We start from the raw sequence: 57,671 nt of genomic DNA on the forward strand, positions 1-57,671 counted from the left end.
ATACAAGTAATGCTAAAGCCCCATATATGGATAGGCCGCGAAACCTTTACCGGTGATATGCTCTTAGATTCTGAAGAAGATTGGAAGCAATTTGAAACCGATTATGAACGCTATATTTTGCTTTATGCAAAACTTGCTCAGGAAAATAAAGTAGCGGTTTTTTGTATGGGCACGGAGTTGTTTAATTTCGTCAATGCCCGCACCGTATTCTGGGAGCAGCTAATTGTAAAGGTCAAGAAGATATATACGGGCCACCTTACCTATGCCGAAAACTGGGATAAAGTTGGAGCAAATCCGTTATGGGCATCACTGGATTTTATAGGCGTTGACGCTTATTTTCCGGTTTCAGAAGAGAAAACGCCAAGTGTAAAACAGGCCCGGTCTGGCTGGAAAGTGCATAAAAATAAACTCAGCGAACTTTCAGAGGATTTTGAAAAACCCATCCTTTTTACGGAATATGGCTATCGAAGCGTGGATTATGCCGGCCGTGAACCCTGGCTTACAGATCGCAGTACGGGCGGTGTAAATTTGCAGGGCCAGCTTAATCTTACGGAGGCGCTTTTTGATGAATTCTGGGATGAGCCCTGGTTTGCCGGTGGTTTTATCTGGAAATGGCACCACGACCATGAGAATTCCGGCGGAGCCGAAAACAATCGCTTTACCCCGCAAAATAAACCTGTGCAGGAGTTTTTGAAGAAGCGATTCAACTTAAATTGAGCCTTGTGGGGCTATTAAGGTTCCTAATTCGGGGTTTCTGACATCAAACTAAATCAATATATTATTCAATTCTCTCCGCGTTTTTATTGAGGTGGGGAATTTGCAAGCTAATTCTAATAGTTTTAGTAAATTCAAGAACAATCTCAATTTTTCATTTTAAACGCTTCAGTAAACGATAATTAAAACTCTTGGCAGCGTTAAAAATAACATCAGAAACTCTTTTTCCTCTATGCTAAGATCATTACCTATTTACCTCATTTTATTAATCCCGCTCTTAGGACTCGCCCAACAGAATGACAGCCTGCCAAAACCCATTATCCCTGCAGATAAAGCAGGGCTCTTAAAAAACATAGATTTTACTTTTGCGATGCGTATGGGGTTTCGCGCTTATACCTTTAGGGGAGGGGACAATTATTATAATGGATTACAGTTTCAAAATGGTTTTACAGCGCTGGGAATTTCAGGTAAACTGCATAAAAAGGTTTATTTTAAATTCAGGAATCGCTTCAACAATACCAGTGAGGTGCAAACCCTTGACCGGTTGGGCAGCAATATAGAACTGGCCTATATTGATGTAACGGCAAGCCCTAAGCTTAATCTTGTACTTGGTAAAATGTACGCTTTTTATGGCGGCTATGAATACGAGTTCAGCGCCCTGGATATATTGGAATACAATGACATTTACGGTAATGCCCTGGCATTTGTGACCGGTGCGGGAATTACCTATCAGGCTTTTGAGGATCATAAATTTGGATTTCAGGTACTGAATTCGCGTACCAAACTTTATGAGGATATTTATGGAGATGTTGTCGCAGAAAACATTCAAGAGCCAGACTGGCCGGTAGCGTTTGTGGGAAACTGGCGTGGAAGCTTTTTTGATGGAAAGCTTAGAACCATTTACAGTTTAAGCTACTCTAATGAAGTGCGAAGTAGGGGTACGACTTTTTTTACGCTTGGCCATAAATATCAGGATCGCAAACTTACCCTCATGTATGATTTTCATTACAGTAGTGAGCAAATTGACACCAAAGGAATTATTACATTAATTCAGGAAGAGGAAAATGTGGCCGAAAATGTCGCTTACGCCGAAAACTGGTTACGGGCAGAATACCGTTTTAGCCCAAAGTTTACCGGCTTATTGACCCTTATGAACAGTAACGCGTATGCAAATACCAAAACCAGCAACGATCATATAAGAACCAGCTACGGTATGATCCCTACCATTTATTACAGTCCCTTTAAAGATATTGATGTACGTTTTTATCTTGCCTATATAGGGCGGTATTATGATTATTCAGGTTACGCCACAGAAAATTTTAACGTGTCAGGTTATAATAAAAATGAAGTACGGATTGGGTTTATTGCGCCTTTCTTGTTGCTGTAAGGGATTAAATATAGTCGAACGAGTCATCGAAATTGGTTAAGATTAATTGTAAAATAATCTTATTTCAAAAGCGATCCTTGAATTGAAAAGGAACTTATTGTTGCGGCTAGGGATAGTGCGGAAGCAAGGAGAAGTTCAGTTTTCGTCTGCGCAAGCAGCTAAAAATTATTTTCAAGTTTCATTTTTTCTTCTCGAAAGATAAATCTATAAAATTTAGCGCCTTCATAAATATACACAGACCTTTCCAATATGTCTCAAATTCCGGATTATGCTTAGGTATTTTATTAACGAATGTTTTTACACTTCTATAATTTCAATCGAATCTGGTAAAACCGGTATTCTCTGATTTCCATCTTGATCAGTTTGAAACGCATTTGTATTAATCTTTCGATGAAAGGATGACATCGCTATTTTACCCCAAGGATGTTCAATATAGGTTTTGATATTACTTGGAATTAATGTGCATTTTAAAATTAGTGGAACTCCTAAATTTTGAATTTTAGCCTGCAATTTTTTATTGCGGCAAAGAGGCCGATAGACTTGTTCCCCTCCAATGTTTTTAAGTAATAAATCTGCTCCACCGTTTCTCAAACCTTCTTTAGTGAAGTTGAAAAAAATTCGATTGTCTCTAGCTTCTACATCTATTTCATCAAATCCGTTTTTCCAAGCACTTTTCATCTCTTCTATTTCGTCAACATTGAATTTGTTACCATAGTTTGTTAAGAAGTCCTTTCGAATTTCTTGCCCCGTTCTAGATAGAAGTCCATTCATTAGAATAAGTTTTGGGTCAGCCCGAGTGAAGTGGAATCCAATAATATAATTTTCACAACAGAATTGGTTAATATTATAGATCAATTCTTGTATTGCTATATTCCCGTCTAATTCTTCTAGAAACTCATAATCTAAAAACTCCTGTCTAAAAGCAGCTAATTTTTCGATGTAACTATTTGGAATACCTTCTAAACTTTCCAGATTTATAATGTTCATCGAAGGGGGGCAATTAAATATTATTAACGCAGAAGTGGGAATATTTTAGAAGAAATCTTCTAAAAAAGCAAAAATATTCTTTCACGAGCTAATAGCAGCTTCAATCTATTACTTAGGCTTTTTCAGACAAAAACCAGTTCAGTTACGCATCAATAAGTCCGCGGGAAATAACGATTTTTTGAATCTCAGAAGTACCTTCGTAAATCTGGGTGATTTTTGCATCGCGCATCAAGCGCTCCACGTGATATTCCTTGACGTAACCGTTACCGCCGTGCACCTGAACCGCTTCTACCGTAACATCCATTGCGACCTTGGAGGCATAAAGTTTTGCCATGGAACTTGCCATATCATAATTCTTGCCCTGATCTTTTTCCCATGCCGCTTTTAGCACAAGATGTCTTGCCGCTTCAATTTCAACATACATATCTGCAAGCTTAAAGGCAATGGCCTGGTGGTTGCAAATTTCTGTGCCAAAGGCTTTGCGTTCTTTTGAATATTTAAGCGCCATTTCATAAGCTCCGGAAGCGATGCCCAGCGCCTGTGCCGCGATACCTATACGGCCACCACTTAAGGTTTTCATCGCAAATTTGAATCCGAATCCGTCTTCTCCTATGCGGTTTTCTTTGGGGACTTTTACATCATTGAAAAGTAAAGAATGTGTGTCGCTCCCGCGTATGCCCAGTTTTTGTTCTTTGGGGCCAATTTCAAACCCTTCCCAACCCTTTTCTACGATAAATGCATTGATACCGCGGTGCTTTTTGTCACGGTCTGTCTGGGCGATAACCAGATAATAGTCGGCAGAACTGCCGTTTGTGATCCAGTTTTTTGTTCCGTTCAATATATAGTGATCCCCTTTGTCTATCGCGGTGGTTTTTTGGGAAGTCGCGTCACTACCGGCCTCTGGTTCACTCAGGCAAAAAGCGCCCAGTTTCTCACCGCTGGCAAGTTTAGTAAGGTATTTTTGCTTCTGATCTTCATTACCATATTCTGAAAGGCCATAACAAACCAGACTGTTGTTTACAGAAATAATAACTGATGCCGAGGCGTCAATTTTTGAAATTTCTTCCATAACCAGGGCATAGGAAATTGCATCCATGCCGCCGCCGCCATATTCTGTGGGGGTCATCATGCCCATAAAGCCCATTTGACCCATTTTTTGAATCAGTTCCTTGGGAAATGCCTGCTTTTCATCACGCTCTATTACACCGGGCAAAAGTTCGGTTTGAGCAAATTCGCGTGCTGCGTCGCGTATCATTTGATGTTCTTCGCTGAGACTAAAATCCATAAGAAAAGGGGTTATTTTATTATATATTCAAAAAACGATGCAAATATAGTGGTTTTATTCAATTTTTTTAATTATTCAATGTCCTTTTTAGGAATATGGAATTTGAAACTTTACTTTTATCTCATGAGATCTAAAGATATGACATCCTATTTAATTTTAGGCGTGATGAGCGGCACATCAGTAGATGGTATCGACTTTGCACTTGTACAATTTCAAAAAACCCAGTCCTGGGCATTTGAGATTGTAACTGCCCGTACCATTCCCTATCCTAAGGAATGGCAACAAAAACTGCGGGAAGCAGTTGATTTTGATGAAATAGCGCTGGAAAACCTTGATAATGAATACACTGAATTTTTGGCGAAAGCCACAAACACATTCATAAAAGACGAAAAGATAGCGCAAATTGACGCGATCGCCTCGCACGGCCATACCATTCTGCATCGTCCAGACCAGGGCATTACCTATCAAATTGGGAATAAAAAAGAACTGGCAAAACGTACGGAAAAGCTTGTGATCTGTGATTTTAGGGTACAGGATGTAAAACTGGGTGGCCAGGGCGCGCCGCTGGTGCCCATAGGCGATCAGTTGCTTTTTGGGGCGTATGATGCGTGCGTGAACATAGGCGGTTTTGCGAATATTTCCTATCTCAAAAATGATCAGCGTATTGCCTACGATATTTGCCCTACGAATATTGTACTGAATCATTACACGGAGAAATTAGGCCTGGATTACGATAAAGGCGGAAAGATCGCCTCAGGAGCAAAAATTGACCAAAAATTGCTCGAAAAGCTCAATAATCTGCCATTTTACGCCCTAAAACCACCAAAATCACTCGGGCTTGAATGGGTGAGGCAAGAAGTTTTTCCGTTACTGGAAGCGTCAAAACAAAAACCCGAGTTTATAATTGCCACGTTTACCGAACATATGGCACAGCAAATAGGTCAAGTCCTGTCACGTGCCAGCCAGAAAAATGCGGATTTTAAAGTGCTTATTACCGGCGGTGGCGCGTACAATACCCATTTAATAGAACGCTTAAAAGCGCTAACATCCTTAAAAATTACCGTCCCAGAACCTCAAATTGTAGAATTTAAGGAAGCGCTGGTTTTTGCATTTATGGGCGCGTTGCGCTTGAGAAATACGCATAATATTCTTAAAAGTGTAACGGGAGCAGAGAAAGATCACTGTTCAGGAGTTATTTTTACCCCCTAAATATATTCGAAAATTTAGCAAGAGGACGCTTAATGTTTATATTTGTCACCCTAGTTAAAACGATTGATGAGAGAATTACTACAACGTTACGAAGATAAAGAACCTGAAATTGTATTTCACTGGAAAGATCAGGAAACCGAAGCCGAAGGGTGGACCGTGATCAATTCCCTGCGTGGCGGTGCCGCCGGCGGTGGTACGCGCATGCGTAAGGGTCTGGATAAGAATGAAGTATTGTCGCTGGCAAAAACCATGGAAGTCAAATTTACTGTTTCTGGGCCACCTATTGGCGGGGCTAAAAGCGGTATCAATTTTGATCCGGCAGATCCCCGCAAAAAGGGTGTGTTGGAACGCTGGTATTCCGTCGTCTCGCCCTTATTAAAAAGTTATTACGGTACAGGTGGCGATCTCAACGTGGATGAAATTCATGAAGTGATCCCCATAACTGAAGAAAGTGGTGTATGGCACCCGCAGGAAGGGGTTTTCAATGGTCACTTCAAACCTACCGAAGCAGATAAGATCAACCGTATAGGCCAACTGCGGCAAGGGGTCATAAAAGTGCTGGAAAACCCAAAATATTCCCCAGACGTTAGCCGAAAATATACCGTGGCAGATATGATCACCGGTTATGGCGTTGCCGAAGCGGCTCGTCATTTTTATGATCTCTATGGAGGAAATATGGAAGGCAAACGCGCCATTGTTCAGGGATTTGGCAACGTGGGTTCTGCCGCTGCGTATTATCTGGCGCAGAACGGAGCTAAAATCGTGGGTATTATTGATGTGGCCGGCGGACTCATAAAAGAGGAAGGTTTTAGTTTTGAGGAAATAAAACAGCTTTTTCTCAGCAAAAAGGGGAATACCCTCAGTGCTAAGGACCTGATTCCTTTTGAGGAAATGAACGAACGGATATGGAGTCTTGAAGCCGAAATTTTTGCCCCCTGTGCCGCTTCTCGTTTAATAACACAGGATCAGATTGACAGCCTTATCAATACGGGGCTGGAAGTGATTTCCTGTGGGGCAAACGTGCCCTTTGCAGACAAGGAGATTTTCTTCGGTTCTATTATGGAGCAAACTGATGCGCGTACCGCGCTTATCCCAGATTTTATATCAAATTGTGGGATGGCCCGGGTTTTTGCTTATTTTATGGAGCGCCGTGTACAAATGACAGATGAGGCCATTTTTAACGATACCTCACTGACCATTAAAAATGCCATTAAAAAAACTTTTGAGAACAACAGTGATAAAAAGAATTTAAGCCGCACTGCTTTTGAAATTGCTTTGCAGCAACTTGTATAAATAACCATTAAACTAAAATTACCAACTATGTTTAAATATTTCCTTGGCAACAGCCCACGCTGGTTTAAGCTTACCATGATCACCTTTTTAATCTTTAACGTGGTCGCAATGTTTACTTTAGGACCGGTAGTGACAGCCTGGTGTTTTATAGGCGAATTCATATTTACCCTCGCGATGGCACTTAAATGCTATCCATTACAATCTGGTGGTATCCTGGCACTGGAGGCCCTGATATTAGGTCTTACCTCTCCAGAGGCGGCCTATCATGAAGTAGATCAAAACCTTGAAGTTGTGTTGCTTCTTGTATTTATGGTTGCCGGTATTTACTTCATGAAACCGATGCTTATGTTTATTTTCAGTAAGGTTTTTACGAAGATAAAGTCCAAGGTCGTGCTTTCCATGTTGTTTGTATTTCTGGCAGCACTACTTTCTGCATTTCTTGATGCGCTCACCGTAACTGCTGTACTTATTAGTGTGACCGTTGGTTTCTACGGTGTTTATCATAAAATCCATTCAGACGCCGATGCAGACTACGATCGTGATGCCATTCCTGACCGTGAAGAATTAAGCGGTGAAACACTTGATAAGTTCAGGAGTTTCCTGCGTAGTTTAATCATGCACGGTGTGGTAGGTACGGCTCTGGGTGGTGTTTGTACGCTTGTAGGTGAACCACAAAACCTGCTCATAGGTGAGAAAATGGGTTGGAACTTTGTGGAGTTCTTTGTTAGGATGTACCATATTACGATCCCGGTTTTAGTGGCCGGTTTGCTGACTACCTTTTTACTTGAAAAGTTTAAATTATTCGGTTTTGGGGAAAAACTTCCCGAAGTCGCGCGACGTATCATAGAAAGCTATACCGAAAAAGAAGATAAAAATCGAACGGATAAAGAGCGCTACGGACTTTACGTTCAGGGTATATCGGCGATATTGCTTGTTGCGAGTTTAGCACTTCACCTGGCGCCGGTTGGTTTTATCGGTTTGTTTTTAATTGTTGTTCAAACGGCTTTTATGGGTATTATCAAAGAACATAACCTGGGAGAGGCTTTTGAAGAGGCGCTTCCGTTTACGGGGCTTTTGGTCGTATTCTTTGTGATCGTTGCCATGATTCACGACCAGCATTTATTCACCCCTATAATTGATTATGTACTGGCCATGCCGCCATCATCGCAGCCTTCTATGTTTTACATTGCTAATGGAGTACTTTCTATGATCAGTGATAACGTATTTGTGGCTACGGTTTATATCAACGAGGTGCAGGCCGCTTTTGATAAAGGTTTAATAGACAGGGAGCAATATAATCACCTGGCAATTGCAATTAATACGGGTACTAACCTGCCGAGTGTCGCGACACCTAACGGTCAGGCCGCATTTTTGTTCCTGTTGACATCCTCTTTAGCACCATTGATCAATTTATCTTATGGTAAAATGGCAAAAATGGCATTCCCCTATACAATTGTTATGGGTGGTGTTGGGCTGCTGGGCGTATGGTATTTCCTATAATGACCACGAATTGCCCCAAATACCCATACTAGAGTATTTTTTTAAAGATAAATTATCAGTTCAGAAAATAATTAAACCCAAATATCTACGTTAACCACCTATCTAATCAATTATAACTATGCTATCACTTTTTGTGCAAGAGGGTGCAGAATCCCTGGATTCCCTTACTGCTGATGAAGAACCGGTCGAGAAGACCCTGTCTATTATAGACCTTTTGATGAGCGGTGGGCTTGCCGGGCAGATCATAATCCTGGTGCTTTTTATCCTTCTTTTTGTCGCTATCTATATCTATTTTGAACGGCTATTTGCCATTAAGGCGGCCTCACAAATAGATGGTAATTTTATGAACCAGATCAAGGATAATGTTTCCCACGGAAATATTGAGGCCGCAAAAATGCTTTGCGCGCAGCAAAACAGTCCCGTGTCCCGTCTTACCGCAAAAGGAATTTCCCGAATTGGAAGTCCGCTGGAAGATATCAATACGGCCATTGAAAATTCGGGCAAGCTAGAAGTTTACCGCCTGGAACAAAACGTGAGTGTACTTGCAACAATTGCCGGTGCTGCGCCCATGATTGGGTTTTTAGGAACCGTTATAGGGATGGTAATCGCCTTTCACCAGTTGGCCACCAGTAGCGGTCAGGCAGAAATGGGAACGCTCGCGGAAGGTATTTATACGGCCATGACCACGACCGTTGCCGGTCTTATCGTGGGAATTATCGCTTATATGGGCTATAACCACCTAGTTGTACGTACAGATAAGGTTGTGCACCAGATGGAAGCCAATGCCGTAGAATTCCTTGATTTACTAAACGAACCAGCATAATATGAACTTACGCGGAAGAAATAAAGTAAGCCCGGAGTTCAGTATGAGCTCCATGACCGATATCGTGTTCCTGCTGCTCATCTTTTTCCTGTTGACCTCACCGGCAATTACGCCAGACGCGCTGGATTTAATTCTGCCGAAGGCAAAAGGAAAGACAAGCAACAAGCAAAACCTTTCGGTAAGCATCACAAAAGATCTCGACTTTTTTGTGAATAAAGAGCGGGTGCCACAATCCAGCTTAGAAAGCTATATCACCAGCGAACTAAGCGGCGTTGAAGAACCCACGATTATTTTGCGCGCTGCCGAAGGTGTACCTATAGAAGAAGCGGTGAGCGTGATGGATATCGCCAATAGGAACAAGTACAAGATTGTTTTGGCCGTACGGCCGAATTAAAGAGGGCATAAAGGTTTTAAAAGCGGTAAAAAAACAGGTAAAAACCGATTGTTTTCCCTGTTTTTGAGGCAAAAAAGGCAATAAACTGGACAAATAATCTTAATACATCTCCTTGAGTTTTTTAGATACCGTACATAAACGCAAATCCTTTACGATAACAACCATAATCTATGCGTTGTTCATCCTGCTGCTCTTTTTTGTGGGCATGACCTACCTGGACCCACCGCCCGAAAGTGGGATCGCGATCAACTTTGGCACCAGTGATGTGGGGCAGGGAGCGGTACAGCCTAAAGCTGCCATAGCTTCCGCACCGCGGAACACCACGCCAGAGCCGGAACCCCAACCTCAAAAAACCACCGAAATCAAAGAAGAAGTGGTTACACAGGAAGTTAAGGATGCACCGGTAATTAAGGAAGAGCCCAAAAAAGAAGAAAAAAAACCAGTAGTAGAAAAACCGAAAGAAGAGCCCAAAAAACCGGTAGAAGAGGTCAAAAAACCAGATCCCAAGCCCGATAAATCCACCACTGATGCGCTTAGCAGCATTCTCAACGGACCTAAAAGTGAGGGTTCTGCCACCGGCGGTGAAGGCAATGATAGTAAAGCAGGCGATAAAGGGGATCCCAATGGCTCCATGGAAGCGTCAAGCTATTACGGTCAGGGAAAAGGCTTGGATGGGGACGGTAATTACCAGTTGGGCGGCCGCAAAGCCCTCAGCAAGCCCAAACGCGTTCAGGAATGCAATGAAGCCGGTATTGTTGTGGTAAGCATTGAAGTAGACCGCAACGGTGACGTAATCAAAGCCACTGCCGGTGTACGCGGTACCACAAACAATTCCAAGTGCCTGCTTGATCCCGCTAAAGCGGCTGCCCTGGCCACACGTTTCAATTCAGATAATGAGGCACCGTCCAGGCAGATAGGAAAAATTGTTTACAGATTCAGTCTTTCCGACTAATGGATTATCAGGAAACTTTAGAGTGGATGTTCGCACGTTTGCCCATGTATCAACGGCAGGGCGCTGCGGCTTTTAGAAAGGACCTGACCAATATAAAATTGCTTGATGCACATCTACAGCACCCTCACAAGTATTATAAAACCATTCATGTAGCCGGTACTAACGGCAAGGGAAGTACCAGTCATATGCTGGCCGCAGTATTGCAAGAGGCGGGCTATAAAACTGGTTTGTACACTTCGCCGCACTTAAAAGATTTTAGGGAACGCATCCGCGTAGATGGGACTATGGTTCCGCAGGACTATGTGGTCTCTTTTATTGCGGAACACAAAACATTTATTGAAAAACATTCGCTTTCCTTTTTTGAACTTACCGTGGGCATGGCCTTTGACTACTTTGCAAAAGTACAGGTAGATGTCGCCATCATTGAAGTAGGTCTGGGCGGAAGGCTGGATGCGACCAATATCATTACCCCTGAAATTTCGGTGATTACGAATATAGGTCTGGACCACACCGCATTTTTGGGCACAACCCTAAAGGAAATTGCCGGTGAAAAAGCAGGGATCATTAAACCCGGGGTTCCGGTAGTTGTGGGGGAAAAACAAGATGAGACAACCATTACCTTTATACAGAAAGCGGTGCGGGAGGGAAGCGAGATTTTTTTTGCTTCCGATTCCGATTTCCCCGAATACCCTTCAGATTTGAAAGGGGTGTATCAACAAAAAAATAAGAAAACCGTATTAAAAACCCTGGAAACCCTTCAGGGAAACGGTGCTTTTTTAATCAAGCCAGAGCATATTTCCGAAGGGATTAAAAACGCTGCCCAACGTACCGGCTTGCAGGGACGCTGGCAACAGCTGGGCAGCGCGCCAAATGTGTATTGCGATACCGGCCATAATAAAGAAGGCCTGGTTGAAGTTTTCAAGCAATTGCGCCAGGAGGTTTATGACAACTTACACATCGTACTCGGTGTGGTAAGTGATAAAGACCTGAACACGATTTTACCGTTATTCCCCAAAGAAGCCGTGTACTATTTTTGCAAACCCAACTTAGAACGGGGGTTAGATGCGGTAATTTTAAGCGAAAAAGCAGCCTTTTATAGCTTGAAAGGGGAAGTTTATGCTACTGTAGCGGAAGCTTATAAAACGGCATTAAAAAGGGCAAACAAAGAAGATCTGATATTTATAGGGGGAAGCACATTTGTGGTGGCAGAAATAATTTAAATTATTTTTCAAAAAGTGTTTTGTGATTCTAATATTTGATCTATATTTGCATCCGCTAAGACAGGAAATAACTACTGTTTAGCGAAGTTCATAACATATTGGGGCAATTAGCTCAGTTGGTTCAGAGCATCTCGTTTACACCGAGAGGGTCGGGGGTTCGAATCCCTCATTGCCCACCAAAAAAAAAAAAATACCGTAACTTTATTGTTACGGGATTTTTTGTTTTGGTACTAACCAGATTCTATTTTTGAAGCAGGATTATTCTTATCCTGTATCCCCATTTTTCTCATTTCCCAATATCTACTCAAAGTCCCAAAAAACGGCTTGAAAAACCTTTTTTTCGGCCAAATTGCGCTACTTTTTTTCTTGTCTTTTGGCGTTATAGCCCTTTATTTCTAAACTTATACATTGCTTTATTAGTTATTTTTCTAAGCTGTATGTATGCACCATTTCAAAATATTGATTTTTTTTTAAAGTAAGTGATTTTAATAGTTTTATGATTTACAGGGAACTAACAAGATAAATTTGTTAGATTCGTGTTTATAAACATTGTTAGCGGCTGGCAGTTTATTCGTTGTTCAATTTAAGAATTTCTTTAACTATATTATCAGCTATTCTAAAATCGGTTAATAATAATTTATCGATTAAAGGTTTTACTTTGTCAATCAATTCCATCTGTTTTGCTCGATGGATTACTCCAAGCGTTCCACTGATTTTAAAGTTTAACTTATTAGCCAACTTACGTGCTTTCAAATCGTCCAACAATAACAATACATCTTCATAATCACTGGCTAAAGCAATTGCGCTGGCCTCTCCTAAATCAACTTGAGTTTCTAAAAAGATTTGATATTTTTTATCGGATGCGGTTTTTATTTCGATCCAGTTCGGCACAGTTTCCCCGAACTCTTCTGCAATTTCGGGCGTTGTTACTAATTGGCCGTATACACTTTGAAGAAGATCTAATTCGCCAATTTTATGAAATAGTATAAGAGTACTTGTGTCAGAAATTACAATTTTAGGCATTGTTTATGTCAGAATGTAAATCTGTTTCCGATGTGCTAAAGATAGAAACTCCATATTTTCCGAGCATCTCTATAAATGCACGTTTGGACAAGCCTACAATTTTTGCCGCCTGACCAGCAGAAAGTTTAGCATCTTGGTATAATTTAGAAGCGATTATCATTGAAAGGTCGTAATCCTTTAAATCAACGCTATCGGGTATATTTAGCTGTAGTGTTCTCATTTTTATTAAACTTACTCAAATATAACTTTTCTAGACTGATTTTTAATGTTCAGAATGTATTTTTTGCTTGCCGCTAACGTTCTCGTATAACCGAAGTGGTGGAGTTAAATTACCGATTTTTTGATGTTTTTACCCAATTTTAGCGAATAAACAGCGGCTTTTGAAATCATCCCTTACCCACCATTTCTGTTATAATAGAAATAAACGTACTGGTACGTTTATTCATATGTTGTATGCCATTTTGAAATCCCGTTGGACACTTTTCTTGCAAGTTGTACGGGAAACAATGGAGCCGACCTGTCCTTTTCGGATATCAGTGCTCGACCCTGGGAGAGAACTGCATCAAGTAGTTGCGCCTGGCAGCGTGGAAAGCAGACTTTCCAAACGTTGACACGTAAAAACTACTTGAAGGACGGGAAAATTTCCGACATGGTCAAGTTTTCACGGACTTAATTGATGAAAAGGGCATTTCGGCGGTTCTTCTGCTCACCGGGCCACTGATCTTATCCGGGCATAAAATCAATGCCCCGGTGGAGGCCCGCAAAAAAGTGGCTCATTAAACGCTAGGGATTTCAAAACGGTTCACTTATATTTATTTAAGTTTTAGGGAAAAAACCTAAAAACTGAAATAAAAACGTCATACAACAGGCTATATAAATAATGGCCCAAGAGCAACCAACCCGTTAGGGGCCACTATTCATATAGCTGTCGTTAGCAAAAATTAAATAAATGATTGAAACAAGAGAGATTACTGATATCCAGAGAGATAAAATTCTAGCAATTGTTGAAAATCATTTCAATGATTTAAAGTCTAAAGAAATCGCACCTGCGAAGTTAACACGCACCCTTTCCGCTTTTTCAAATGCCGTTGGTGGAGATTTATATCTTGGAATACTCGAGAACGATAATAATGGAGTACAACATAGGCAATGGATAGGATTTTCTGATGAAGAAGAAGCAAATGGACATATCCAGATTTTTGAAGAGTTGTTTCCATTAGGAGATCAGTATTCTTATACCTTTTTGTCGCATCCAAATGAAAGTGGACTTATTCTTCACATTTCTGTCAAAAAGAATTTAGCAATTGTTAAGGCCTCTAATAAAGTCATATACAAAAGAAGATCTGCCCAAAACATTCCAGTAACAACTGAAGATGCAATAAAAAGACTAGAGCTTGATAAAGGAATTTCTTCTTTTGAAGACAACACAGTAAATGTTCCTCTTGATTTCGTAACTGACTCTTTCTCAATTTTCGAATTTATGGCAGAAGTGATTCCTACTGCAGAACCAGAGCCATGGTTGCGGAAACAGTTGCTTATACGAAATAATCTCCCCACAGTAGCCTCTGTAATGCTTTATTCAGACACTCCGCAAGCGGCTCTTCCAAAACAAAGTGGAATAAAAATATATCGTTATAAAACCAAGGCAGAAGAGGGCACTAGAGAAACTCTCGACTTTGTTCCTTTATCAATTGAAGGTCCGGCATACACTCAAGTATACGAAGCTGTCAAAACGACTAAGGATATCATAGAGAGAGGAAAAGTTTTAAAAGAAACGGGATTGGAGGAATTGGAATATCCAGAAAAGGCACTCCATGAAATCATTACCAATGCCGTGCTTCATAGAGATTATAGTATTGCCTCTGATATTCACATAAGAATATTTGACAATAGAGTTGAAGTAATAAGTCCAGGTTCTTTGCCAGGCCATGTGACAGTTGCTAATATTCTCGAAGAACAGTTTGCAAGAAATGGGAATATGGTTAGACTGATAAATAAATTCCCAAACCCACCTAATCAAGATGTTGGAGAAGGATTAAATACCGCTTTTAATGAGATTGCAGCGTTAAGACTAAAACGTCCAGAAATAATCGAATTAGATCATGGCGTTTTGGTTGTTATAAAACATGAAGCTCTTGCCTCTCCCGAAAAGATCATAATGGAATACTTAAATAAAAATGAAGAAATTCATAATAGTACTGCTAGAGAATTAACAGGTGTTCAGTCAGCAGATATTATTAAAACTCATTTTTATAGATTAAGAGAAAAAGGATTGATTGAAATGAATCCTGACCCTAAAAAGCGAGGACGAAACTCCACATGGATATTAAAAAAGTAAACTTTTGCTAACATTATATATGAAATCATAGCACCCTGCGGGATGCTACGCTTTATATACTAACCGTCGGAAATAATATCAACTGAACGTAAAAACGAACAATTGGATTAATGAAATATAGCATTCCAGATACAAGAGAATTGACAAAATCCGAAATTGAATTTCTGACTTATCTGTTTGGAAAAGAAAAATCGGAATGGACTAATCTAATCGGAAATCTGAAAGTTATTGCAAGATGTGGTTGCGGAAAATGTCTGACTATAATATTTGGAAAAGCATTTGACTCGGAAATTCAAAATGGGAATTTAATAATAGATTACGCTGGAAAAGGTAAAAACGGAGAATTAATTGGAATATCTGTATTCGGAACTGACCAAATGCTGACTGAATTGGAATTTTACTCAATAGATGGAGAATTTGAAATTACAGAAATGCCGAAAATTGAAACTCTGAAATCTATAAAGGAAAATCTAACTGAATAAAAAATACTATTGCCAACAAAGAACTGAGGTAAAAAACAACTCTTTTCCACATTAAATCTGAGACATATTTATCCTTGGCCAATAATCTATAATTACAGCATATCCCACTACGTCTGAATCCGCTCTGGGTTGCTAACGTCAGTTCTAACCTGAAAATTAAAGCATATTAACCCGTAATTGACGGTTATACGAGACCGTTGTAAAACATTTGAATGTAAAACAGCTAGTTGCTTCTAAAAGTAACAAACTAGAAATCCAATAAATGCTCTTTTTCTAATTTCTCTCTGGTCGATTTTATTAGTAGATCTCTTTCCTTAGTGATTTGCGATAAAAAAACATCATTAACATCGCTTTCCTTATCGTATTGCCCACTCCAGCAAACCATATCTAACATAAAGGGAAGCATATTGATTCCCTTTTTGGTAAGGCTGTATTTAATGCGTGATTTTTTGACCGTATCTTTTCCTTTACTAATGATACCTGTTTGTTCCAATTGTTTTAATCGGGCTCCTAAAACACTCGTAGAAATCTTTTCCCTTGATTCTAAAAATTCATTGTAGTGCCTTTTGTTATTGAACATTAAATCTCTAACAATTAGTAAAGACCACCTATCCCCAAAGTGTCCCAAAGCATAATTTATGGGGCAATGCGATTTTGTTTTCATCTATCAAATATAATAAACCGAACGTACTTTAACTTCGAAATTAAAAGTTAATTGCAATTTAACTTGCTTTTTAAAAGTTAAAATGTAATTTTGGCGCGAATAGAAAATATACTATATAAAGATGGAAAACAACATAACATCAAAAGGAGGATTAGACACATTAGTATTTTATAATATTGCCTTTGTCGTATCTAATATTGAAGATTCAATACAATGGTATACTGATACTTTAGGCTTTAAATTGATAATAAAACAAGCTATTCCAGTTCCAGAAGGAAAAATGGAAATGGCTTTTATGGAAGGCGCAGGTATGAAAATTGAAATGATTGAAAATTCAAATAACCAATTGATTGATTCCATTAGAAAAGATGCAAAAACTGATGCAGCACCTACAGTAATTGGTTCAAAGGCATTAGTATTTTATGTAGACGATTTAAATGCAACAACCAGGGAACTTGAAGATAAAGGAGTTAATTTTTTATGGAAAGAGCGCTATTTAGCAGGGGACAGCCTTCTTTGTACAATGATTTTAGATATTGATGATAACCGCATCAATATATTCCAAAGAAACACCATTGCCTAAATTACGCTGGGATCGGTTAGCATCAATCAAACTATCTTAGAATGGTAACTTGAATACTATACAAAATATAAAAGTGTTTTGTAATTCGATATGTAATTAATGGCTAGTTATAGCTACGTTACGAAAATCCTCGCGGATTTATTATTCTGTTTGTATTTGCTAAATTTAATGGCTTAAAGCACCATACTCATTTTAAGTATCAACGTTGCATTATTTAAAAAAATGACGAAAAAGCTAATACCTGTAATTTTGATATTTTTGACCTTTAGTTGTTCTAATATAAATCAAGTCGAAAACACGATCGAAAAATTGAAAAATCTACGATCGGAAAATGATAGTTTGCGTGAAATTGTGGCCGATATTGAAACTAAATATGTTTTTGATAGTATTTCTTTTAGGGAAATTTATGGAAAAGATAATACGTATGAACGAAACGCTGAATTCAACGTTGAATTATTAGTTGTTGGGTATAATCCAAATAAAAGCTATTTTGTGAAATTTGATAGCATCGTTGACGGAAAGAAAATAAATACAGATACTCTAAAACAGAAAAACGGGGGCTTTAAATATAAAACTAAACTAACCGAAAAAGAGAATGTTATCAGAATTGACATGAATGTTGAGAACGAATTCGGACAGAAGAAAATGGGAACGTTGCTCGAAACAATACGAACAAAGAACTAATGACAACACCGGTAACCGTTGCAAAAGCTTACATTAAAACAATAATCTTTTATTTCAGAATTTAGCAATACGACTTAGTGGTTTATTTGTCCTATTTCGAATATTTTTAAATGATCAAATAACTTGGAAATCACCCTATTTACATCCAATTTCTAGCTATTATTCGATGTTTTAGGCAGTTTTTTGTCTTTTTCCGAAGGATTATGTGAGCATTAGGGATTTTGTAATTTAGCGGTATTTCTAACCTTCCGTAGAAATTATAAGCTTTCTTACCAGTGCTTTTATCGTATTGCGTGAGATCAGTGTAGGTGTTCTTTTCCCTACTTTTTTAGTTCTTCCTGTGAATTTTAATTGTTTGATCTCCTTTCCCCACAATGACAAGGTCTGTTGATTTGAGAAATAATCCGGTTTCCACAATTCCCGGTATGTTTTGTAACATGATATTGAGAGTATCCAGATCGCTAAATTCATAAATATCAATATCTATGATCATGTTGTTTTGATCTGTCAGGTAGTCTGCATTGTTCTTTTTTCGAATTTCAGAATTCAGCCCCTGACCTTTTAATTCTTTGAGGATAGATGGCGTTGCAAAGGGAATGGTTTCAATGGGTAATTTAAATTTTCCCAGTTTTTCTACTTGTTTCGTAGAATCTGCTATGATGACATTATAAGCGGAATTGTGCGCGACGATTTTCTCTCGCAATAAGGCACCGCCGCCACCTTTTATCAAACGAAGTTGGGGATCAAACTCATCTGCCCCGTCAATATTGATGTCAATTTTATCAACCTCTTCCAGATCAACGAGCGGTATACCCAGTTTTTTGGCAAGATCATGGGTTGCTTCAGAAGATGGAACGCCTTTAATTCGAAGTCCGTTAGCAACCATTTTGCCAAGTTCTTCAATCATAAAGGCACTGGTGGACCCTGATCCCAAACCAACGATCATTCCGTTTTCTATAAGTTTGACGGCCTCCATAGCTGCTACCCGTTTTTCATTATCCAAATTCATGAAGATTGTTTTTGACTGTTACTTACAAAAGTAAGGTACATATAAATTAAATTGAATGCTTCATTTGAGCGCTGAATGTTATCTCTGATAAAATCAGTCAATACTGTTATTTTAGAAAATGGGAAGTCAATCCTTTTCAAGTTATTTATCAGAGTCAAATATAAAGGCTTTACTTCTGTTTTAACAAGTGATTACTTAATTAAGTATTTGGGATTTAAGAGCTGGAAATATTCGATCTAAAAATGGCATATGGACATAAAAAAAGCCAATTTCCGTAAGAAAATTGGCTTTTAATATAAATTTATTACTGAACGTTTTAGTTCAATCTGTCGTCAATTTCGGTAGTTGGCAAAAAGATCTGGATACCGAAGTTCAATCCCAGACTGTTCTGGTAAGTTGTGTTTCCACCACCCACAAGGCCATTGTACTTCAGAGAAGTTTCAAGCGCTACATTAGGCGTGATGAAATAAGAGTAACCTGGTCCAAAACCAAACGCAAATCCATTTGTAGTTGGCCCATCTTCAACATTCACACCAGCAATACCGGCATTACCTTCAAGGAAAAAACGACCTGAATTGAGCATGTTATCAATACCGGCTTCACCTGGGCTTAAATAATATCTTGAAAGCGCCTGAAAACCATATACTGTGGTTTTTGTCGCAATTCCGTTATTTTCAGCTGATTTTTGAAAACCTAAGTTGGCCACTGCTCCTAAAAGGAAATTATCATTTACGAAGTAACCCACTTTTGGGCTTAAACCTATGTTGTAACCAGCACCGTCATTCAGGCCAAAGTTGAACCCAAAAAGACCGTTGCTTCCCGTAGATGTGATTCCACTACCGATGTCACTTCCCAGCATCCAGGTTCCTTGTTCTAGTTGGGCATGGCTAACACCGTAAGCCCCGAAAATCAAAGCAAATGCAATTAAAATTTTTTTCATGTTAAGTTGAGTTTTTGTTTTACAGCTAAGTGCTGCAAATAAGTTGTTTTTATAATTTTAGTTGGGTAAAGTTAGAGTATTCCCAAAGCCGCTATATTTTTTTTGCTTTAATTTAGTAAGGTGTTAAATAAACTTTAAGGTTGTGCCGGTAGGGTATCTGAATTAAAGGAATAGATCGTTTTAAATTAAGGCTACGCTGATAACTGCGCGTAGGATCCCTGTATAAAGGAGCGACCGTACTTGCGCTCTAACCGGCGAAGGGTAAAATGTGCAGTTGCCATTTTTTGAAAGTGGGCGATAAACAGCACATTTATAGATGCGCCGGCTACACCGCCCACTACGGGTAGTAGTTGCGCCATAAATTTTTCACTCACTTGAAGACTGTACCGTGCGCTTACCTGGCCTATTACTTTTGCAAGTGGGGCAGAAGATTGTGCTGCCAGTGTTTCAATAACCCTGGAGGTACCATTATTTGCAATATAGGTACTGGCGTGGCTCATTGCAGAGCGTAGGGCTGCGCGGGTAGCATAATAGCTCGTATCCAGTTCGTCGTCATCTTCAGAAGTGCCGCCCAGGGCAAAAACCTCAAGACACGCGAGCTGTGTTTCTATCGCATACACGTCCTCACCCTGACTGCGGGCGATATCCAGGATGGAACGCATCATAAACTTAGTGGTAAACAACAAATCTGCCGTAAAGCCTGCTACGCCCAGAAATCCACCTGCTGCACCAGAAAAGCCGGTGACCATTTTGTACATGGTATTTAACGATTTCTGGCCTGTTTTACCATTGTTCATGGTTTTTAGATTGGCCTTGACGGCAACGCGCAACGCCTGTTGAATGGTGTGCTGTACTTTATCCTGATATTTCTCGGGAATCATGGCCAGGCCACTATCTATGGGTGTCCCTATGGTATTAAAAGCCCTCATTAAAAAGGAAACATGTTCCAGGTCATATTTGGCTTTTTTTAGGGACTGAAGATCTTCTTGGGCAATATGTTGTAAACTTAGGGATTGGGAGGTCATGTATAGGTTTTTTTAATGGGACAAAAGTTGGTTTGGGTTTTCCGAATTTTAAAATAGAATATAAATTCTAATTCAAGTAGTAACGCACTCCTCTTATTTAATATTAAAAGATGCATTTTATTGATAGATCAAATAGTATGCAAAAACACGGCTTTGTATATCAAAATTGCCAATTTTGTTTTAAAAAGCATGTATCATTTGATATAAACTACACCTTTGAAAATACTATTTTGGGTTGAAATTCCGCTAAATCAGAGGGGTTTTTACCAATATATTCCTTAAAAATGGGGCACTTTTTACCAATTATCAACCCAATTTTAAGGTTTTAATAAAAAATCAGTTGATTATTTCAGATTCTAAAATTAAACCATCTCTTATTTTTAAAGTCATAGTTCTACATAGGTGTTGAATATATCTTCAATACTTGATTAAATTTGCCATTGTACATAAATAGTAGCCGGTAAGGTCAAAGAATGAAAACAAAATACATTGTATACTCGGTACTCATACTGGGTTTGCTGGGGCTGGTAGCCTACAGGGTAATTGATAATAAGGAAAAAGATGAAGCTGGTGAGCAGGGACGGGGCAACACGATGGTTACCGTGGGCGGCATGATTCTCGAACCGCAAAAATTTGAGGACAACCTGTCCTTATCTGGTTCCCTTGAAGCGAATGAGCAAATTGACTTGCGCAGTGAGGTCAACGGCGTGGTGGAGCAGATCAATTTTGAAGAAGGTTCTGAGGTAAAAAAAGGCCAGGTTCTTTTTAGGGTAAATGATGTCGAGCTGCGCGCCCAGCAGTCTATGATGAGCAGCGCCCAGAAGCTTGCTTCGGAAAATGAACGCCGGGCCAAATTGCTTCTTGAAAAACAGGCTATTAGTCAGGAAGAATACGATGTTTCAAATGCAGATCTTGCCTCCTCTAAAGCTTCCTCGCAATTAATAAACGCCCAACTATCAAAAGCTACCGTGCGTGCACCTTTTTCTGGTACCATTGGCTTAAGGGAAATATCTGAAGGTACTTATGTGACCCCGCAGACACCTATTGCAAAACTTGTCAATACGAGCCAGTTGAAGATCACGTTTGCCATCCCCGAGAAATATGCTTCCCGGATGAAAATAAATAATGAGATCAGTTTTACGACTCCAACATCTACAGAAGAACAAACGGCGAAAATCTATGCTATTGAACCTGCCGTAGAGATCGCGACCCGAACTCTGCGTATGCGCGCAGTAGCAGACAATAGTTCAGGGAAATTGTATCCTGGGACCTTTGTAAATGTTCTGCTTCCGCTGGAAACTATAGAGGATGCCCTTCTTGTACCTACCGAAGCTTTGATTCCCATTCAAAATGGAAAGAAAATTTTTGTGTACCGCAACGGTAAAGCACGTGAAATCGAGGTAAAAACAGGATCACGCACAGACAGTCTGGTGCGGGTCATAACAGGATTGAAAGCGCGGGACACCATACTTACCTACGGCGTAATGGCGCTCAATGACGGCACGCCCGTTAAGGTGAACCTGGAAGATAAAGCTAATATCGCCGCAAAATGAATCTTTCTACCCTAAGCATTAAACGTCCCGTACTTACCATTGTAATGAATATATCGCTGATCCTTTTCGGCATTATTGGGTACACCTATCTGGGCGTTAGGGAGTTCCCCTCTATTGATCCGGCGGTTGTTTCTGTAAGCACCAGCTATTCTGGCGCCAATGCAGATATAATTGAATCGCAGATTACGGAGCCCCTGGAAAAATCGATCAACTCCATCGATGGTATTCGGAATCTGACATCCTCAAGTGTTCAGGGTTCCAGCCGTATCAATATTGAATTCAATCTGGATAAAAACCTGGAAGAAGCGGCAAACGATGTGCGCGATAAGGTTTCCCAGGCCGTGCGGAGCCTACCTGATGATATTGATGCGCCACCTGTGGTTTCTAAGGCAGACGCAGATGCAGAGCGTATTCTCTCCATGACGATCCAGAGTGACAATAAGAATATCCTTGAACTTTCAGATTATGCAGAAAATGTAATCGCCCAGCGGCTGGAGACCATTCCGGGCGTGAGCAGTGTACAGATCTGGGGACAGCGCCGCTACGCCATGAAATTGTGGATAGATCCTATAAAGCTGGCTTCTTATGGTGCTACCGTTTCTGACGTGCGTAGCGCCCTTTTAGCGCAAAATGTAGAATTACCATCTGGAAAATTAACGGGTGCCAACACAGAACTTACCGTAAAAACTATAGGAAATCTCTCTACTGAAGATGATTTTAACAATATCATTATATTAACAGACGGCAACAAGATCGTTCGGCTTAGTGATATAGGTCGTGCTTCTCTGGAAGGGGAAAACATGGAGACAAAAATGAGCGATTCTGGTCAGCCTATGGTCGCCACGGCCGTTGTTCCGCAGCCGGGAACCAATTATCTGGAGATCGCAGATGCGTTTTATGCCGAATATGAAAAACTGAAAAAAGACCTGCCGGAAGGTTTTAAACTCAATGTGGTCATAGATGACACCGTATTTGTGCGTCGCGCAGTAACGGAAGTGGCCGAAACCCTGGGGATTTCCATCGTGCTTGTGATCCTGGTGATTTTCCTGTTTTTTAGGGATTGGTCCATGGCGCTTCGGCCGCTTATAGATATTCCCGTTTCGCTGATTGCCACCTTTTTTGTGATGTGGATTTTTGGCTATTCGGTCAACGTTCTTACCCTTTTGGCAATCGTACTAGCCACGGGTCTGGTGGTAGATGACGGGATCGTGGTAACCGAAAATATTTATAAAAAAGTAGAGGAGGGGATGTCGCCCATTGAAGCTGCGATCAAAGGTTCAAACGAAATCTTTTTTGCCGTTATTTCAATTTCCATTACCCTGGCTGCGGTCTTTCTACCGGTTATTTTTCTGGAAGGTTTTGTGGGTAGGTTATTTAGGGAATTTGGTGTTGTTTTAGGTGCTGCGGTGCTTATTTCCGCCTTTGTTTCCCTTACGCTCACTCCTATGCTAAACGCGTATTTGATGAAGCCCGGAAAGCAGAAAAGGGGCAAATTTTATAATGTGACCGAAAAGTACTTTGTGCAGATGAATAAGGGGTATGCTGATTCCCTTAGCAGTTTTATGAAACGCAAATGGCTCAGTTTTCCCATTCTGGCCCTGTGTATTGGCGCTATCGCATTATTCTATACATTACTGAAAAAGGAAACGGCTCCCTACGATGACCGAAGTTTTGTGCGTTTAAGTGTTACCGCCCCAGAAGGTTCTTCTTATGAATATATGGATCGTTACATGAACGATATTACCCAACTCATCAATGATTCCGTTCCTGAGAAAAAGGTGAGCCTTGTGCTTACTTCTCCCGGTTTTGGAACCTCTTCGGTAAATAGCGGGCGGGCGAATATTGCGCTCGTAGAACCTGGAGAGAGGGAGCGTTCCCAGCATGAGATTGCCAATGACCTCAATAAATGGGCGAGTGCTTATGTGGGTGCAAAGTCCAATGTTTCCGAAAGGCCTACGATATCTGTAAACCGTCGTGGAGGGCCACCTATTCAATATGTAATCCAGGCGCCCAATTTTCAGAAACTACAGGAAAAAATACCTGAGTTTATGCGCGAGGCAGAAAATGACCCCACATTTTCCTATACTGATGTTGACCTCAAATTTGACAAACCCGAACTCTACGTCACCATAGATCGCGAGAAGGCAGAAAGTCTTGGTGTTTCAGTTCGAGATGTGGCGCAGACGCTTCAATTATCGCTTAGTGGGCAAAGATTTGGTTATTTTATACGAAGCGGGAAACAATATCAGGTCATGGGACAATTTGATAAAGATGACCGCAATGCACCTACTGATCTTACTTCTATTTTTGTCAGGAACAAAGATGGTATTTTGATCCAGTTGGACAATCTTGTCAATACGGCAGAACATAGCAGTCCGCCCCAGCTCTTTCACAACAACAGGTATATGTCTGCCACGGTTTCTGCTAATCTTGCGCCCGGTAAGAGCATAGGCGATGGGATCGCGGCGATGGAGCGTATTAAAGATAAGGTGCTTGATGAAAGTTTCACGACAGACCTGGGCGGGGAGTCCCGCGATTTTGTAGAAAGTAGCAGCAACACGCTTTTCGCTTTTGGCCTTGCGCTATTGCTTATTTATCTTATACTCGCGGCTCAATTTGAAAGTTTTATAGATCCCTTTATCATCATTCTTACCGTTCCCATGGCTGTTGCCGGAGCGGTATTTTCCCTGTGGCTGTTCGGACAGAGCTGGAATATTTTTAGCCAGATCGGTACGATCATGCTCATTGGTCTGGTGACTAAAAATGGTATTCTTATCGTAGAATTTGCCAATCAATTACGGGAAGAGGGTGTTCCTAAACTTGAAGCTATTTTAAAAGCCTCTGAGTCGCGTTTGCGTCCTATATTGATGACGAGCTTAACGATTGCACTGGGTGCTCTGCCTATAGCGGTGTCCCTGGGTGCAGCATCAGAAAGCAGGATAGGGATGGGCGTAGTAATCATCGGTGGAACTGTATTTTCACTGATTCTCACCTTATTTATTATACCGAGTATTTACGTTATGTGGTCAAGGGAGAAAAAACACAATCCCGAACTGGACCGCGTTGAAAACTATGAAAATGAACTACAGCATACCTAGAATGATTCGTTTATTCATTTTTTTAGTCGGTTTTGTAAGCTTTGCGCAGGCACAAGAGTTGCTTACCGTTGAAGAGGCCGTACGCATCGCCCTTGAAAATAACTACGAAATACGCCTGGCCAAAAATGAACTGCAAATAGATGTAGAAGGGGTAAGCCTGGGCTACGCCGGAATATTACCTAATGTACAAGCGCAGGCCACTGATAATAACAACATACAGGACATTTACCAGGTGCGGTCTGATGGTACGGTACGTGAACTTGATAACGGTAAGAACAACAACCTGAATTATGGAGTGAACCTGGACTGGACGCTCTTTGATGGTTTTGGGATGTTTGCCCGTTATGATCAGTTAAAGGAACTAAAAAACCTGGGCGAGGCAGAACTGCAACAGGCAGTACTGGGCCGGGTTGCAGATGTGATGACCACCTATTTTCAGTTGGTACAGCAAAAGCAGGAACTTGCTGCACTAGACAGCACCCTGGTTATTTCAGAACAGCGGGTAGAATTTGCCCAAAACCGTTTCACTATTGGGAAAGCTTCAAAACTGGAAGTACTCAATGCGCAGGTAGATTTAAATACAGACCAGACCCTATTATTGCGCCAGGTAGAAGAATATAGCAATACAAAAACCCGCCTCAATGAAATCATCGCACGCGATATAGAAACCAAGTTTACCGTGGAAGATGCTATGCTGGTAGATCAGTCCCTTGAACTGGAATCGCTTGAAGATAAGGCAAAGGATCAAAACCCTGAACTTCAGGCGCAGCTCATCAACAAACGTATCGCAGAACTTCAGTTCAAGAGGGTTCGTGCCAATCGCTATCCCGTGCTTGTGGGGACAACAGGCTATAATTTTAATGAATCTGAGTCCAGCCTGGGTTTTACCACAACCTCATCATCACAGGGGTTTAATTATGGTTTTACTGCCAGTGTGAATATTTTTGACGGTTTTACCCAAAACAGGGATGAAAAGATAGCCAAATTACAAATTGAAAACAGTGCTGTCATCATTGAACAACAATTGCAGACCCTGCAATCGCAACTGGCTACCGCCTTTCAAACTTATCTTACTAATGTTCGATTAATCGAACTGGAGCAACGCAATGAAGCGATAGCAAAGGAAAACCTGGATATAACCCTGGAAAAATTTAAGATAGGAACCATCCCCACGATCGAGTTTCGTACTGCCCAACTCAATTACATAAATGCTAAAGTGCGCTACAGCGAGGCGACGTATCAGGCGAAACTTTCTGAAATTACGCTAAAGCAACTGGCGGGAAGTCTTACTTTATAAATTGGTAAAATAGTGCTCAAAACTGTTCTAAACCTTGTGTTTTTAGCAATTTTTTATCTGTTTTTGGTAATTAATGATTTGGCTTTCTCAAATCAAATAGCCCCATGGTAAATAAACCGTGGGGCTGTTTGTTAATTATAAATGAGAAGGACTAGGTAAGTGACCAGCCTGGGCTGTACTCCCTTTTCACAAATTTATTAGCCTCTTCCAGATTTGTGACACGCATATTTTCTGCGTCCCAGATCATTTCGATATTTCTACCGGGGTAGGTCATATAGGTCTCTCCATTATCCCTTGTTTTTTGCTCCTGAATATCTGTTCCCCTGATGGCAAGGTTGGCAATCAAAAGAGTTTCGGTAAGTGGGCCAGCAATTTCAAAGGGCGAACTTACCTCCATATTGCCGTAACCAGCGATCGCAGCTTCAACCCATTGTGCATAATGTCCTTCGGCACCGCCGGGAACGCGTTCGATGGTTTGGGCTACGTTAGCTTGTTCTGTTTTTGAAAGCGGTAATAATTGTGGGTTCACACCATAAGTGCCACACATCATTTTCCCTTTGGAACCTATAAAGAGTGCACCGTTGCCGCCGTCACCAAAAGTTTCATTGGGACCTAATTCTTCTGGCCGCGTGGGTTGGATACCGCCGTCCATCCAGTGCATTTTAACTTCACCCTCGGTTTTGTCCGTTTTAGGGAAAGTCATGGTAACGTGACTAGAAGGTGGACAGCTATCAGGGAAATATCCACGTTTAAATTCGTCTACATAAACACTTCCCACACTGCACTGTACATTTTTAGGGTAGCCAAGGTTGAGCACGCGATAAGGAGGTTCAACAAGGTGACATCCCATATCGCCAAGGGCTCCTGTACCATAATCCCACCAGCCGCGCCAGTTAAAAGGCACCAGACCACCTACATAATTCTTCTTGGGAGCAGTACCCAGCCACAGGTCCCAATCCAGTTCCTTTGGTATCTCTGTAGCGTTGTCTGGCCATGGAATTCCTTGTGGCCATACAGGACGGTCTGTCCATACATACACTTCACTTACATCACCTATGAGACCAGCATCATACCATTCTCGCAGTTGGCGTACGCCATCACCAGAAGAACCCTGGTTTCCCATCTGGGTGACCACTTTATATTTTTTTGCAGCCTCGGTAAGTTTACGGGCTTCATAGATATCATGGGTAAGCGGTTTTTGTACATACACATGTTTACCAAGTTCCATGGCAGCCATGGCTGCGACAGCATGAGTATGGTCTGGAGTTGAAACCGAAACGGCATCAATATTCTTTGCTTCCTTATCAAGCATCTCACGATAGTCCTTATAGTATTTAGCTTTAGGAAAACGTTTTCTGGAATTTGCGGCACGGCGGTCATCAACATCACAGAGAAAGGCAATGTCTGCTTTTCCTGATTTAGCGAAACTGGCAATATCACTCTCTCCTTTTCCACCTACGCCTATACCTGCTACGACCAGTTTATCACTTGGGGCAATAAAACCCGGACCGCCCAATACGTGACGCGGAATAATGGAAATACCGGCGGTGGCTATAGCAGTACTTTTAATGAAATTCCTTCTGGAACTGGCTGTTGATGATTCTTTTGATTTCATAATATCTAGTAAAACGGTTTAGTTATTTTCATTTAATAGGTATCAAGATACTTATAACGTTTGCGTTATGCAAGCATTAAAATTAATTTCTTTTCAACTTAGAGTTAAATCAATAGAGAAATACATAACTATCCCTTGATATCACTATCATTTATTTGAAAAATAATTTTTATAACATTAGAATAAGCAACCTGGTACTTAGGAAATGGGAGTTAATCAATATTCTCAACAATGCTATACTTATAAAGAGAGGTATTTTGATCATCAATCATCGCTATTAAATGTTCTCTAAGTTCTGGTTGAACCTTAAATGAAATCTCTGCATCTATATCCTCTACAAGTGCGTCCATAAAGGAGAATGCGCGATAGACTTCTTCTCGAGTAAAAGGTTGTTTTACTATGATCTCTAAAGATCTATTGGCAATATTTTTATAAGTGAACATATAATTATTATTTAAGGCACGCTTTTAAGAGCTTTTCCAGTTTGGAGTATATTGAAATTTTGGAATTAAAGAGTATTGTCTTTCTAAAGTATTCTTCTTAAAGTACTCCTTTAACTACGCTATTGTTACACAATACAAAAACAAATTGGTTGAAGCGAATCGTTAGTATAGTCTCTATATATAAGGAGTATCTAAAAAATTATATAGGCATAAAAGGATTTTAGAGCGCAAAGTACGATAATTCTTTTAGTTCGGTAATTTCAGAACTAAAAATTGATTCAAAATATTTATTTTTCACTAAATTTTCTTTGTAAGAAATAAGCTTCAAATTGAATGTACTATAAAGATTAAGTGCATAAATTTTGGTCGTAATAATATATTTAGTATATTGCCGCACCTTAAATCATAAAATTTTATTAAATTAAAGTAGGTCTGTTATGAAAAAATTAACCTTTTTAACCTCTCTTTTAATCGTATTGATCTCTTGTACTACAGAAGAAATGGATATGATCGAACAAGAATTTACAGCTGTAGAACAGGAAACTAAACCACTAGAAGCGCAGCCCGAAACGCAACTTAAAATACCGTCAGATTCTGTTGCTATAGAAGTCGAGGTATTGGAGAGTAAAGCGCTCCGTACTACTTTAGAGGTATTCAAAGACGATCCAGACTTCAAAATGAATGCACAAACAAAGGAAAATCAAAACTCTTCCCTTTGTTTTCAGTTTGTCTACCCTCTGGTTGTGGCTTATAATGATGGTTCTGAAAAACAATTAAAGGATTATGATGCTTTATTGGGAGCTTTATTGGATGAAAGTACTGAACGGCATATTACAGGAGTAGGTTTTCCATTTGAAATTTATAAAGATGGCAGCAATCAGGTTTACGAAATAAATGATGAAGAAGAATTCAAAATGTTAATTGCAGACTGTGGCTATGATGAAGTAAGCTATACAGATGTGATTCATGTAACAAGTCCTTGTTTTACGGTAAATTATCCTCTGGAACTAATAATCAGCGATAAGGTAAAAGCATTCGAAAGTCAGGAAGAAGCAGATACCTATTTTAATACTTTCTGGTCTTCTTCTACAACCGTTACTATTTCATATCCCTTCCGTGTAACATTGCATACAGCAGACGGGGATGAGCGTACATCAATTGAAAATGATTTTGAGATGATCAATCTTGTTAAGACAATCTGCGGAATAGAATAAATACAAGTTATTTTACTTAAAAAACCCCACTAAACCACCTATTACAGGTGGTTTTTTATTGTTTTACTTCGGAATAAAGCTTATATTAAATCCTATCAAAAATCAATATATGAGCAGAGGTTTTGTAAAGGAAGACGATCAGGAGGAAGCGCCCATTATACCGCCACGCGCCGCACTCCCGGAGGGCGCGATTAACTATGTGACTCCCTATGGATTGCAGCAATTGCATAAAGAGCGTGACGAACTAGAAGGTAAAATTGCCAGCCTCGATGAAGATGATGAGCGGGAGCGCCGGCGAGCGATGGCCCTTCTAAATGGTAACCTCAACCTCCTTCTTGAACGTATACATGCCGCCCGTGTTCTTGAACCCGAAAACCAGAATCACACTGAAATACGTTTTGGGGCCTGGGTAACCTACACAGTCAATACGGGTGGAAAACCGATTAAAATTCAGATTGTAGGCGTAGATGAGGCTGATGTGAAGAAAAACAAAATTGCGTTTACTGCACCCATCGCGATTGCACTTACCGGAAAGAAAGCCGGCGACGAAGCCGTACTCAACCTGGGTAAAGAAAAAAGAAACCTACATATTGAAGCTGTAGCGTATGAGAAGTAAAAATTTTACGAATTAACGCTTATAGCGTCACTCAATTTTAAGGTACCTGTAGATTTTGGTACAAGATAAACACCGAAATCAACACCTCCTTCCGCCTTTTTATAACTGGCCAACTCGCGCAGCGGCTGTTGATCCTTATCTTTCTGTGAAGTATCAGGATCTATTGTAATCATGGTGCAGCGTTTAGTACAGGAAACCACTTCAAAAATACAGTTCCCTATTTTGATATTTTTCCAGAATTCCTCTTCAAAAGGCTTACTCCCAGAAACCACTATATTGGGTCGAAAACGGCCTATTTTTACCTGTTTTTTAAGTCTTTTGTTCAGATTTTCGAGCGAAGCCGTGGTTACTAAATGTATGGGGGAGGCATCACAAAAGTTAATTGGGATTTCGCTTTTGCTTTTTGAGGAGAAACGTGGTTTTTGTTTGTCTATCATCACAAGCCTACAAGATTGATCCAGCAAATGGCTGAGCCATTTATTTATAGGATGCTCCGCTAGAAGTCCCTCTGTGGGAATCTTAAAAAGTTCTATTTGTACCTTATTTTGAAAGTCTTTTGTATAGTCGATGCATATTGGTTCTTGGTCATCAGCGGAAAGTTCTAAAAGATCGCCTCGCAATGCTACTTTTATATTTAATAAGGCAGGATTTTCCCTGGCGGTGATTATTTGCTCTTCCGTATTAATTACCGCAAATTCACGATCCCTGAGAAACCCTGTTTGCACAACTTCAACTTCTTCCCTTGTGATTGATCTGGCCGATTTCAGCGGGTAAACATACAATTGTTCTATTTTCATAACCAGATTTAAGGTGAATCCCAACCAATTTTATGCTAAAAATACCGATTTATAATAAGAAAAGGTCCTGAAATCTTAAGCGCGAATGCTCAAAATTTCAAGACCTCTTATTAGATCCTCAAAAACCAAATTAGTTCATGGGGGTGTATTCAAATTTCTGTCCACCTACAGATATGTCTACCATAAGACCACCTCGTGGCACTATAAATACGGCTACGCCCTCACGGTAATTTACGTCTGCGGCAGCGCCACTTTTAAGCATAACAGCTGAAACATTTCCGGTAAATTCAAAATCATCATCCCTAAAACGGTCAAAAGATTTTGCGTCTTCAAAGAAAATAATTTCACTGAAAGTTTTTCCACCGGCTTGCAAACCAACGTCAAGTTTTTTCACATCGGCCATTCCTACCATTTGTCCGTTCTGGTATACAACGCCATTTCCGGAGGCTGCGCCTACGATAAAACCGCCCTTGCCTACTTTAGGAAAAACAACATATGCAATGGCATCATCCATAAATTTCTGAATGCCGGCATCCTTTGTTATTAAGCTGCTTTTCACTTCATCTGCAGCGGCAATTACCTTCTTATCTTTCTTGCTTTGAGCAAAAGTACCTATGCTTATAAAAAGCATGGCTACCATAAAAATCTTACTCTTTTTCATACTATGTTCTGTTTAAAGTTGAGTTCAAAAGTATCACTAAATACCTCAGGTGATAGTTAAAACTGCGTTACCTTATGTGAAGGCATTGCTAAATAATAACCATTAAAGGGTCTTTATATTCTTGCCTATTAGAAATAAGAATTTGACTTCAAGCTTGCATTTAATATGGGAGCTTTAAACGAATAAACAGCATGGGAAAATCAGTGTGCTTCCACACCTTCCTCAATATTTTCTTCGATTTCTTCTTCGGTTTCTTTGTCAAGATCGGGATGGGTATCTACGGGAGTACCGTTTTTGATCAATAAAGAAAAATACATAGGAAAATGATCTGACCCGTAGTATGAAAGTCGGCGCATTTCCTCTACATAAATATCCTGGGAGTGAAACATATGATCAATGGGAAAGCGTAAATACCAGTACTCTGCATGAAATGTAGGATACAGTCCCCGGCCTATACGCGGGTCTATAAGTCCGGTCATTTTTCTAAACAAACGGGATACCCGCGACCATACAACATCGTTGAGATCACCACACACGACAATGGGTGCATTGAGATCGCGCACTTTTTTACCGGCAAGAAGTAGCTCGGCATCACGTTCTTTAGAAGTTTCGTTTTCTGTTGGGCTGGGCGGTGCGGGATGTACGCAGATAAGATTGAGTGGATCGCCCTTCCGGTAATGTACTTTAGTAAAAATGGAAGGTACATCCTCTTCAACCATGTATTCTACGCGGGTGTCAGTAAGTTTGTATTTTGAATATAAGTGCATACCGTAGTAATTGTCAATGGGAACCTTGACGGTATAGGGATAGTCCTTTTCAAAGCATTCCAACTCTGCTTCCCATTTTTTATCGGTTTCCATGGTCAGGAAAACATCAGGCTCCTCTTTGTAGATCAGATCACGGAATTTGTCATATTCCCTATTGTCCTGAAGCACATTTGCGGTAATTAAGCTCAGTTTCTTTAAATGTGAAGTGTTTTTGGGACGTTTTCTGCCTACCGGATATATTTTAGAATACGGTATTACGATAATGATCTGCAGGGTTAGCGTTGCGATAAGGCCTATGAGCATACCCCATTGCCAGTCGCGTTCAGGATAGGAAAGTATAAGAATAAGAAATATTACAAAAGCCTGAAGAAAACTTGTTTGCACGCGTACATAATCCCAGCCACGAACCGCCCAGTGTTTTATATGCACAAGCGGCAACAGGGCAATGAGAATGAAGAAGCCGGCAAAATAGTATAAAACCATAGGTTAGTTGTTTTTTGTAAGATCTTGAAAAAGTGATTCTAAGTTGGTATTTTTTTTATTCAGCTGAAGTATTTTCAGGCCATTGTCGTGGGCAAAATCAAACACCGCCGGCCGCATGTCCCTTTTAGTATCAAAAAGAATTTCATAGCAAAACCGGGTAGTGTTTTTAATTGCTATCACTTTATGAAGCTGCTGCAGGGCCACTTCTTCCACGCGGTAATCAAATTCTACAACGAGCAATTGTTCTTTTTCATCCTGAAGTTCCGCAAGGCGTTTGTCTGCAACTATAATCCCGTGGTCTATAATTATGGCGCGATCACAAATGGCTTCCACTTCTTGCATGATATGGGTTGACAGCAGCACCGTTTTTTCTTTTCCAATGGTCTTTATGAGTTCGCGGATATCTACAAGTTGATTGGGGTCCAGCCCCGTTGTGGGTTCATCGAGAATAAGCACTTCCGGATCGTGCAATAGGGCAGCGGCAAGGCCCACACGCTGGCGATAGCCCTTGCTGAGGGATTGTATTTTTTTATGCGCTTCGGGCAGGAGGCCGGTGCGCTCAATAAGTTCGTCAATTTTAGGATTTTTCAAATGATGCAGCCCCGCGTTGAACTTTAGGTACTCGCGTACGTACATATCCAGATACAGGGGGTTGTTTTCGGGAAGATAGCCCACGCTTTGCTGAACCTTTTTTTTTGAAGTAGCCATGTCATAACCGTTTACCTTGACAATTCCCGAAGTAGGGGAAATGTATCCCGTAAGTATTTTCATCATCGTGCTTTTGCCAGCACCATTAGGACCCAAAAAACCAGTTATTTCCCCTTTTTTTATAGTGAAACTTATAGCTTGAAGTGCCTGTTGTGTGCCGTAGCTTTTAGACACTTCAGATACGGTTATAGACATTTTTTGCTTTTGTTGACCGGTTAATTAAAAGGGTATAACGCATTATGATTCAATTTGTTCTTAATGAGGATTCAGGTTCAAAATTATAGAAATAGAATTAATTCGTTTCAGTTTGTCCCTTTAATCGCAAAATACACAGACTACTTGGCACTGAAAGTAGCGCCAAAGTGAGTTGGCAAAAATAAGATTAAGTAGCTTGTGCTGCCTATTTTTAACAATCCTGATGTTCTGATGGTATCAATTTCTTAAAAATATTCCATCAAACTACAAATATGTTAAAAATCAAGAATATTTAATAGATTTAAAATGCGTTCCTATTATTTTTTCTACTTTAGCGACTCATTTAACAGCAAATGCTCAACCTACGTTATTTCTGGAACCGTTATTACTTCTTTTTCTTTGGGAAAGAGGCGGGACCACTATAGCGATAGGTATAGTAAAAAATATTCAGGTCCCGATGTATAATCGGGGCCTTTTTTAGTTTCCGCCAATGCGGAAAAAACAAAACGAAATGCATTGAAACATATAGTAGCAATACAAGGTATAAAAGGCTCCTTTCACCATCAGGTGGCACAGGATTTTTTTAGTGAAGATGTCGCCGTACTTGAGTGCCGCTCCTTTCAGGATGTGGTGAACAGCTTACTGGCGGGTACCAGTACAGACGCGGTGATGGCCATTGAAAACAGTATTGCGGGAAGCATCATTCCCAACTATGCGCTTATTGATGAATATGACCTCAATATTGAAGGTGAATATTATTTACCCATAAGCCAAAACCTTATGGTACTTCCGGGTCAAAAGCTGGAAGATCTCAAAGAAGTCTGGTCCCATCCCATGGCTATATTACAATGTCGGGAATTTTTTAAGGGAAAAGAGCATATCAGGCTTATTGAAGATGATGATACCGCTGGTGCGGCCAAACGGGTTATGGATGAAAAGGCCATTAATGTAGGGGCTATCGCCAGTAAAATTGCGGCAAATATCTATGGTCTTGAAATCATAGCGCCAGATATGCAAACGATAAAAGATAACGCTACCCGTTTTTTTATTTTGAACACCAATGGCCGGAGCAATACGGAAACGCCGGACAAAGCTTCCGTAAAATTTCTTACGGACCATAAAAGGGGAAGTCTAGCCGCGGTGCTCAATGTCATGAGCGATTGCAGGCTCAACCTTACTAAAATACAATCCCTGCCCGTTATTGAAACACCCTGGATCTATTCCTTTTTTGTAGACGTGACCTTTAAGGATTACAGGCATTTTGAAAAAGCCAAAAAATTATTAGGCATCATGGCCAAAAAATTTGAAGTATTGGGCGAGTATAAAAACATGAAAAAATGATCAAGCCAGCAAACCGCTTACAACAGACTACCGAATATTATTTCTCACGCAAACTAAAAGAGGTACGTGCGCTCGCCGCTGCCGGAAAGCCTATCATAAACATGGGTATAGGCAGTCCAGATCTTGCGCCACCAGATCAGGTAATCAAGGCCTTGACAGATGCCATGAAAGACGGGCACGCACACCAATATCAAAATTATAAGGGTTTGCCGCAATTGCGTGAGGCAATGGCAGATTTTTATAAGAAAAGTTATTCGGTAGTGCTTGATCCTGAAACCGAAATTTTACCTTTAATGGGGTCAAAAGAAGGGATTATGCATATAAGTATGGCCTTTTTAAATGCTGGTGATGCGGTTTTAATCCCTAATCCTGGGTATCCTACCTATACATCAGTTACAAATTTGCTGGAGGCGACACCCCTTTATTATGAACTGGATGCAGAAAATAACTGGTTGCCAGATTATAAAAAACTGGAAGAGCGCGACCTTAGCGGGGTAAAATTAATGTGGGTCAATTACCCGCATATGCCCACGGGCGCTACCGCTACTGCTGCAGATTTTGAGGAATTGATCGCGTTCGCGAAAGCCAGAAATATCCTTGTCGTCAATGATAACCCCTACAGTTTTATCCTTAATGACAAACCGCTTTCCATTTTAGACGCGCCCGGCGCTAAAGAGGTCGCCCTTGAGCTTAATAGTCTCAGCAAATCGTTCAATATGGCCGGCTGGCGCGTGGGTATGGTGTTAGGCGCAGAGGTGTACATAAACGATATTGTGAAAGTCAAAAGCAATATGGATAGCGGTATGTTCTATGGAATTCAGCAAGGAGCCGCAGCTGTTTTAAAAGAAGGCGAGGAATGGTTCGGTAAACTGAACAAGATTTATGAAAAACGCCGACAGCGGGTCTGGGAACTGGCAGAAAAACTCAACTGTACCTTTGATAAAAATGCCGTAGGTCTTTTTGTCTGGGCAAAATTGCCCCAAGGAAGTATGGACGCCGAAGCATTTATAGACGAAATATTGATCGAAAAGAGCATTTTTATCACTCCGGGGACGATTTTTGGCGATCAGGGAGCAGGATATATCCGTTTTTCCCTTTGCGTAACCGAAGAAAAAGTTGAAGAAGCGATAAGCAGATTTTAGTCACCCTGGCCCTTAAATGGGAGACTAATATTTTTACCATTGAAAGTAGTAGGCGGCTGAGTAAATTTATTTAAGCGCAGCGTAAATTAATTTGAATAGAATATAACAGGCAGGCGGCTGAGTAAATTTATTGAAGCGCAACATGAATAAATTTGAATAGAACACAATAGGCAGGCGGCTGAGTAAATTTATTGAAGCGCAGCGTAAATAAATTTGTACCGAAGCCCCGTTCAAAATAATAATAGGAATAGCAATAATAGTAATAGCGTGGAAGATTTCAAGAATATATTTATCATAGGCGTAGGGCTTATAGGTGGTTCGCTTGCGAGGGATTTTAAACGTTTATTGCCAGAAGCCCAGCTTTACGGTATAGATTCAAGCAATGACCATCTGGAAGAAGCTGTTGGGCTCGGGGTAGTAGCGCATTCCGCAGGACTTGAAGATCTGCACAAAGCTGATCTTGTGATCCTCGCGGTGCCCGTGGACCAGGCCAATCTCTTTTTGCCACCGGTACTTGATGCCGTAGGTGATGAAGCGCTGGTCATAGACGTAGGTTCCACAAAAAGCAGTATTTGTGATGCGGTGGCAGAGCATCCTAAGCGCCGTAACTTCCTGGCCGCGCATCCTATTTCTGGTACAGAATTCTCTGGTCCCACCGCTGCCATAGAATATTTGTTCAGTGGTAAAACGATGATTATCTGTGAGGTTGAAAAAACAGCTTTCAAATTGCAGGAAAAAGCGCTTGCGCTCTTTAGCGCCTTGAACATGCGCCTTCGCTATATGGATCCGCAGTCGCACGATAAGCATATTGCCTATGTGTCGCACCTTTCTCATATTTCCAGCTTTATGCTGGGAAAAACCGTTATGGAAAAGGAAAAGAACGAAAAAGATATCTTTGATATGGCCGGTAGTGGTTTTGCTTCTACAGTGCGTCTCGCTAAAAGTAATCCCGCTACGTGGACGCCCATTTTCAAGGAGAACAAAGTGCATGTGCTCGAGACACTTTCAGAATATATACAGAACCTTAAAACGTTCAAAGACCTTCTGGAATCAGACGATTATGAGAGCATTTATACCGAAATTAAAAATACAAATCACATAAAATCAATACTTAAAGGAATCTCTTAATTGGCAAAAAGCCGTAAATTTGTAACATTATGGAAAACAAGAAAGAACTTAGAAATTGGCTAGACGCCTTCAATTTGGACCATCCTTTAGTGATTGCAGGTCCTTGTAGTGCAGAAACCGAAGAGCAAGTGCTCAAGATAGCACACCAACTTAAAGATACTGATGCCACCGTATTGCGTGCCGGTATCTGGAAACCACGTACCCGCCCGGGAATGTTTGAGGGTGTGGGTGCGCTGGGACTTAAGTGGCTTCAAAAGGCCAAGGAGGAAACGGGTATGCTCATTACCACAGAGGTAGCAAATGCAAACCATGTAGAGCTTGCTCTCAAGCATGATGTTGATATTTTATGGATAGGCGCACGTACCACTGTTTCCCCATTCATCGTTCAGGAAATCGCTGATGCGCTCAAAGGAACTGACAAACCGGTACTTGTCAAAAACCCGGTAAATCCAGATTTGGCGTTATGGTTGGGCGCTGTAGAGCGTTTCTACACACAGGATATTAAAAACCTTGGCGTTATTCACCGCGGTTTTTCCACGTATGAAAAAACGAAGTACCGTAACAATCCAGAGTGGCAATTACCTATTGATCTACAAAACGAATTCCCAGATTTGCCACTTATTTTAGATCCTTCGCACATTGCCGGGCGTCGCGATATTATATTTGATTTGTGCCAGACTGGTCTTGACCTCAACTATGATGGGATTATGTTTGAAACCCATTACGATCCAGACAATGCCTGGAGTGATGCGAAGCAGCAAATCACGCCAGAGCGTCTTATCGAGATCATGGTAGATCTTAAAATACGTAAGGAAGTAGGTACCGAAATGGAATTCAACAATAAGTTGAGCACCATGCGGACGCAGATTGACGTGATAGACCACCAACTTATAGAAACGATGGGCAAGCGTATGAAAATCGCTGATTCCATTGGGGAATTGAAAACACAAAATAATGTTGCCATTCTACAAACTAAACGTTGGAATGAAATTCTGGGCGCAATGATCCTGGAAGGTGAGCAGCACGGGCTAAGTGAAGAATTTATCCTTAAAGTGTTCAAAGCCATTCACCAGGAATCTATCAATCACCAGAAAAAGATTGTTAGAATGGAAGAGGCGTAGGTAGAGGTTGATCTTTTGAGCTGAAAATCTGGAAAGCGCCCTCACAATAAAACAAATTATGCCTAATAACCTGAATTTTACAAATTAAAGTTATTTGGCTAATTTACTTTTTAATGGGCGTTCCCCTGTGGGTCGGGCTTTACGTTGCAATCTTTTTGCTCGTGCCTCGCAAAAAGGATTTCCACTTCAATCCCTAACGCGAAAATTTTTTTCGATCTAATTGGACAGTTGTGAAAGTGCATACTAATCTTTTTCAGTAGCAATAGAATTATTTCAGAAAGAATAAAAGAAATATTTTTTCAATATCAAAAACGGTTTTCAGTCCCTGAAAGCCGTTTTTTGCGTTGCAGCGGTAAAAACACCCTATTTTTAGCCGAAAATAGGGTAGTTTTGTACAATAAATCTCAAAATTAATTCTTGAAGGGAACAGTCTATAAATCAACAGGAAGCTGGTACACGGTAAAAGCGGAAAACGGCAAGTTTTATGATTGCCGTATTAAAGGAAAATTCCGTCTAAAGGGCATAAAAAGCACGAATCCGGTTGCAGTGGGCGACCACGTAGAATATGAGTTGGAAGAAACCAGTGACACGGTCACCGGAGTCATAAAAACCATTCAGGAGCGAGAAAATCATATTATCCGTAAATCAGTAAACCTTTCTAAACAAACCCATATCATCGCGGCAAATGTTGACCTTGTTTTTTTGGTAATTACGCTCAACAATCCGCCTACATTTACTTCTTTTATAGACCGTTTTCTGGTAACCTGCGAGGCGTATCATATAAAAGCGGTATTGTTGTTCAATAAGATTGATACCTATACCCTTGAGGAAAAAGGGGAAATTAAATATCTGGCGGAAATGTACCGCAGGATTGGTTATACCTGTCTGGGAACTTCGGCCATAACCGGCACCAATGTGGATGAGGTTAAGACGCTGATGACTGGCAAAACCAGCATGTTTGCGGGACATAGCGGCGTAGGGAAGTCAACACTGGTCAATGCGATTGAACCTACGCTAGATCTCAAAACAAAGGCCATTAGTGAGCAGCATGCACAAGGCCAGCATACCACGACCTTTGCAGAAATGTATGATCTTGATTTTGATGCACGAATTATAGATACGCCGGGTATAAAGGGTTTTGGCGTGGTGGATATTGAAAAAGAAGAGCTGGGAAGTTATTTTCCGGAGTTTTTTGCATTGAAAGAACATTGTAAATTCAACAATTGCCTACATCTGGAAGAACCGCATTGTGCGGTAAAAAATGCACTGGAAAATGACGAACTCGATTGGTCACGTTACCGCAGTTATGTGCAGATTTTAGAAGGCGATGATGAAGGGTTTCGCCGGGATATTTATGATTCCCCCTAATCCCCAAAGGGGGAATGTCAAAAGTGTTTCAGGTTGCAAGTTGCAAGTTTTGAAGCAGGCATTCTACTAGGTTTTGCCGAGTAAGGAAACCTTCTTGTAGGTCTTATTTACAAAATACATCCCTAAAATTCTAATAGCAATAAAAATTACAATAGTAAAACATGCGTACAATCATTCAACGCGTTAGCAAAGCTTCAGTAAGTATTGACGGAAAAGTGCATGCCGGTATCAAAAGCGGTTTTCTTGTTTTATTGGGCATAGGTCACGATGATACGGAGGAAGATATGGATTGGCTCGTTCGGAAAATCTGTGGTTTGCGGATATTTAGTGATGCTGATGGTTTAATGAACGAATCTATTCTTGATCAGGATGGAGAAATTTTAGTGATTAGTCAGTTTACCCTTTTTGCAAGTACAAAAAAAGGAAACCGACCTTCTTTTCTAAATTCTGCAAAACCCGAACACGCCATCCCGCTTTATGAAATGTTCATTAATAAACTCTCAGATATGCTTAAAAAACCGGTAAAAACGGGCATTTTTGGGGCAGATATGCAGGTTTCTTTAGTTAATGATGGTCCCGTAACGATTTCCATAGATTCAAAAAATAGAGAGTAAGTATTTGATTAAGTGGGGTGTTTTTACTTTATTTGCAAAGACCCCAAATTTTATGAAATATTTAATACGTTTTTTTCTTCTTTTAAGTGCGTTTCATTCCTATTCTCAGAATGTTGAATTCTCCCCGGTAACCGTAGATCCCTCTTTACTTGAAAATGCCGATAGCGTGGTTCGCGAAGAGCGTATCACCTATGATATCACAGATCCCAAAATTCTTATAGAAAAGGTCTATAAAGTTGTTTCGGTTTATAACAAATCAGGCAATGGGGATGTGGGCGCGTATGTTTTTTACGATGACGATCGTAAAATAAAAGACATCAGGGCAACCATTTATGATATGATGGGCAATGAGAAGGAGGTCTTTAAAGAAAGGGATTTTAAAGACGTGAGCGCTGTTTCTGGCGGTACACTCTACGCAGATGACCGCGTGCTCGTTTTTGAGTATACACCCACGGCCTATCCATATACCGTAGTTTTTGAATACGAGACAAAATCCAGAACGACCGCGTTTATACCTCGGTGGATCCCGGTGGCAAACTATGGCAGTAGCACCGCCCACGCCACCCTGGAGATTTTATATCCTGAAGAGGAGTCTATACATATCAAACAAGAACGGCTGAAAGAATTTGATGTTTCACATAAGCATGAGCCGGGAAAAGATGTCTGGGAAGCCCAGAACATCAAGGCAGTAAAAAAAGAATACCTATCTCCATCATTTGATAAAATTTTACCCGTGGTAAAATGCGCGTTACATTCATTTTATCTCAAGGGTGTACAGGGCAATGCATCCAGTTGGGAAAACTTTGGCGCCTGGATGAATGACAATCTAATAAGGGGAACAGAAGCATTGCCGGTTGAAACGGTACGCATGGTTCAAAATATGGTCAAAGACCTCCCTACGGATACTGATAAGGCAAAAGCCATTTATCAGTTTGTACAGGATAAAGTTCGCTATATAAGTGTACAGGTAGGTATAGGTGGGTGGAAACCCATGCTCGCAGCAGATGTGGATCATCTGGGATATGGCGACTGTAAAGCACTCAGCAATTATACTAAAAGCCTGCTCAATGCAGTGGGCGTGCCATCCTATTATACAGTGCTTTACGGTGATACCGAAAAAAGATCCATAGATAAGGATTTTATCGCCATGCAGGGCAACCACGTGATCCTGGCGTTGCCCCTTGATGATCAATATACCTGGTTAGAATGCACGAGCCAGACGGTTCCCTTTGGGTATTTAGGTGATTTCACAGATGACCGGGACGTGCTGGTCATCACAGAAGAAGGGGGGCAGTTGAAGCACACAAAAAAATATGATAAAGAGGATAATATAGCGCGTATTGCGGCAACCTTCAACCTTGATCTTCAGGGTGGTTTTGAAGGAAAGCTTCTAAAAACATCAGAAGGGATTTTCTATGGTGATCAACTTGGACTCCAGCGGTATGATGATAAAGCCTTTAAAAAGTATTACCTAAACGAATGGGGCAGGGTCAACAGGTTGGAGATCGTTGCAGTCGATCTGGAAAATGACCGTGACGCTGTATTGTTTACCGAAGATTTAAAGCTAAAAGCTCAGGCGTATTTAACAGCTATTAATACAGATTTTCTTTTTAAACCCAATGTTTTTGGGATGGATCCCAAAGATATCCCTGCCCGGTACGATAACAGGAAAACACCTTTTGATATAGACCGTGGTCAACAGAACAAAATACAGCTTTCATTCAATTTACCAGAAGGGTGTAGCATAGATGCCTTGCCGCAGCCTATTATTATAAACGCCCCATTTGGGAGTTATGAGGCTCATTTTTCCGCAGAAGGATCCTATTTAAACTACACGCGCACGCTAAGCCTTGATGAAGGGCATTATTCCGCAGCAGCCTATGACGCTTATAGGGATTTTTACAAGGAAGTGGTGCGCGCAGATGCTCAGAAAGTATTAATCAAAACCAAATCATAATGCGTAAATTTTTATTTTTAATTACCCTGCTTTCAGTGCTGCAGGGCATGGCCCAGGATTTTAAATATGGAAGGGTTTCCAAAGAAGAGCTTGAGGAAAAGGTTCATCCCAAATTTCCAGATGCCAATGCCGCGATACTCTTTAGGGATAATTATTCCCATTTCAACTATAACGATCAAGATGGTTTTATCCTGGTAACCGAAGTGCAGGAGCGTATAAAAATCTACAACACAGACGGGTTTAAAAATGCTACAAAGAGAATAAAGCTATATAAAGGTTCTAAGGACGAAGAGAATGTAAGCGGTTTATATGGGGTAACCTACACTTTAGAGAATGGCAAAGTAAAAGAAACCAAACTGGATAAAGACGGGATTTTTAAAGAAGAGCAAGACAAGTATTCAAATGTTCTGAAATTTACCATGCCTAACCTGAGCGCCGGGGCAGTGATTGAATATAAGTACACCGTACATTCCCCTTATTTAGGAAATTTAGATGAAGTTCGTTTTCAGGAACGTATTCCCTTAAATAAAGCCGAAGCGCGCTACTATTTCCCGGAATATTTCGGGTTTAAGATGCATTCCCGCGGAAGTCATTCCGTAGATATAGATAAAAGTTCAAGTACAAGAAAGATAAATCTGGGCTCTACTTTTAAACGAAGTTCAAATGGTGGATTTACCGGTACCACGTCGAAAGTGCAAAATAGGTCACTGGATTTTATGGAAGAAATTTACATGCTTGGCGCAAAGGATGTTCCACCCATGAAAGAAGAAAGTTTTTCTGGCAATCTCGATAATTATTTGACTGCTGTAAAATTTGAACTTTCTTATATACATTATCCCAACCAGCCCTTTGAATATGTATCATCTACATGGGAGGACGTAGCTAAGACAATTTATGACTCTCCATCCTTTGGCGGTGAATTGTCCCGATCTGGTTATTTTGATGATGCCCTTGCCCCCCTTTTAAAAACAGCTAAAACTGCAGAAGCTAAAATCAATTTGATCTATGAGTTCGTAAAGCAGCACATGACCTGGAATTCCTATATAGGGATCTATACGGAAGAAGGCTTGAAACAAGCTTATAAAAAACAATCTGGTAACGTTGCAGATATTAATTTGATGCTGGTGGCCATGCTGCGCCATGCAGGCCTTGAGGCAAATCCTGTACTTATCAGCTCAAAATCAAATGGCATTCCCTTATTTCCCACGCGCAATGGGTTTAATTATGTCGTGGCGTCAGTAGATAGCGGGGACTCCCGTTTATTGCTGGATGCTACCAGTAAGCAGGGTGAGATAGACATGCTTGAGCAACATTTGATCAATTGGAATGGCAGGCTTATAAGAGAGGATGGTACTTCTGAATGGACCAGTTTGCTTACGACCAAACCGTCTACAGAAAATATCATAGTTAATATAGATCTAAAAGAAGATTTAACGGTTACAGCCCATGCTAAAAACAGATTTATAGGATACAGTGCAATGGATTACCGAAATGCCTTTAGGGGATTATCGCAGGAAGAAACCCGTACCAAACTGGAAGCCATGAACAATGGTATTGAACTTTCAGATATTGAACTGGTGAATTTAAATGCTTTGTATGAGCCTGTCTCACTTTCCTATTCTTTTGAGCCGCTGACGTCTCTTGAGCAGGTGGGGAATAAAATTATCATATCCCCGCTTTTCCATCTAGCCATGACTGAGAACCCCTTTAAGGGTGCAGAACGTAAATATCCTATAGATTTTAAGTATCCCAGAAAAGAACGCTATATCATCTCAATTGTAATACCAGAAGGGTACCAGGTTGAAAGTTTGCCAGAAAGCACTGTGGTAAACCTTTTTGATGGTATGGGTAAATTCAGTTATTATCTCAAGGAGAACCTTGGTATGATACAACTAATTTGCGAACAGGCTATGAACACAGCTATGATGAGCCCTGATATGTACACAGAACTTAAGAACTATTACACTATGATCGTTGAAAAAGAGCAGGAGAAAATCATTCTTTCCAAAATCTAATAGGTATGATGCGTCCATTCTTCTTTTTTTTAAGCTTTGTACTTTTAGTGTATTCGGCACAGGCGCAGGAATTGAAACTTGGGAAAATAAATGCGAAAGAATATCATGATTTAGCAATTATCAAAGACAGTTCTGCCGCTGCCATCGTCTTAAAACACTACCGGGAAACTTATTTTAAATACGATGGGACAAAAGGCTGGATGATCATTACTAAAGTACAGCAACGCGTCAAAATTTTAAAAAAAGAAGGAATGCGTTATGCGACCCATAAAGTAGGTGCGTATAGGCGAGACGGTAAAGAAGAGTTCGTTAATGATATAGAGGGTTTTACCTATACGCTGGAAAATGGGCTTTTAGCAGAAGAAAAACTGAGTAAAGAGGCCGTTTATGAACAAAAGGAATCAGATCGCTGGGACAGTTATTCATGGACCATGCCTAATGTTCAAGTGGGCTCTATCCTTGAATGGGAATACACCCTTAATTCGCCATTTTATAAAGTTGATGATTTAATACTACAGCAGGACATTCCTGTCAAGGAGTACGAGGGAGTCATCCGTACGCCTATTGTTTTTCAATTTAACAAACTTAAGAAGGGCTATTTTGAGGTAACACCAGAAACGGAATTTAAAAAACGTAGTGACGGTGTCATTGTAGGTCAGGATACAGGTTATGGCCTATCGTTAATCAATTCTAAATCTGGTAATATTACTTTTACGGAGCAGGTTGATTCGTATACGCTGAAAGACATCCCGGCCCTTCAAAAGGAAACTTATGTAGATAATATTGAAAATTATAGATATACCATTGTTTATGAATTAAAATCGATTGAATATAATGAAGGTAATAAACAAAATTACGCAACCTCCTGGGATGATGTCGCAAAATCCATATTCAAAGCAGATCGTTTTGGCAAGCAGCTGGAAAAGACCAATTTTCTGAATGTTGATGCAGATGTTATAAAAAGAAAGGGAACTGGGATAGAATTGTTGGTAAAAAATTCATTTGATTTTATTCGCGATTCTTTTACCTGGAACGGTAAGTATGGTAAATATGTTGAAGAAGATCTCAAAGATGTTTATAAATCACGTTCTGGAAATGATGCAGAAATAAACCTTACGCTAATTGCCATGTTAAATGCATGTGGAATAGATGCCAGCCCTGTTCTGGTAAGTACAAAAGAAAACGGTATCCCTGTATTTCCTACGCTGGAGGGGTTTAATTATGTTATTGCTGCGGTAATGATAAATGAGAAACTCATACTCCTTGATGCCACCGAAAAAAATGGCCTGCCTAACCTGCTACCCAGTCGGGTATATAATTGGGAGGGCCGCCTGGTCAGAAAAAATGGATCTTCCAAGGCTGTAAACCTTTATCCTGAGCAGCCCACACAGCAAAATAGTATCGTAAATTATACCATTGCTGAAGGGGGCAAGATTTCGGGCATAGTAATGGAGCGTTACACGACACTCAATGCGCTTGACTTTCGTAAAAATAACAAGGGGGAGGCCATTGATGATAGTAAACAGAAGCTTATAAATGAACTTCACTTAGATGAAGTAAAAAACCTAAAGGTTCAAAATTTAGATGCTTTAGAGGAACCTATAGTGCAACAGTATAATTTTGATTTAGAAAATGCCTACGATCAGGTAGGGAATACTATTTACCTATCTCCCTTACTGTTCATGAAAATAAGTGAAAACCCATTCAAATCAGAAAATCGGCAGTTTCCGGTGAATTTCAACTATCCGTTCACTGAAACCAAAAACTTAAATATACGCCTGCCGGAAGGCTATCAGGCAGAACACTTACCGGAACAGATGAATATCGCGCTTCCTGAAAAAATGGGTAGTTTTAGCTATAAAATCGGCCAAAGTCAAAATACGCTAAATTTGAGTATTGATTTTACCATTAATAAGGCAGTTATTCCCGTTTTCTACCACGATGCTTTAAAAGATTTTTATAATGCCCGTATGGATAAAGAAAACGAGAAGATCGTGCTTACTAAAATAGAGCAATGAGTATAAAAAAATCCCAACAAGTAGTTGATAAATGGATCAATGACCACGGTGTTCGTTATTTTAATGAACTTACCAATATGGCCCAACTCACAGAAGAAGTAGGGGAGGTGGCCCGTATTATCGCCCGTCGTTATGGTGAACAGAGCGAGAAGGAAAGCGATAAAAATAAAGATCTGGGAGAAGAACTGGCAGATGTGCTTTTTGTTGTGCTTTGTCTTGCAAACCAGACCGGGGTAGATCTGCAGGATGCTTTTGACAAAAAACTGGACATAAAGACAAAACGCGATCATGATCGCCACCATAAAAACGATAAATTAAAGTAAATTTCCAGTTCAAAATAATTGAGACTTGAAACTACGACTCCACAAAAAAGAAGCACCTGTCCTTTCGGGAGCTATAAAAATCACAGGTTCAAAAAGCGAATCCAACCGTTTACTTATTCTACAAAAACTCTACGGTGACCTGACCATAGAAAATTTATCCAATAGCGATGACAGTCAGGTAATGCAAAAAGCCCTTATTTCTGAAGAGCCAGAGGTAGATGTGCATCATGCCGGTACGGCAATGCGCTTTCTTACCGCTTATTTTTCAATACAGGAAGGTAGGGAAACAATCCTTACCGGCAGTAAACGTATGAAGGAGCGACCTATTGGCATTTTGGTCAAGGCGCTTCGCGGTCTGGGTGCAGATATTACCTATTTAGAAAATGAAGGATACGCGCCTTTAAAGATTAAAGGTAAGATTTTAGAGACCAGTGCCATTGCCCTGGACGCCCATGTGAGCAGCCAGTATATTTCAGCATTGATGATGATAGGCGCTGCCTTGCCAAAGGGATTAACCATAACATTGATAGGTGAACCCACATCAGTGCCTTATATAGAAATGACGCGGGACCTACTGGGTCAACTGGGTATTTCTACTCATTTTGAGAACAACAAAATTTCCGTAGCGCCCGTTCAGAAAGCTGAAAAAAAGACTATTGTGGTCGAATCTGACTGGAGCAGTGCATCCTATTATTATGGTCTGGTGGCGCTGTCTGAAGAGGCCGAAGTCACATTGAGCAGCTACAAAAAGGAAAGTCTGCAAGGAGATTCCGCACTGGCCGGTATTTATAGAAAACTGGGTGTTGAAACTGTATATGGAGAAACTTCAATCAAGCTGATAAAAACCAGGGATTTTCAGCCAAAACATCAAAAAATTGATCTGGTGAACAGCCCAGATATTGCCCAGACCATCGCGGTAACCTGTTTTGGTATGGGTATAGGTTGCGAACTTACCGGCCTTCATACGTTGAAAATCAAAGAAACTGACAGGCTTGAGGCTTTAAAGGTTGAACTTTCCAAGCTAGGGGCAAACATATCGGTAACGCAAGATAGCCTACATCTGGAACCTACGGCGGTAATTAATCCAGATATCATTATTAAAACCTATCAGGACCACCGAATGGCCATGGCTTTTGCGCCGCTCGCAATGCGCGTTCCCATATACTTTGAAGATGCTGAAGTAGTCAATAAATCCTATCCTGATTTCTGGAAAGATCTAGCGACTCTGGGAATAAATTCTGAAGAGGTTTAAAAGGGTTTTAAATTAAATGGCCAAATACTTGACAACCCCTATGTTGAGGTTGTATATTTGCACTCTTTTTTAAAACACAAAAAAACCAGACTTCTATGGGAATGAAACTCTCGCAATTTAATTTTGATCTGCCCAAAGAGCTTTTGGCGGAATATCCTTCTGAAAACAGGGACGAATCCCGTCTAATGGTCCTCAATCGTAAAGAACAGACCATAGAGCACAAGCAATTTAAGGATCTTATAGATTATTTTGAGCCCAATGATGTCATGGTTCTCAACAATACAAAGGTTTTTCCTGCAAGACTTTACGGAAATAAAGAAAAAACAGGCGCGCGTATAGAGGTTTTTTTACTTCGCGAACTTAATCCAGAAACCCGTCTTTGGGATGTGCTTGTTGATCCTGCACGTAAGATTAGAATAGGGAACAAACTCTATTTTGGCGATGATGAAAGTCTCGTGGCAGAAGTTATAGATAATACCACGTCAAGAGGCCGTACCCTGCGTTTTTTATATGATGGTACGTACACAGAGTTCCGTAATAAATTGACCGAACTGGGTGAAACCCCATTGCCCAAGTATATCAAAAGGGATGTGGAGCCAGATGATGCAGAGCGCTACCAGACTATTTATGCTAAGGAAGAAGGCGCTGTTGCCGCACCTACAGCCGGCCTGCATTTCTCAAAACATTTGCTGAAAAGACTTGAGATCAAAGGCATTGACTTTGCTGAAGTTACCCTACATGTTGGTCTGGGAACGTTTAGCGCCGTTGAGGTCGAGGATCTTTCCAAGCATAAAATGGATAGTGAGGAAGCGTATATTCATAAGCCTGCCACAGATATTATAAACAATGCACTTTCTGAAAAAAGACGTATTTGCGCGATTGGTACCACTGCGATGCGCGTGCTTGAAAGTGCAGTGAGCTCTAACCACTCACTTAACGAATTTGGTGGATGGACCAATAAATTCATCTTTCCTCCGTATGACTTTACAATAGCCAACTGTATGGTGACCAATTTTCATACGCCTAAGTCTACTTTACTCATGATGGTTTCTGCATTTGCAGGACATGAGTTCATGAAAAAAGCTTATGAGGAAGCGGTTAAGGAAAAATATAAATTCTATACTTATGGTGACGCTATGTTGATTATATAAACAGCGCTCCTACATTATAAAAAAGGCTGTCTATTTTCTTAGGCAGCCTTTTTTATTTCTAAAAACAGATTTAAGACGCAATTATTACTCTGTTTTAAGCGGTTTTTTAGCCTTTTTTGGACATTTTTGAAGCATTTGGCATTCAATACATTGACCATTTAGCGGAAGGAATTATAAATTGTAAATTTGCATTATGGTAGCAACGGAGAAAAAAGACATACGCGCATTAACACGTGACCAACTCAGGGATTATTTTTCTGAACAGGGAGAGAAAGCCTTCCGTGGAAATCAGGTGTATGAATGGCTCTGGAACAAGGGCGCACATTCTTTTGACGCGATGACAAACATCTCAAAAGAAACGCGTGCCTTTCTGGATGCGCATTTTGTGATCAACCATATAAAGGTTGACCAGATGCAGCGCAGCAATGACGGGACCATAAAAAACGCGGTTAAACTGCATGATAATCTTGTGGTTGAATCTGTGCTTATCCCTACCAGTAAGCGTACAACCGCCTGCGTATCGTCACAGGTGGGCTGTAGCCTTAATTGTCAATTTTGTGCTACCGCGCGCCTTAAGCGTATGCGCAACCTCAATCCAGACGAGATTTTTGATCAGGTAGTGGCCATTGACCGCCAGAGCCGTCTCTATTATGACCGCCCACTTTCTAACATTGTATTTATGGGTATGGGGGAGCCACTCATGAATTATAAAAACGTCATCGCGGCAATAGATAAGATCACCAGTCCTGACGGACTGGGCATGTCGCCTAAGCGTATCATGGTTTCTACTTCAGGGGTACCCAAGATCATAAGAAAAATGGCAGATGACCAGGTAAAATTCAAGTTGGCCGTTTCCCTGCATGCCGCCCTTGATGAAGTACGAACGGATATTATGCCTTTCAATGAGCAGATGCCGCTTGAAGAATTAAAGGATTCTTTAAAATACTGGTATGCTAAAACAGGTCAGGAGATTTCATACGAATACGTGATCTGGAAAGACATAAATGATCGTCAAAAAGACATAAACGCGCTGGTGGACTTTTGCCTGGCCATTCCCAGTAAGGTCAACTTGATAGAATACAATCCTATTGACGATGGCAAGTTTCAGCAGGCGCCTCCAGAGGTAATAGAGAAATATGTTGCCGCTTTAGAACGCGAAGGGATTACGGTCACCGTGCGCCGTTCCCGCGGAAAGGACATTGATGCAGCTTGCGGTCAACTGGCGAATAAACATTAACTACTGAATAAAATCCTACCTGGGCCTTAAAACTTTTATCGCTTCATTTATTGCATAAAAGGACCTTAAATCGGCTATAAACCCTAGGATTTATAGCCAATTTAAGGGAAATAGTGTTATATCAACGCTTTAAAATCTTAAAACTGCTTGTGCCGTTTACTGTTGCTGCCCGCGCAATATAGATGCCATCTGCTAGACCAGCTAAGCTGAACTGTGCAGATAAGCCCTGTAATTTTTTGGAGCGCAAGAGTTGGCCTTGCATTGAATATAATTCTATTGCCGTTAATAGACTGGTAGCTTGAAGACTCAATTGATCATCATGCGCATTGTAAAAATGACTAACCGAGGCCGTTTCAACGGTTTCTATACTTAATATATCTGGTTCTAGTGAATAGTCAAACAAAAAGAGAAACCCACTGGGTGCTGCTGATGTTGTTTTAAAGGTAAGATAGTAGTCTCCAGTGGTCTGTGGCGTAAAGGATACATCATTTATATTAGTCGCATTATCATAAATAGTGGCGTCCGTTCCTTGTTGTACAATACCTGTAGCTTCGTATACAAGGGTCATATCTGCAGTTTTTTCCCTGCTGCTGGCCATAAGCACTTGCAGGTTTTCATTCGCGTCATCACGAGGGGCATTCCCACCATTATAAGAAAATGAGATATTGTACGCTTTCCCTGCGATAAGGCTGAGTTTTGGAGAAAAAAGGTAATCTTCCTTGTTTCTGTCCTGATTGGCACTGTTCAACGCAAAATAGGTGACATTGCCATTCCTTTTAAAATCGGCCCCATCCGCATTCCAGGAATTGCCATCGCCGTCTCCGTCTAATGTGGTATGACAGGATTGAAATTCTTCCAGATCTGTGAAGTCTATAGCAATCCTTTCCCCGGGATTGCAGGTTTCTTCACTTTCAGTAAGGCTAAAATCAAAACCCTGATTGTTGTTTTTATCATCAAAAACGATGTAATAGGTAGATCCATTTTCAATTTCAAAACTCACGCTAGAAAATTGAATACTCCCAGACTGATCATCATTCTGCGCATAACACTGCAGCTCACCGCAAGACCCGGTAAGAATACTCAAGTTGGTGTCTATATCGTTATTTTGACTGAGCGCACTGTTTACGGTTGCGATGCCGTCGCGGGTAGCGGTATAAGTAAACCATGCGCCACCCCTGGCCTTGCTTGTGGGATCACATATATTTGGAGAATCACCACGCTGTATGGGAGCTACGGTATGTATGCCCGGAGAAATATCCTCTGCGGAAGCGCACGTACTTTGCTCTGGAGAATCTGGAAGTTCTTCTTGTGTAAGGGAGAAATTATCAATTCCCGCGTAATAGCTCCACCGTCCATTGTCATTATAAACAAACCTAACACGGAATGCCGTATTGGCATATCCTGTGACATCCGCCTGATATAAATAGGGGTTCCAGTTATCATTAAATGTTTTAATAACAACCCAGCTAGTACCATCGTATACCTCAATACGCAATGTTTCACCCTGGTCTTCGCCCCATAATCCTATCTCTACAGTTAGTAAAAGTGGAGTCGTATTCGCTACATTATATACAGGGGTAAGCAAAGATACTCTGCTGGGTGAATTATTATTACCACAGGCTTCATCATTAAAAATAAGTGCTGTAGAACTAAAATTTAGTCCCCTTGGCGGGTCGTTTGTAAAGGTATCCCAGTCACATGGACCGCTGTTCACAATAGTTGACCATCCTGAGGGAAATTGGCCATCATTGAAGTCGGCTGAAGCTATTTGAGAATAGCCATTGGTAGAAAAGGTAATGAAAAGTATAAGCAGAAAATAAGGTAACGCATTCATAAATTAAGAAGTTGGTTTTGAGTTTTACAAAGAAATAATAAGATTCTATGTTAGTCTACTTCTAATGTGTTAAACATTGGTTTTTAAGGTTAAAAATGTGAATTTACAGGTTTAGGTTATATTTGCACTGACCTATGAAAAAAGTGGAACAGATCAAGCAGCCTATTGCCCTGGAAATGGAACTTTTTGAGAAAAAGTTCTCACTCTCCATGAAGTCCAGAGTGCCCCTGCTCAACAGGATCACACATTACATCGTGAATAGAAAAGGGAAGCAAATGCGGCCTATGTTTGTGTTTCTAGTGGCAAAAATGCTGGGCAAAGAGCATTTTAATGATCGTACCTATCGTGGCGCTGCCGTTATAGAACTCATACATACCGCAACCTTGGTACATGATGATGTAGTAGATGAAAGTTACCGTAGGCGCGGATTTTTCAGCTTAAATGCACTATGGAAGAACAAAATTGCCGTGCTTGTAGGGGATTTTTTACTCTCTAAGGGACTTTTACTCTCTATAGATAATGAAGATTTTGACCTTTTAAAGATTATTTCGGTGGCGGTCAGGGAGATGAGCGAAGGCGAACTTTTACAAATTGAAAAAGCCCGAAAGCTTGATATAACCGAAGCTGTTTACTTTGAAATCATAAGGCAAAAAACGGCAACATTAATAGCGGCCTGTTGCGCCATGGGGGCTTGCGCCGTTCACGCAAACGAGGATATTGAACCCATGCGAAAATTTGGAGAGCTCATAGGGCTCGCTTTCCAGATCAAGGATGACCTTTTTGATTATGGCTCGCAAAAAATAGGAAAACCCACGGGCATTGATATCAAAGAACAGAAAATGACCCTCCCCTTAATCTATGCGCTCAACCATGCAGACCGAAAAGAGCGTGCCTGGCTCATTAATTCTGTTAAAAATCACAATAGGGACAAAACACGCGTAAACGAGGTTATCGCTTTTGTAAAAGAAAAAGGAGGTCTTGAGTACGCGATAGGTAAAATGATCGCCTTAAAGCAAGAAGCGCTAGTTTACCTTGATAAATATCCTGACTCTCCTTATAAAGAATCACTTATAGCGATGGTAAATTATGTTATAGATCGTAAGCGGTAATTTTTTTTAGAATACTATGTCGTGACCACCGGTGCTGCATTATTATTTAATCTTGCCTTTTTCTTACCAGATTTGTTCAATTTTCTATTAAATCGTGCCGTAAACGTGGTACCGTCCTTTTCATTGCTTTCTACCTTAATTTTTCCGCCGTGGGCCTCGGCAACCATTTTTACCAGGGCCAGTCCCATACCCCAGTTTCTATAGGAGGAATAATCACTTTTTTCTTTGGATAGAAATTCAAATATATTTTCTTGCTTGGATTGATCTATAGGATTACCGTTGTTTTTTACGCTCAGGAACACAAATTTATCCTGTATCGTCAAATTTATTTGTATAGGAGAGGTCCCGTCACCATGTTTTACCGCATTTGTTATAAGATTTTCTAGTAATCTCCGTATAGAGGTCTCATCAAATATACCTGTAATGGAATCTTCAGTTGCAGTAAATACTATCTTCTGGGTATAAATATCACTGGCTTCTTTATAAACTGCCTTAAGTGGTTCAACAATATTTAACTCTTCAAAATTGAGGGTAATTCCTTCACCTGCCCTAATGGCAATAGAATCCATAAGGCCTTCGATAAGACTTATTGCCTTTTCCAAACTTCTCGAAGTAGTGGTCATCATCCTTTTAGACATCTCTTCATCAAGATTATTTCCCATCATCTGAAGTGAAATCTGGGCAGCTGAAAGTGGATTGCGTATGTCGTGAGCTAAAGTGCCTATAAGCTTTTCCTGCATTTCCTGGATGGCTTTTGCAAATGCATCTGCAGATTTTAGCATAGCGGTTTCTATGGTGTATTTTAAAACGCTCTCAATGGTATTGTCGTGGCAATTGGCCTCAATAAGCTTTTCTGTCAGGACATCACGAAAAATGATATATTCATGTATCACCTGTTCATTAGTATATTCTAATGTGCTTGCACGATGTCTCCCATGATAAACGCTGTTATGTATTATTTTCCTAAAAACATCATCCTTGTCAAGTGCATTTCTTTCAATACTTCGTTCAAATATATCAGCAATATCCTCAAGGATATTGGGTAAGTGATCGTATAAAATCAAGGTATTTGTAGCGGCTGAGGCAGGAACTTTTTCTTTTACCAGTTCTTCCCAATCTGACATAATAGCTGGGATATTTTTATTTACAAAAGTTGCAGCGTTCTCCATCTGATGACTTTAGGTGCTTATAAAACGTTAGAAAGCATAAAATTAAGTTAAAATACTAAATAATGAAAACTTTGAACGTCTTCTTCTGCATAAATTCTGACATTCAATTGAACATGAGCGCAATCAAATATCATTTTTTTTTAAGTCCAGGCAACCTTATCGTCTATAATCGCGTCTATGTAAATAGAAGCATCTGTGAAACCTAAACCACGTGAAAGTCATACCATTTTTCAGTAGCGAAAAACTGCTTATAGAAAAAGCATCGTACGGAAACCGTTCTGCACAGCAGCGACTGTTCAACCTGCATGCCCCTAAAATGCTGAGCGTCTGCAGGCAGTACCTGCCTGAACTGCAACGTGCGGAAGAGGCGATGTGCAATGGTTTTCTTAAAGTATTTAAAAATCTGAAAAGTTTTAAACATGAAGGAAGTTTTGAAGGCTGGGTACGGCGCATCATGGTCAGGGAATCGATTTCTTACCTGCGCAGTGAAAAGAAACTGAGGTTTACCGAAGTAGAGATTGATGATAACCTTCAGGTATATGACCCTGCGGTGAATGATCTGGAGGTTGAGGAAATACAGCGCCTCATTGATTCCCTTCCAGACGGTTACCGCGCAGTTTTTGTGCTTTATGCGGTAGAAGGATACCAGCACAACGAGATCGCAGAGATGCTAGAAATAACGGAAAGTACCTCAAAATCGCAGTTGTACAAAGCGCGCAAAAAGTTGCAAATGCTTTTAAAAACATTAAATATGTACCAAGATGGCACCCATGAAATTTGAAGAAAATATAAAAGAAAAACTGGTAGACCGAAAAATAAACCCATCTGAGGATGCCTGGCAGCGCGTGGCAGAAAACCTGGAAAATAATTCCGTCAAGACAAAAAACAATACAACTTATTGGGCAGCGATCGCCGCTGGTTTTATTGGGATTTTGATTGTTGCCGGTGGTTTATTTCCCGATTTGGAAACGGATAATAGTCCTACTGTGGTTCATTCTAAAAATACTATTAAAGTAGGGGGAGAAACTAATTCAACTGAAAAACAACTCGAAATACCTCAAAATCAGTCACAAATAACCCAAAATCAACCAGAAAAACAGCTGAATTTGCCTAAAAATGATGGCAAACCTGAACAAAATCCTGTTACTCCTGAGCAGGTAATCCTTGACCTACCAGTACAAAACAATCAGGTCGCTGATGTCAATGAAGAGGGCAATACCATAAAAGCGTTTGATGCTGCACAGCGGCAAACCATAGATGATGAAGTAACGAGGTTGCTTACACAGGTAGATTCGCTGGCAAGAAATGATACGATGGTAACAGATGCCCAGGTAGATGCGCTTCTGGCAGAAGCACAGAGAGAACTCCTTGGAGACCGCATTTTTAAGACCCAAAATGAAAATCTTAGCGCCACCGCGCTGCTTCAGGAAGTAGAAGATGATCTGGAACGTTCCTTTAGGGATAAGGTTTTTGATGCCCTCAAAGAAGGCCTGACCAAAGCGCGTGAGGCGGTTGCTTCCAGAAACAATTAAAAGACAAACAACTAAAATCAAATATTCATTCATCAATCTTCTTTGATGTGGCTGCCCACGGCTAGCTGTGGGCGTTGCATTGCGGAAACTAAATCAAATCACTATGCGAATAATTATTCTAACGATTGCCACAGCAATCCTCACGTTATTGAGTCGGCCTGCATTCTCACAGGAAACGCGACCAACTTCAGAAAAGGATACCATCAGCGTTCAAAACCGTATCAAAACGCTGGAAACCGAAAAAGCGCGGCAGATCGCATTAGAGAAACAAGACCTTAAAGAGAAGATAAGTAACGTTGAGGAACAACTTGCGGCCAATGAAATCAATAAAGAGGAGGCAGAAGCACTGAAAATGGATTTTGCTAAAGCAGCTGCAAAAAATATTGAAAACAGAAGTGCCATCATTGACAACCAGATAGCTTTATTAGCGCGCAACGAAGACATAAATGTGGAGGACAGTTCTTTTAAACTGGTTTTCAACACAGATTCTGGTCGCTTTTTCGGGTTTGAATTTGAGAACAATAACGACACGGTTCTTAAGGTGAAATATGATATACGTACCACTTCATCACTGTTAATAGCCGCCGGACTCAATAACGCGATCATAGAAGGCCAGTCGCTTGAGGATTCACCGTACAAAATAGGTGGTAGCCGTTTTTTTGAAATTGGCTGGGTATGGAAAACCCGTGTTTTTGAGCAAAGCAACTGGTTGCGTTTTAACTATGGTTTTTCCTTTCAATTTAATGGACTGAAGATGGAAGACAACCAGTATTTTGTAGAACGCGGCGATCAGACGGTTCTGGAGACTTTTCCATTAGATCTTGACAAATCAAAACTGCGCTTTGACAATTTTGTGATCCCGCTGCATTTTGAGATCGGTACTTCAGAAAAAGTGGTCAAGGAAGATCGCATCCGCTACAAAACAGATCATAAATTTAAGCTGGGACTTGGTGGATATGCCGGTCTTAACTTGAAAACCATTCAGAAATTAAAATATGAAGAGGATGGAAATGACCGAAAAGATAAGCTGAAACGCAATTACAATACTAATAATTTCATATATGGCCTTTCGGGTTATGTAGGTCTGGATAATTTTTCGGTTTATCTTAAATATGACCTCAACACTATTTTTAAAGACAATCCGGTCGACGAGCGTAATGTTTCCCTGGGTGTACGTTTTGATCTGTAAAACCCATAACCGCCGAAAGGGGAATTTGTAAAACTTTATAGACCTCACAGGTTTTTAAAACCTGTGAGGTCTTTTCTTGTAGAGGAATTGAAACGCAATTGAAACTGCCTCAATGCAGGCGTATTTGCACGCTTATGGGCAAATGATCTGATCCTATATTCTCTCCTGCAGTCCTGCTCAAAACCTCAATGTTTTCTGAAATCAAACAATGG

Annotated in this window: 52 protein-coding genes and 1 tRNA gene (2 of these 53 cut by a window edge); 36 read left to right on the top strand and 17 right to left on the bottom strand. The window is 40.5% G+C overall.

The features are described from left to right. Both P162_RS10240 and P162_RS10245 read left to right on the top strand, forming a co-directional pair. A protein-coding gene (locus P162_RS10240) for a glycoside hydrolase family 113 (protein ID WP_031427291.1) crosses the window boundary here: on the top strand, positions 1 to 717 show its 3' portion. Its footprint begins 297 nt before the window's first position; 717 of the gene's 1,014 nt are visible here — the last part of the coding sequence; its start codon lies off the left edge, out of view; its stop codon occupies positions 715 to 717. A 229-nt stretch (positions 718 to 946) separates the two neighbouring features. Continuing rightward, positions 947 to 2,101: a porin gene (locus P162_RS10245; RefSeq protein WP_031427293.1), complete on the top strand. Its 1,155-nt coding sequence runs from the start codon at positions 947 to 949 to the stop codon at positions 2,099 to 2,101. Positions 2,102 to 2,398: 297 nt separating this feature from the next. On the opposite strand, the gene P162_RS10250 is transcribed toward P162_RS10245, so the two are convergent. Together P162_RS10250 and P162_RS10255 are read right to left on the bottom strand one after the other, a co-directional pair. Then, complete coding sequence (locus P162_RS10250; protein ID WP_031427294.1) at positions 2,399 to 3,088, bottom strand: hypothetical protein; 690 nt, start codon at positions 3,086 to 3,088, stop codon at positions 2,399 to 2,401. Positions 3,089 to 3,230: 142 nt separating this feature from the next. Then, a complete protein-coding gene (locus P162_RS10255; protein WP_031427296.1) occupies positions 3,231 to 4,373 on the bottom strand; it encodes an acyl-CoA dehydrogenase in 1,143 nt (380 codons plus the stop codon). A 138-nt stretch (positions 4,374 to 4,511) separates the two neighbouring features. Here P162_RS10255 and P162_RS10260 point away from each other — a divergent pair, with 138 nt between their 5' ends. From P162_RS10260 to P162_RS10295, 8 genes are all read left to right on the top strand, one after another. After that, positions 4,512 to 5,582, top strand: coding sequence for an anhydro-N-acetylmuramic acid kinase (locus P162_RS10260; protein ID WP_031427297.1), 1,071 nt, complete (start codon positions 4,512 to 4,514; stop codon positions 5,580 to 5,582). A gap of 66 nt (positions 5,583 to 5,648) precedes the next feature. Continuing rightward, positions 5,649 to 6,875 (top strand): Glu/Leu/Phe/Val dehydrogenase dimerization domain-containing protein, encoded by a 1,227-nt coding sequence (locus tag P162_RS10265; protein WP_031427299.1) that lies wholly within the window; start codon positions 5,649 to 5,651, stop codon positions 6,873 to 6,875. Positions 6,876 to 6,902: 27 nt separating this feature from the next. Beyond that, a complete protein-coding gene (nhaB, locus tag P162_RS10270) occupies positions 6,903 to 8,375 on the top strand; it encodes a sodium/proton antiporter NhaB (RefSeq protein WP_031427300.1) in 1,473 nt (490 codons plus the stop codon). Between the two features lie 118 nt (positions 8,376 to 8,493). Then, on the top strand, positions 8,494 to 9,198 hold the full coding sequence (locus P162_RS10275; RefSeq protein ID WP_031427302.1) for a MotA/TolQ/ExbB proton channel family protein: 705 nt from the start codon (positions 8,494 to 8,496) through the stop codon (positions 9,196 to 9,198). A gap of 1 nt (position 9,199) precedes the next feature. Continuing rightward, positions 9,200 to 9,592, top strand: a complete 393-nt coding sequence (locus tag P162_RS10280) for an ExbD/TolR family protein (RefSeq protein ID WP_031427303.1) — start codon at positions 9,200 to 9,202, stop codon at positions 9,590 to 9,592. A 112-nt stretch (positions 9,593 to 9,704) separates the two neighbouring features. Beyond that, complete coding sequence (locus P162_RS10285) at positions 9,705 to 10,544, top strand: energy transducer TonB (protein WP_031427305.1); 840 nt, start codon at positions 9,705 to 9,707, stop codon at positions 10,542 to 10,544. Then, positions 10,544 to 11,764, top strand: a complete 1,221-nt coding sequence (locus P162_RS10290) for a bifunctional folylpolyglutamate synthase/dihydrofolate synthase (RefSeq protein WP_031427306.1) — start codon at positions 10,544 to 10,546, stop codon at positions 11,762 to 11,764. Before P162_RS10285 ends, P162_RS10290 begins: the two co-directional genes overlap by 1 nt. A 101-nt stretch (positions 11,765 to 11,865) precedes the next feature. After that, positions 11,866 to 11,943 (top strand) — tRNA-Val (locus P162_RS10295). A 388-nt stretch (positions 11,944 to 12,331) separates the two neighbouring features. Here P162_RS10295 and P162_RS10300 read toward each other — a convergent pair. Together P162_RS10300 and P162_RS10305 are read right to left on the bottom strand one after the other, a co-directional pair. After that, the gene (locus tag P162_RS10300) at positions 12,332 to 12,787 is read right to left on the bottom strand and encodes a DUF3368 domain-containing protein (protein ID WP_031427307.1); all 456 of its coding nucleotides are present in this window, start codon (positions 12,785 to 12,787) and stop codon (positions 12,332 to 12,334) included. Then, positions 12,780 to 13,007: a UPF0175 family protein gene (locus P162_RS10305; protein ID WP_031427309.1), complete on the bottom strand. Its 228-nt coding sequence runs from the start codon at positions 13,005 to 13,007 to the stop codon at positions 12,780 to 12,782. Before P162_RS10305 ends, P162_RS10300 begins: the two co-directional genes overlap by 8 nt. Before the next feature lie 729 nt (positions 13,008 to 13,736). On the opposite strand from P162_RS10305, the gene P162_RS10310 reads away from it, so the two are divergent. Both P162_RS10310 and P162_RS10315 read left to right on the top strand, forming a co-directional pair. Beyond that, a complete protein-coding gene (locus P162_RS10310) occupies positions 13,737 to 15,125 on the top strand; it encodes an ATP-binding protein (protein WP_051907856.1) in 1,389 nt (462 codons plus the stop codon). 110 nt (positions 15,126 to 15,235) lie between these two features. Continuing rightward, complete coding sequence (locus P162_RS10315) at positions 15,236 to 15,607, top strand: hypothetical protein (protein ID WP_031427311.1); 372 nt, start codon at positions 15,236 to 15,238, stop codon at positions 15,605 to 15,607. A 247-nt stretch (positions 15,608 to 15,854) separates the two neighbouring features. Here P162_RS10315 and P162_RS10320 read toward each other — a convergent pair whose 3' ends face one another. Next, a complete protein-coding gene (locus P162_RS10320; protein WP_031427313.1) occupies positions 15,855 to 16,271 on the bottom strand; it encodes a winged helix-turn-helix transcriptional regulator in 417 nt (138 codons plus the stop codon). Positions 16,272 to 16,392: 121 nt separating this feature from the next. Here P162_RS10320 and P162_RS10325 point away from each other — a divergent pair, with 121 nt between their 5' ends. Beyond that, the gene (locus P162_RS10325) at positions 16,393 to 16,854 is read left to right on the top strand and encodes a VOC family protein (RefSeq protein WP_031427314.1); all 462 of its coding nucleotides are present in this window, start codon (positions 16,393 to 16,395) and stop codon (positions 16,852 to 16,854) included. A 222-nt stretch (positions 16,855 to 17,076) separates the two neighbouring features. Beyond that, positions 17,077 to 17,538, top strand: a complete 462-nt coding sequence (locus tag P162_RS10330; RefSeq protein ID WP_241077757.1) for a hypothetical protein — start codon at positions 17,077 to 17,079, stop codon at positions 17,536 to 17,538. A 328-nt stretch (positions 17,539 to 17,866) separates the two neighbouring features. Here the strand turns inward: P162_RS10330 and rpiA are convergent, their stop codons facing one another. The 3 genes from rpiA to P162_RS10345 all read right to left on the bottom strand — a co-directional run bounded on the left by rpiA (position 17,867) and on the right by P162_RS10345 (position 20,512). After that, positions 17,867 to 18,547, bottom strand: coding sequence for a ribose-5-phosphate isomerase RpiA (gene rpiA, locus P162_RS10335; protein WP_031427316.1), 681 nt, complete (start codon positions 18,545 to 18,547; stop codon positions 17,867 to 17,869). 316 nt (positions 18,548 to 18,863) lie between these two features. After that, on the bottom strand, positions 18,864 to 19,487 hold the full coding sequence (locus tag P162_RS10340) for a hypothetical protein (protein WP_031427318.1): 624 nt from the start codon (positions 19,485 to 19,487) through the stop codon (positions 18,864 to 18,866). 191 nt (positions 19,488 to 19,678) lie between these two features. Then, positions 19,679 to 20,512 carry an EcsC family protein gene (locus tag P162_RS10345; protein WP_031427319.1) on the bottom strand — a complete coding sequence of 278 codons (834 nt, stop codon included), beginning with the start codon at positions 20,510 to 20,512 and terminating at the stop codon, positions 19,679 to 19,681. A 473-nt stretch (positions 20,513 to 20,985) separates the two neighbouring features. On the opposite strand from P162_RS10345, the gene P162_RS10350 reads away from it, so the two are divergent. From P162_RS10350 to P162_RS10360, 3 genes are read left to right on the top strand one after another with little or no spacing between them, the layout of a single operon-like run. Continuing rightward, positions 20,986 to 22,065 carry an efflux RND transporter periplasmic adaptor subunit gene (locus tag P162_RS10350; protein WP_031427320.1) on the top strand — a complete coding sequence of 360 codons (1,080 nt, stop codon included), beginning with the start codon at positions 20,986 to 20,988 and terminating at the stop codon, positions 22,063 to 22,065. Further along, positions 22,062 to 25,163, top strand: a complete 3,102-nt coding sequence (locus P162_RS10355) for an efflux RND transporter permease subunit (protein WP_031427322.1) — start codon at positions 22,062 to 22,064, stop codon at positions 25,161 to 25,163. Before P162_RS10350 ends, P162_RS10355 begins: the two co-directional genes overlap by 4 nt. Next, complete coding sequence (locus P162_RS10360; protein ID WP_031427323.1) at positions 25,144 to 26,460, top strand: TolC family protein; 1,317 nt, start codon at positions 25,144 to 25,146, stop codon at positions 26,458 to 26,460. Before P162_RS10355 ends, P162_RS10360 begins: the two co-directional genes overlap by 20 nt. A 151-nt stretch (positions 26,461 to 26,611) precedes the next feature. Here the strand turns inward: P162_RS10360 and P162_RS10365 are convergent, their stop codons facing one another. Both P162_RS10365 and P162_RS10370 read right to left on the bottom strand, forming a co-directional pair. Beyond that, the gene (locus P162_RS10365; RefSeq protein WP_031427325.1) at positions 26,612 to 28,075 is read right to left on the bottom strand and encodes a Gfo/Idh/MocA family protein; all 1,464 of its coding nucleotides are present in this window, start codon (positions 28,073 to 28,075) and stop codon (positions 26,612 to 26,614) included. 212 nt (positions 28,076 to 28,287) lie between these two features. Further along, on the bottom strand, positions 28,288 to 28,518 hold the full coding sequence (locus P162_RS10370) for a hypothetical protein (RefSeq protein WP_031427326.1): 231 nt from the start codon (positions 28,516 to 28,518) through the stop codon (positions 28,288 to 28,290). A gap of 437 nt (positions 28,519 to 28,955) precedes the next feature. Between P162_RS10370 and P162_RS10375 the strand changes: the two genes are divergently transcribed. Further along, positions 28,956 to 29,732, top strand: coding sequence for a hypothetical protein (locus P162_RS10375; RefSeq protein ID WP_031427327.1), 777 nt, complete (start codon positions 28,956 to 28,958; stop codon positions 29,730 to 29,732). Between the two features lie 109 nt (positions 29,733 to 29,841). Continuing rightward, positions 29,842 to 30,348, top strand: coding sequence for a GreA/GreB family elongation factor (locus P162_RS10380; RefSeq protein ID WP_031427329.1), 507 nt, complete (start codon positions 29,842 to 29,844; stop codon positions 30,346 to 30,348). 5 nt (positions 30,349 to 30,353) lie between these two features. Here P162_RS10380 and P162_RS10385 read toward each other — a convergent pair whose 3' ends face one another. The 4 genes from P162_RS10385 to gldA form a co-directional block, all read right to left on the bottom strand. After that, positions 30,354 to 31,145 carry an MOSC domain-containing protein gene (locus P162_RS10385; RefSeq protein WP_031427331.1) on the bottom strand — a complete coding sequence of 264 codons (792 nt, stop codon included), beginning with the start codon at positions 31,143 to 31,145 and terminating at the stop codon, positions 30,354 to 30,356. Positions 31,146 to 31,275: 130 nt separating this feature from the next. Then, positions 31,276 to 31,806, bottom strand: coding sequence for a hypothetical protein (locus P162_RS10390; protein WP_031427332.1), 531 nt, complete (start codon positions 31,804 to 31,806; stop codon positions 31,276 to 31,278). A 200-nt stretch (positions 31,807 to 32,006) separates the two neighbouring features. Beyond that, complete coding sequence (locus P162_RS10395; RefSeq protein WP_031427333.1) at positions 32,007 to 33,056, bottom strand: endonuclease/exonuclease/phosphatase family protein; 1,050 nt, start codon at positions 33,054 to 33,056, stop codon at positions 32,007 to 32,009. Positions 33,057 to 33,059: 3 nt separating this feature from the next. Next, a complete protein-coding gene (gene gldA, locus P162_RS10400; RefSeq protein WP_031427334.1) occupies positions 33,060 to 33,959 on the bottom strand; it encodes a gliding motility-associated ABC transporter ATP-binding subunit GldA in 900 nt (299 codons plus the stop codon). A 516-nt stretch (positions 33,960 to 34,475) separates the two neighbouring features. Between gldA and P162_RS10405 the strand changes: the two genes are divergently transcribed. The 13 genes from P162_RS10405 to rlmN all read left to right on the top strand — a co-directional run bounded on the left by P162_RS10405 (position 34,476) and on the right by rlmN (position 50,626). Beyond that, positions 34,476 to 35,300 (top strand): prephenate dehydratase, encoded by an 825-nt coding sequence (locus P162_RS10405; protein ID WP_031427336.1) that lies wholly within the window; start codon positions 34,476 to 34,478, stop codon positions 35,298 to 35,300. Next, positions 35,297 to 36,442 carry a pyridoxal phosphate-dependent aminotransferase gene (locus tag P162_RS10410; protein ID WP_031427337.1) on the top strand — a complete coding sequence of 382 codons (1,146 nt, stop codon included), beginning with the start codon at positions 35,297 to 35,299 and terminating at the stop codon, positions 36,440 to 36,442. Before P162_RS10405 ends, P162_RS10410 begins: the two co-directional genes overlap by 4 nt. Before the next feature lie 267 nt (positions 36,443 to 36,709). After that, positions 36,710 to 37,570 carry a prephenate dehydrogenase gene (locus tag P162_RS10415; RefSeq protein ID WP_031427339.1) on the top strand — a complete coding sequence of 287 codons (861 nt, stop codon included), beginning with the start codon at positions 36,710 to 36,712 and terminating at the stop codon, positions 37,568 to 37,570. 29 nt (positions 37,571 to 37,599) lie between these two features. Further along, complete coding sequence (locus P162_RS10420; protein ID WP_031427340.1) at positions 37,600 to 38,691, top strand: bifunctional 3-deoxy-7-phosphoheptulonate synthase/chorismate mutase type II; 1,092 nt, start codon at positions 37,600 to 37,602, stop codon at positions 38,689 to 38,691. A 417-nt stretch (positions 38,692 to 39,108) separates the two neighbouring features. Next, complete coding sequence (gene rsgA, locus P162_RS10425; RefSeq protein ID WP_031427341.1) at positions 39,109 to 40,059, top strand: ribosome small subunit-dependent GTPase A; 951 nt, start codon at positions 39,109 to 39,111, stop codon at positions 40,057 to 40,059. A 161-nt stretch (positions 40,060 to 40,220) separates the two neighbouring features. Further along, on the top strand, positions 40,221 to 40,673 hold the full coding sequence (gene dtd, locus P162_RS10430; RefSeq protein WP_031427343.1) for a D-aminoacyl-tRNA deacylase: 453 nt from the start codon (positions 40,221 to 40,223) through the stop codon (positions 40,671 to 40,673). 52 nt (positions 40,674 to 40,725) lie between these two features. Beyond that, positions 40,726 to 42,630 carry a DUF3857 domain-containing transglutaminase family protein gene (locus P162_RS10435; RefSeq protein ID WP_031427344.1) on the top strand — a complete coding sequence of 635 codons (1,905 nt, stop codon included), beginning with the start codon at positions 40,726 to 40,728 and terminating at the stop codon, positions 42,628 to 42,630. Next, the gene (locus P162_RS10440; RefSeq protein WP_031427345.1) at positions 42,630 to 44,645 is read left to right on the top strand and encodes a transglutaminase domain-containing protein; all 2,016 of its coding nucleotides are present in this window, start codon (positions 42,630 to 42,632) and stop codon (positions 44,643 to 44,645) included. Before P162_RS10435 ends, P162_RS10440 begins: the two co-directional genes overlap by 1 nt. Positions 44,646 to 44,650: 5 nt before the next feature. Then, positions 44,651 to 46,663 (top strand): DUF3857 domain-containing protein, encoded by a 2,013-nt coding sequence (locus P162_RS10445; protein ID WP_031427346.1) that lies wholly within the window; start codon positions 44,651 to 44,653, stop codon positions 46,661 to 46,663. Continuing rightward, on the top strand, positions 46,660 to 46,986 hold the full coding sequence (locus P162_RS10450) for a nucleotide pyrophosphohydrolase (protein WP_031427347.1): 327 nt from the start codon (positions 46,660 to 46,662) through the stop codon (positions 46,984 to 46,986). The genes P162_RS10445 and P162_RS10450 overlap by 4 nt, the downstream gene beginning before the upstream one ends. 25 nt (positions 46,987 to 47,011) lie before the next feature. After that, entirely contained in the window at positions 47,012 to 48,238 is a 1,227-nt protein-coding gene (locus P162_RS10455; RefSeq protein WP_031427348.1) for a 3-phosphoshikimate 1-carboxyvinyltransferase, read from the top strand. Positions 48,239 to 48,333: 95 nt separating this feature from the next. Next, a complete protein-coding gene (queA, locus tag P162_RS10460; protein WP_031427349.1) occupies positions 48,334 to 49,389 on the top strand; it encodes a tRNA preQ1(34) S-adenosylmethionine ribosyltransferase-isomerase QueA in 1,056 nt (351 codons plus the stop codon). A gap of 193 nt (positions 49,390 to 49,582) precedes the next feature. Further along, complete coding sequence (rlmN, locus tag P162_RS10465; protein ID WP_031427350.1) at positions 49,583 to 50,626, top strand: 23S rRNA (adenine(2503)-C(2))-methyltransferase RlmN; 1,044 nt, start codon at positions 49,583 to 49,585, stop codon at positions 50,624 to 50,626. A gap of 121 nt (positions 50,627 to 50,747) precedes the next feature. On the opposite strand, the gene P162_RS10470 is transcribed toward rlmN, so the two are convergent. Then, positions 50,748 to 52,460, bottom strand: a complete 1,713-nt coding sequence (locus P162_RS10470; protein WP_031427351.1) for a T9SS-dependent choice-of-anchor J family protein — start codon at positions 52,458 to 52,460, stop codon at positions 50,748 to 50,750. A 134-nt stretch (positions 52,461 to 52,594) separates the two neighbouring features. Here P162_RS10470 and P162_RS10475 point away from each other — a divergent pair, with 134 nt between their 5' ends. Continuing rightward, on the top strand, positions 52,595 to 53,569 hold the full coding sequence (locus P162_RS10475; RefSeq protein ID WP_031427352.1) for a polyprenyl synthetase family protein: 975 nt from the start codon (positions 52,595 to 52,597) through the stop codon (positions 53,567 to 53,569). Between the two features lie 14 nt (positions 53,570 to 53,583). Here the strand turns inward: P162_RS10475 and P162_RS10480 are convergent, their stop codons facing one another. After that, positions 53,584 to 54,738, bottom strand: a complete 1,155-nt coding sequence (locus tag P162_RS10480; protein WP_031427353.1) for a sensor histidine kinase — start codon at positions 54,736 to 54,738, stop codon at positions 53,584 to 53,586. Between the two features lie 211 nt (positions 54,739 to 54,949). Between P162_RS10480 and P162_RS10485 the strand changes: the two genes are divergently transcribed. The 3 genes from P162_RS10485 (at position 54,950) to P162_RS10495 (ending at position 57,459) form a co-directional block, all read left to right on the top strand. Further along, a complete protein-coding gene (locus tag P162_RS10485) occupies positions 54,950 to 55,519 on the top strand; it encodes an RNA polymerase sigma factor (protein ID WP_031427354.1) in 570 nt (189 codons plus the stop codon). Beyond that, entirely contained in the window at positions 55,500 to 56,270 is a 771-nt protein-coding gene (locus P162_RS10490; RefSeq protein ID WP_164076244.1) for a hypothetical protein, read from the top strand. The genes P162_RS10485 and P162_RS10490 overlap by 20 nt, the downstream gene beginning before the upstream one ends. Before the next feature lie 103 nt (positions 56,271 to 56,373). After that, positions 56,374 to 57,459, top strand: coding sequence for a hypothetical protein (locus tag P162_RS10495; protein WP_031427356.1), 1,086 nt, complete (start codon positions 56,374 to 56,376; stop codon positions 57,457 to 57,459). A gap of 109 nt (positions 57,460 to 57,568) precedes the next feature. Here P162_RS10495 and P162_RS10500 read toward each other — a convergent pair whose 3' ends face one another. Then, positions 57,569 to 57,671 carry the final stretch of an endonuclease/exonuclease/phosphatase family protein gene (locus tag P162_RS10500; RefSeq protein WP_031427357.1) on the bottom strand. Its footprint extends 836 nt past the window's final position, so the window shows 103 of its 939 coding nt (coding positions 837–939); its start codon lies off the right edge, out of view; its stop codon occupies positions 57,569 to 57,571.

The sequence above is a fragment of the Flavimarina sp. Hel_I_48 genome, assembly GCF_000733945.1.
In the GTDB taxonomy this organism is placed as follows: domain Bacteria; phylum Bacteroidota; class Bacteroidia; order Flavobacteriales; family Flavobacteriaceae; genus Leeuwenhoekiella.

Bases quoted from the DNA above. Each gene is read 5' to 3' on its own strand.
- P162_RS10265 (WP_031427299.1), top strand. From the start codon at position 5,649: ATGAGAGAATTACTACAACGTTACGAAGATAAAGAACCTGAAATTGTA.
- P162_RS10480 (WP_031427353.1), bottom strand. From the start codon at position 54,738: ATGGAGAACGCTGCAACTTTTGTAAATAAAAATATCCCAGCTATTATG.
- P162_RS10475 (WP_031427352.1), top strand. From the start codon at position 52,595: ATGAAAAAAGTGGAACAGATCAAGCAGCCTATTGCCCTGGAAATGGAA.
- P162_RS10395 (WP_031427333.1), bottom strand. From the start codon at position 33,056: ATGGTTTTATACTATTTTGCCGGCTTCTTCATTCTCATTGCCCTGTTG.
- P162_RS10300 (WP_031427307.1), bottom strand. From the start codon at position 12,787: ATGCCTAAAATTGTAATTTCTGACACAAGTACTCTTATACTATTTCAT.
- P162_RS10495 (WP_031427356.1), top strand. From the start codon at position 56,374: ATGCGAATAATTATTCTAACGATTGCCACAGCAATCCTCACGTTATTG.
- P162_RS10245 (WP_031427293.1), top strand. From the start codon at position 947: ATGCTAAGATCATTACCTATTTACCTCATTTTATTAATCCCGCTCTTA.
- P162_RS10330 (WP_241077757.1), top strand. From the start codon at position 17,077: ATGACGAAAAAGCTAATACCTGTAATTTTGATATTTTTGACCTTTAGT.
- P162_RS10350 (WP_031427320.1), top strand. From the start codon at position 20,986: ATGAAAACAAAATACATTGTATACTCGGTACTCATACTGGGTTTGCTG.
- dtd (WP_031427343.1), top strand. From the start codon at position 40,221: ATGCGTACAATCATTCAACGCGTTAGCAAAGCTTCAGTAAGTATTGAC.
- P162_RS10355 (WP_031427322.1), top strand. From the start codon at position 22,062: ATGAATCTTTCTACCCTAAGCATTAAACGTCCCGTACTTACCATTGTA.
- P162_RS10290 (WP_031427306.1), top strand. From the start codon at position 10,544: ATGGATTATCAGGAAACTTTAGAGTGGATGTTCGCACGTTTGCCCATG.
- P162_RS10450 (WP_031427347.1), top strand. From the start codon at position 46,660: ATGAGTATAAAAAAATCCCAACAAGTAGTTGATAAATGGATCAATGAC.
- P162_RS10305 (WP_031427309.1), bottom strand. From the start codon at position 13,007: ATGAGAACACTACAGCTAAATATACCCGATAGCGTTGATTTAAAGGAT.
- P162_RS10470 (WP_031427351.1), bottom strand. From the start codon at position 52,460: ATGAATGCGTTACCTTATTTTCTGCTTATACTTTTCATTACCTTTTCT.
- P162_RS10345 (WP_031427319.1), bottom strand. From the start codon at position 20,512: ATGACCTCCCAATCCCTAAGTTTACAACATATTGCCCAAGAAGATCTT.
- P162_RS10490 (WP_164076244.1), top strand. From the start codon at position 55,500: ATGGCACCCATGAAATTTGAAGAAAATATAAAAGAAAAACTGGTAGAC.
- P162_RS10280 (WP_031427303.1), top strand. From the start codon at position 9,200: ATGAACTTACGCGGAAGAAATAAAGTAAGCCCGGAGTTCAGTATGAGC.
- gldA (WP_031427334.1), bottom strand. From the start codon at position 33,959: ATGTCTATAACCGTATCTGAAGTGTCTAAAAGCTACGGCACACAACAG.
- P162_RS10275 (WP_031427302.1), top strand. From the start codon at position 8,494: ATGCTATCACTTTTTGTGCAAGAGGGTGCAGAATCCCTGGATTCCCTT.
- P162_RS10435 (WP_031427344.1), top strand. From the start codon at position 40,726: ATGAAATATTTAATACGTTTTTTTCTTCTTTTAAGTGCGTTTCATTCC.
- P162_RS10380 (WP_031427329.1), top strand. From the start codon at position 29,842: ATGAGCAGAGGTTTTGTAAAGGAAGACGATCAGGAGGAAGCGCCCATT.
- P162_RS10260 (WP_031427297.1), top strand. From the start codon at position 4,512: ATGACATCCTATTTAATTTTAGGCGTGATGAGCGGCACATCAGTAGAT.
- P162_RS10420 (WP_031427340.1), top strand. From the start codon at position 37,600: ATGGAAAACAAGAAAGAACTTAGAAATTGGCTAGACGCCTTCAATTTG.
- P162_RS10325 (WP_031427314.1), top strand. From the start codon at position 16,393: ATGGAAAACAACATAACATCAAAAGGAGGATTAGACACATTAGTATTT.
- P162_RS10445 (WP_031427346.1), top strand. From the start codon at position 44,651: ATGATGCGTCCATTCTTCTTTTTTTTAAGCTTTGTACTTTTAGTGTAT.
- P162_RS10440 (WP_031427345.1), top strand. From the start codon at position 42,630: ATGCGTAAATTTTTATTTTTAATTACCCTGCTTTCAGTGCTGCAGGGC.
- P162_RS10340 (WP_031427318.1), bottom strand. From the start codon at position 19,487: ATGAAAAAAATTTTAATTGCATTTGCTTTGATTTTCGGGGCTTACGGT.
- P162_RS10315 (WP_031427311.1), top strand. From the start codon at position 15,236: ATGAAATATAGCATTCCAGATACAAGAGAATTGACAAAATCCGAAATT.
- P162_RS10365 (WP_031427325.1), bottom strand. From the start codon at position 28,075: ATGAAATCAAAAGAATCATCAACAGCCAGTTCCAGAAGGAATTTCATT.
- P162_RS10385 (WP_031427331.1), bottom strand. From the start codon at position 31,145: ATGAAAATAGAACAATTGTATGTTTACCCGCTGAAATCGGCCAGATCA.
- P162_RS10310 (WP_051907856.1), top strand. From the start codon at position 13,737: ATGATTGAAACAAGAGAGATTACTGATATCCAGAGAGATAAAATTCTA.
- P162_RS10320 (WP_031427313.1), bottom strand. From the start codon at position 16,271: ATGAAAACAAAATCGCATTGCCCCATAAATTATGCTTTGGGACACTTT.
- P162_RS10370 (WP_031427326.1), bottom strand. From the start codon at position 28,518: ATGTTCACTTATAAAAATATTGCCAATAGATCTTTAGAGATCATAGTA.
- P162_RS10360 (WP_031427323.1), top strand. From the start codon at position 25,144: ATGAACTACAGCATACCTAGAATGATTCGTTTATTCATTTTTTTAGTC.
- rlmN (WP_031427350.1), top strand. From the start codon at position 49,583: ATGGTAGCAACGGAGAAAAAAGACATACGCGCATTAACACGTGACCAA.
- queA (WP_031427349.1), top strand. From the start codon at position 48,334: ATGGGAATGAAACTCTCGCAATTTAATTTTGATCTGCCCAAAGAGCTT.
- P162_RS10255 (WP_031427296.1), bottom strand. From the start codon at position 4,373: ATGGATTTTAGTCTCAGCGAAGAACATCAAATGATACGCGACGCAGCA.
- P162_RS10410 (WP_031427337.1), top strand. From the start codon at position 35,297: ATGATCAAGCCAGCAAACCGCTTACAACAGACTACCGAATATTATTTC.
- P162_RS10375 (WP_031427327.1), top strand. From the start codon at position 28,956: ATGAAAAAATTAACCTTTTTAACCTCTCTTTTAATCGTATTGATCTCT.
- P162_RS10250 (WP_031427294.1), bottom strand. From the start codon at position 3,088: ATGAACATTATAAATCTGGAAAGTTTAGAAGGTATTCCAAATAGTTAC.
- nhaB (WP_031427300.1), top strand. From the start codon at position 6,903: ATGTTTAAATATTTCCTTGGCAACAGCCCACGCTGGTTTAAGCTTACC.
- P162_RS10390 (WP_031427332.1), bottom strand. From the start codon at position 31,806: ATGAAAAAGAGTAAGATTTTTATGGTAGCCATGCTTTTTATAAGCATA.
- rpiA (WP_031427316.1), bottom strand. From the start codon at position 18,547: ATGAATTTGGATAATGAAAAACGGGTAGCAGCTATGGAGGCCGTCAAA.